This window comes from Kitasatospora sp. NPDC088351 (assembly GCF_040685575.1).
Taxonomy (GTDB): Bacteria; Actinomycetota; Actinomycetes; order Streptomycetales; family Streptomycetaceae; genus Kitasatospora.
Window position 1 is genome coordinate 1 of record NZ_JBFBIL010000002.1, and the last position, 57,671, is coordinate 57,671.

A 57,671-nucleotide genomic window follows, 5' to 3' on the forward strand; every position below is an offset into this window, starting at 1 on the left:
GGCTCCCAGTAGACGACTGGGTTGATAGGCCGGATATGGAAGCCCTGTGAGGGGTGGAGTTGACCGGTACTAATAGGCCGAGGGCTTGTCCTCAGTTGCTCGCGTCCACTGTGTTGTTCTGAAACAACGACCCCACGCCAATGGTGCGTGGTCGGTTGACAGTTTCATAGTGTTTCGGTGGTCATAGCGTGAGGGAAACGCCCGGTTACATTCCGAACCCGGAAGCTAAGCCTCACAGCGCCGATGGTACTGCAGGGGGGACCCTGTGGGAGAGTAGGACGCCGCCGAACAATCATTCCAGAGAACCCCCACCCGATTCCGGGTGGGGGTTCTCTGCGTTTACGGCCGTGTATTGCTGTGTATTTACGGCATCACGCGCAGGGCACGGCCGCTGTGGGATGGTGGGTGTGTGACGTTGGAGGACCTTGTCCGGTTGCGCCGGGCCCGTGACCTGATCGACCGTGACTACGCGGAGCCGCTCGACGTTCCGGCGCTGGCGCGTACCGCCCTCATGTCGCCGGGCCATTTCTCCCGCAGCTTCCGCGCCGCCTTCGGGGAGACGCCGTACAGCTACCTGATGACGCGCCGGATCGAGCGGGCCAAGGCGCTGCTGCGGCGCGGCGACCTGTCGGTGACGGAGGTCTGCTTCGCGGTCGGCTGTACATCGCTGGGGTCGTTCAGCTCGCGGTTCACCGAGTTGGTCGGCGAGAGCCCGAGCTCGTACCGGGCCCGCAGCCATGACGAGGGCGCCGCCATCCCGGCCTGCATCGCCAAGATCCACACACGACCGGTCAGGAATGGAGAAGCGAAACGCGTGCCCCGCCCGTAGCGTGAAGCGCATGAACATCAGACTTTCACAGTGCTTCATCGCCGTTGACGACCACGACCGGGCGCTCGCCTTCTACCGGGACGTTCTCGGCCTGGAGGTGCGCAACGACGTCAAGTTCGAGGGGATGCGCTGGGTGACCGTCGGCGCGCCGTCGCAGCCCGATGTGGACATCGTCCTCGAACCGCCCCTCGCGAACCCGAACGCCTCGTCCGCCGACAAGGCCGTCATGGCGGAGCTGCTGGCGAAGGGCCTGCTGCGCGGCGTCATCTTCAGCACCGACGACTGCGACGCCACCTTCGAGCGCATCAGCGCCGCGGGCGGCGAGGTGCTGCAGGAGCCGATCGACCAGCCGTACGGCGTCCGCGACTGCGCCTTCCGCGACCCTTCCGGTAACATGCTCCGCTTCAGCCAGCCGCGCAAGCAGTAGGCTCCGGCCCCGGGAACCGGGCGTTACCCTTGCGGCGGACCCCGCGCCGCGTGGTCGGCGCCGGAGGGGCCACGGACCGAAGGCGTGGATGCCCTGGTTCTTGTGCTGGGAGCGACCCCGGCCGGCGTCAGCCGACCGGGGTCGCGCCACCCCTGGCCGACCCCGCCGGCCGCCACCGCCGATCGGACCGCCGGCGGACCGCCGCCGCGACCGCGCCGCCGGGGGAGAAGAACGTACTGCGCGAAGCCGGCCGGATCGAGCCGGGCGACGCCGACGGAGCCGCGAAGGCGGCCTCGCGCAAGAGAGCGTAAGAGAGGGAGAGACGATGAGCAGGGCCACGAGGACGGACCCGCAGTCGCCTGTGCTGCACGGTGCCGACAGCCACGATCTGATCCGCGTGCACGGTGCGCGCGAGAACAACCTCAAGGACCTCAGCGTCGAGCTCGCGAAGCGCCGGCTGACGGTGTTCACCGGCGTCTCCGGCTCGGGCAAGAGCTCCCTGGTGTTCGACACGATCGCCGCGGAGTCGCAGCGGCTGATCAACGAGACCTACAGCACCTTCGTGCAGGGCTTCATGCCGACGCTGGCGCGGCCCGAGGTCGACGTGCTCGAAGGGCTGACCACCGCGATCATCGTCGACCAGCAGCGGATGGGCGCCGACCCCCGCTCCACGGTCGGCACCGCCACCGACGCCAACGCGATGCTGCGCATCCTCTTCAGCCGGCTCGGGCAGCCGCACATCGGCTCGCCCGGCGCGTTCGCCTTCAACGTCCCCTCGGTCCGGGCGAGCGGTGCGATCACGGTCGAACGCGGGGCCGCCAAGACCGTGAAGCAGACCTTCACCCGCACCGGCGGCATGTGTCCGCGCTGCGAAGGCCGGGGCACCGTCTCCGACATCGACCTCACCCAGCTCTTCGACGACTCCAAGTCGCTCGCCGAGGGCGCGATCACCGTCCCCGGCTACACCACGGACGGCCACTGGACCGTGCGGATCTTCACCGAGTCGGGCTTCCTCGACCCGAAGAAGCCGATCCGCGACTACACCGAGACCGAGCTGCGGGACTTCCTCCACCGCGAGCCGACCAAGGTGAAGGTCAACGGCATCAACCTCACCTACGAGGGGCTGATACCCAAGATCCAGAAGTCATTCCTCGCCAAGGACCGGGAGGCGATGCAGCCGCACATCCGGGCGTTCGTGGACCGGGCGGTCACCTTCACGGCCTGCCCCGAGTGCGGCGGCACCCGGCTCAGCGAGGCGGCCCGGTCGTCGCTGATCGGCGGGGTCGGCATCGCCGACGCGTGCGCGATGCAGATCAGCGACCTCGCCACCTGGGTCCGCGGCCTCGACGAGCCGTCGGTGGCGCCGCTGCTCGCCACCTTGCAGCAGACCCTCGACTCGTTCGTGGAGATCGGGCTGGGTTACCTCTCGCTGGACCGGCCGTCGGGCACGCTGTCGGGCGGCGAGGCGCAGCGCGTCAAGATGATCCGCCACCTCGGCTCCTCGCTGACCGATGTGACCTACGTCTTCGACGAGCCCACCACGGGCCTGCACCCCCATGACATCCAGCGGATGAACGCCCTGCTGCTGCGGCTGCGGGACAAGGGCAACACGGTGCTCGTCGTGGAGCACAAGCCGGAGACGATCGCGATCGCCGACCATGTCGTCGACCTCGGTCCCGGCGCCGGTGCGGCGGGCGGCTCCGTCTGCTTCGAGGGCACCGTGGAGGGGCTGCGGGCCAGCGGCACCCTCACCGGCCGCCATCTCGACGACCGGGCCGTCTTCAAGGAGACGGTGCGCAAGCCCACCGGCACGCTGGAGATCCGCGGCGCGACGACGCACAACCTGCGCGACGTCGACGTCGACATACCGCTCGGGGTGCTTGTCGTGGTGACCGGTGTCGCCGGCTCCGGCAAGAGCTCGCTCGTGTACGGGTCGCTGGCCAATGGGTCGCCGGCCAGCGGTTCGGGGCCGGCCGGCGCGGGTGTGGTGTCGGTCGACCAGGGCGCGATCCGCGGCTCGCGGCGGAGCAATCCGGCGACGTACACCGGGCTGCTCGACCCGATCCGCAAGGCGTTCGCGAAGGCCAACGGTGTGAAGCCGGCCCTGTTCAGCGCCAACTCCGCTGGTGCCTGCCCCAGTTGCAACGGTGCCGGTGTCATCTACACCGACCTGGCGATGATGGCCGGCGTCGCCACCGTCTGCGAGGAGTGCGAGGGGAAGCGGTTCCAGGCGTCGGTGCTGGACCACCACCTCGGGGGCCGCGACATCAGCGAGGTGCTCGCGATGTCGGTGACCGAGGCCGAGGAGTTCTTCGGCGCCGGCGAGGCGCGCACGCCGGCCGCGCACACCATCCTCGGCCGGCTCGCCGACGTCGGGCTCGGCTACCTCAGCCTCGGCCAGCCGCTCACCACGCTGTCCGGCGGCGAGCGGCAGCGGCTCAAGCTGGCCACCCACATGACCGAGAAGGGCGGCGTCTACGTCCTCGACGAGCCGACCACCGGCCTCCACCTGGCCGACGTCGAGCAGCTGCTCGGTCTGCTCGACCGGCTCGTCGACTCCGGCAAGTCGGTCATCGTCATCGAGCACCACCAGGCGGTCATGGCGCACGCCGACTGGATCGTCGACCTCGGCCCCGGCGCCGGTCACGACGGCGGCCGGATCGTCTTCGAGGGCACACCCGCCGACCTCGTCGCCGCCCGTTCCACCCTCACCGGCGAGCACCTCGCGGCCTACGTCGGCGCCTGACCGGGGCCCGCACCGCGAGTGCGCGTCGCCCCGCTCCGCAGGGCCCGGGCGCGCCGGACACGGGCAAGAGGGCGGGAGCCGGCAAGAGGAGGGAGAGGGGCCCGGTGGGGGACGGCCGCCTCTCCCTCCTCGCCCGAGGGGCCTGCCCACCGCTCCGGGCACGCCGGCTCAGCCACGGCCTGCGGGCGGGGCGGCCTTGCGATGCACGAACCCCAACGCCGCACGCTGATCCGCCGAGAATTGTCAGACACGCCCTGGTGCCCCCGCACAGCCCGGGCAAGATCGCCAGGGCTGTGCGGGGAGCGGGCCGGCGCCGCCGGACGGGCCCTCAGCCGGTCGGGGCGGTGGGGCGGGAGGCCAGGCCGACGGGGCAGACGACGGGTGTGCCGTGGACCGGGTCGGTGAGGATCGCGCTCTCCACCCCGTACAGCTCGCGCACCAGGTCGGGGGTGACGATGTCGCGGGGCGCGCCCTGGGCCGCGACCCGGCCGTCGCGCATGGCGACCATGTGGTCGGCGTAGCGGCAGGCGGTGGTGAGGTCGTGCAGGACGAGGATGACGGTGCGGCCGCGGTCGGCCAGACCGCGCACCATCTCCAGCACCTCCAGGGCGTGGCCCATGTCCAGGGCCGAGGTGGGTTCGTCCAGCATCAGGATGTCGGTGTCCTGGGCGACGGCCATGGCGATCCAGGCGCGCTGCCGCTGCCCGCCGGAGAGGGTGTCCAGCGGGCGGTCGGCCAGGTCGTGCAGGTCGGCGGCGGTCAGGGCGCGCTCCACCGCCTCGGCGTCGCCGGCGGACCACTGCCGCAGCAGCCCCTGGTGCGGCTGGCGGCCGTAGCGGACCAGGTCCCGGACGGTCAGCCCGTCCGGGGCGGTGGCGGACTGCGGCAGCAGGCCGATGATGCGGGCGATCGCGCGGGTGGACAGCGAGGGCAGGGGCTTGCCGTCCAGCAGGACGGCGCCGGAGCGGGGGGCGAGGGTGCGGGCCAGGCCACTGAGCAGGGTGGACTTGCCGCAGCCGTTGGGGCCGACGATGACGGTCACCTGCCGGGACGGCAGCCGGAGGTCGAGTTCGTGCACCACGGTGGTGCGGTCGTGGCCCAGGGTGAGCGCGCTGGCCTCCAGCCGGGGGGCGGTGCCGCTGTCGGTGCTGCCCGGAGCACCCGGAGCACCCGGAGCGGCAGCGGCGTCGGTGGCGGTGGGGGCGGTCATGCGGTCCTCCGGGTACGGGTGGTGAGCAGCAGCCACAGCAGGTAGGGGCCGCCCACGACGGCGGTGACCAGGCCGACCGGAACCTCCAGCGGCGCCAGGGCGGTGCGGCCGATCAGGTCGGCGAGCAGCACGAGGACGGCGCCCGCGGCGGCCGAGGTGAGGACCGGGACCGCGCAGCGCGGTCCGGCGATCCGGCGGGCGGCCTCGGGGGCGGCCAGGGCGATCATGCCGAGCGGTCCGGCGACGGCCACGGCCAGCCCCGCGCAGACCACGGCGGTGAGCAGGACGGCGATCCGCAGGCCGCGGACCCGGACGCCCAGCCCGGTGGCGACGGCCTCGGAGAACCGGAGCAGGGCCAGCCGGCGGCCGAGCAGCACGGCCACCGGCAGGCAGACCAGCAGGCCGATGCCCAGGTAGCCGACGGCGTCGGCGTCGCGGCTGTTGAGGGTGCCCACCGTCCAGGCGAAGGCGGCGTTGGCGGAGTCGATCGCGGCCCGGGAGAGCATCAGGTCGGTGACGGCGCCGAAGACCGCGCCGATCCCGAGACCGACCACCAGGAAGCGGTAGCCGTTGCGGCCCGCGCCGCCGCCGAGCGCGAGGGCGAGCACCGCGGCGGTGGTGGCGCCGGTGAGGGCGGCGGCGGAGGGCAGCAGCTGGGTGGCGGTGCCGGTGACCGAGGCGACGGCGAAGGCGGTGGCGCCGTCGTTGAGGCCGATGGTGTCCGGGGTGGCCAGCCGGTTCTGGGCGAGGCTCTGCAGCAGACAGCCCGCGGCGCCGAGGGCGGCGCCGACGGCCAGTCCGGCCTCGGCGCGGGGCAGCCGCAGCTTCTCCACCACCAGCACGTCGCGGGGGGAGCCGTTGCCGAAGGCCGCGCGCAGGGCGTCCAGCGGGTTGAGGACGGTCTCACCGACCGCCAGATAGACGGCGGTGACGGCGACGGCGACGGCCAGCAGCGCGGTGCAGCCGAGCAGCGCGCGGACGGGGACGAGGACCGAGTGGCCGCGCACCCCGATCAGCCGGGTGCCGGGGGGTGGCGCGGACACGGCGGCCGGCCGGGGGGCGGCCGGGGCGGGGAGCGTCTTCACAGCGAGGGCAATCTGTGCGAGCGGACGACGGCGACCAGGACGGGTGCGCCGAACAGGGCGGTCATCACGCCGAGGGGCATCTCGTAGGGGCGGGCGACCAGCCGGGAGGCGACGTCGGCGGCCAGCACCACGGCCGGTCCCAGCAGGACGGACACCGCGAGCAGGCGGCGCAGGTCGGGGCCGACCAGGGCACGGGCGGCGAAGGGCACGACCAGACCGACGAAGGAGACCGGGCCGGCCACCGCGGTGGCGGCGCCGACCAGCAGGGCGACGGCGGTCATCGCGAGGGCGCGGGCCCGCCGGGGCCGGTGGCCCAGGCCGGTGGCGACGTCGTCCCCGAGGCTGAGGGCGGTCAGGGACGGGCTGACGGCCGCGGCCAGGACCAGACCGAGCAGCAGGATCGGCAGCACGGAGAGGAGTTGGTCGGTGCCACGGCCGGCGACCGAGCCGATGGTCCAGAAGCGGATCTCGTCGGCGGCCCGCGCGTCGGCCAGCAGCAGGACGGAGGAGCCGGCGGTCAGCAGTCCGCTGAAGGCGGCGCCGGCCAGGACCAGCCGGACCGGGTCGTCGCCGGTGCCGCGCAGCCGGGCGGCGCCCAGGGCCAGCAGACAGCCGGCGGCGGCGCCGAGCACCGCGACGTACGGGCCGACGGTGGCCGCGCTGGCGCCCGACACGATGGCCACCACCACGGCGAAGGAGGCGCCGGTGCTCACCCCGAGCAGTCCCGGTTCGGCCAGCGGGTTGCGGGCGGCGGCCTGGAGGACGGCGCCCGCTACGCCGAGGGCGGCGCCGACGGCGAGGGCCACGGCGGTGCGGGGCAGTCGCAGGTCGAACACGGTGAAGCGGGAGTCCGGGTCGCCGCCGCCGAGCAGGGCGGCGGCGGCCCGGGACGGTCCGACATCGCCGGCGCCGAGCAGCAGGCTCGCCAGAACGGCGGCCAGCAGTATCGCTCCGGCCGGCAGCAGACCGCGCAGCAGGATTGATCGGAATGTCACACCGGGCCTCCCCGTCAGGGCCTGATCTATGGTTAGGCTAACCTCACAAGTGATTCGTCCATAAACTATCATTGCTCGGAGATCGCTCATGCTTGGCACCCGCTTTACGAAGTCCCTCCTCGGCGCGGCCGTGATCGGCGCCCTCTCCCTGGGCCTGACCGCGTGCGGCTCCTCAGGGTCGGGGGACTCCGCGGGTGGCAGTGGCGACTCGGCCAAGGACGGCCGCCGCTCCGTCACCACCGCCTTCGGCGCGGTGGAGGTGCCCGCCGAGCCCAAGCGGGTCGTCGCCCTCGGCGACACCCCCCTGGACACCGCGCTCTCCCTGGGTGTCACCCCCGTGGGCACCAGCGCCAGCCGCGGCGGCAACACCGCGCCCGCCTACCTGGACGCCGCGAGCATCCCGCTGGTCGCCACGGTGAAGGAGCCCAACATCGAGGCCATCCTGAACACCAAGCCGGACCTGATCCTGACCGCCGCCGGGATCGAGAAGTCCCAGTACGACCAGCTCTCCGCGGTGGCGCCCACCGTCGTGCCCAAGGCCGGCGACTGGCGGGCGGTGCTCGATGTCTACGGCGAGGCGCTGGGCCACAAGGCCGACCTGGACACCAAGCTCGACGCCCTGGACAAGCGCGCCGAGAAGGCCGGCGAGGGGAAGACCGGCTCCGCCGTGGTCATGCGATGGATGCCGAACGGCCCGATCGTGATGAACTCGGCCAACATGCCGGGTGCCATGCTCAAGAAGGCCGGCGCCACCACCCTGCCGATCGCCGACGGCCTGGGCGCCCAGCCGCACTCCGACCCGCTGTCGCTGGAGAACCTGGGCAAGGCCGACGCCGACCGCATCTTCGTCGCCACCCTCAACGCCGAGGGCGAGAAGGCCCTGGAGGCCGCCCGCAAGCAGGACGCCTTCACCCGGCTGAAGGCCGTCGGGAACGGCCAGGTCGCGGGCGTGGACGGCCAGGTGTGGAGCAGCAGCTCCGGCCCGATCGCGGTCGAGAAGGTCGTCCAGGACATCGAGAAGGCCTTCGCGGCGAAGTGACCGTGTGCGGGCGCGACCGCCCGCACACGTACGGCGGCCCCGGCCCGACGGTCCCCGGAATCCGGGACCGTCGGGCCGGGGCCGTCGGCCGTGTGGTCTCACGCGGCCCCGTCCTCGAACGGCTCAGGCTGCTTCGAGGACGATCGACATGCAGCTGCCGTGCGTGCCGTAGCTCTCCGGGAGCACGACCTCGGGGCGGGAGGTGCCCCCCCTCGGGTCAGCAGCGTGGGGTTGCTGCCGACGGCCACCACGGAGTCCGCTCGAACCGCTGCTCCCGGGCCCGCCCGCTCGCCTCCGTCAGCGGGCCGCCCGGCCGAATTCCCCGGCGCGGGAGATCCCGGCGCCCGGATCGGGGACCCGTCGGTGCGTTCTGCCGCCCGGTCGCCGCCGCCCGGCCGGTCCGTGCCGGGCGTGCCGGTCCGCCACGCCGTCCTCGGCCCGCCTCTCCCCGGACGAACTCGCTTTGACGACTTGTCCGCTCATTACCGAGCGTCAGGTCCCGGCCCCGCCGCTGCGGCCCGCAGGGCGGCCCCGCAGGGAAGTTGGACGACTGTTAACCCCCGCGCGACCTGCTGATTCCCGCCGGGCACCGGTCCGGACGGTGAAATGATCACGGAGTGTGGGCGGTCGCGGTGCCGGGGACTTCCGGCCATGGTCCATGGTCCAATGGTCTATACCAATTGCGGTACGGTGGCCCCAGGATGCTGTCAGACACGCGGCTGTGGGGGCCCCATGACTATCCATCACCTTCCTCAACCACCTTCCGACCGGGAGCTCTACTGGTATTTCGGGCCACAGCGCCGCTGGGTGCTGATCTGCACGTCGCTCGCCTTCGTGTTCACCGCGGCGACCATGCTCACCTTCTCGCTGCGGACCCCGGCCCTGTGGGCCTTTCTCGCCGTCCTCGTGCTCAACCTCGTCGCGCTCGCGCTGTCCTCGGTCAACAGCCTGCGCCAGCGCCGGCTCACCCGGCAGTCGCACGAGGTGCTGGTCAACGCCTGGGAACCGGCCGAACTGCCGACCGTCGACCTCTATCTGCCGACCTGCGGTGAGCCGCTCGACGTCCTGGAGAACGCCTACCGCGCGGTCTCGGCCGTCGACTGGCCCGGCGCGCTGACCGTCTGGGTCCTGGACGACGCCGACCGCACCGAGGTCGCCGGACTGGCGGCCGCGCACGGCTTCGAGTACGTCGTCCGCCCCGACCGCGGACACCTCAAGAAGGCCGGCAACCTCAACCACGCGCTCACCCGGAGCAAGGCCGAGTACATCGCCATCCTGGACGCCGACTTCGCGCCCCGGCCGGACTTCCTGCGCCACCTGGTGCCGTACTTCGCCGACCCCAGGATCGGCATCGTGCAGAGCCCGCAGTGCTTCGACACCGACGAGACGATGGGCTGGATCCAGCGCGCCGCCGGTTCGGCCCAGGAGTGGTTCTTCCGCTGGATCCAGCCCTCCCGGGACGCCAGCGACGCCGCCATCTGCTGCGGCAGCAACGCCGTCTACCGGCGCTCCGCGATCGACGCCGCCGGCGGCTTCGCCAAACTCGACCACAGCGAGGACCTGTTCACCGGGCTCTCCCTCTACGAGCAGGGGTTCCGCACCCTCTACGTGCCGGTCCTGGTCGCCAAGGGCACCTCGCCCGACAACCTCGCGTCCTTCGTCAACCAGCAGTACCGCTGGGCGATGGGCAACCTGCACCTGCTCGGCACGCCCGTCCTCAAGCGGATCCGCGCGCCCTGGCGGATGCGGTTCTGCTTCTACGAGGGCGTCGTCGGCTACCTGACCACCGCCGTCAACATCTTCGCGGCCCCGCTGCCGCCGCTGGTGATGATGTTCTGGTACCCGGACCAGATCCGGCCCTGGCACGTCCTCCCGCTGCTCGCCCCGCTCTGGCTCTGGCACGTCCTGCTGCCCCGGATCAGCCGGACCCGCTGGCGGGTCGAGGTGATCCGCTCCAACGTCCTCATGAGCGTGGCCGCCGGCGCCGCCTTCTGGCACACCCTGCGCGGCCGCAGCGCCGCCTGGGTGCCCACCGGCGCGGGCCGCGCCAAGCCCGGCGGCCTGGCCCGCCAGGTCGTCCTGGTCTCGCTCGGCTGGCTCTGCGTCTCCGTGGGCGCCGCCGCCGTCGGGCTCGCCCTGGCCGTCGCCCGCAACGGCTGGCTGCCCAACTGGGGCCTCGGGCTGTACCTCGCGGTGCAGTGCCAGATCAGCCTCCCGCTGATCCGCGACCTGGTCGCCGAACTGCGCCCCGCCGACCCGGCCCGGGCCGCGGCACGCGCCGACGCGCGGGCCGCCCGCCAGGCCCGTCGCGGCATGCTGCCCAGGCGCTGGCCCGAAGCGCTGGCCGCCACCGTCACTCTCGTGCTCACCGCCCTGCTCGCCTCCGGCTGGGTCAGCCCGATGCTGCCCTGGCTGGGTTGAAAGGTCGTCACACCGATGGACTCGACCGTGGCTCCGGAGATCCGTCCGGAGACCTACACCATTCCCGGCCGCCCGCCCGGCGGTTCCGGCTCCCGGGGCTCCGATACCCCGGGCGCCGGCTCCCCGGGCCGGACGCCCCGCTCCGCGGGCTTCCGCCCCGACATCGAAGGCCTGCGCGCGGTGGCGGTGCTCGCGGTGCTCGCCTTCCACGCCTCCCTCCCCGGCCTGGCCGGCGGATTCGTCGGCGTGGACATCTTCTTCGTCATATCCGGTTATCTGATCACCGGCCTGCTGCTGCGCGAGGCGGTCACCACCGGACGGATCCGGCTGGGGGAGTTCTTCTCCCGCCGGGCCCGCCGCCTGCTGCCCTCCGCCGCCGTGGTGCTCGCCGCCGTCGCGCTGGCCGGCGCCTGGCTCACCGTCCCGCTGCGCCGCACCGACCTGGAGTACGACGTCCTCGCGGCGGCGCTGTCCGCCGCCAACTGGCGCTTCGTCGCCCAGCAGACCGACTACCTGGCGGCCGGGCGGGACCCGAGCCCGCTGCTGCACTTCTGGTCGCTGGCCGTGGAGGAGCAGTTCTACCTCTTCTGGGGCCCGCTGCTGGCCCTGGTCGTGTTCCTCGCGGTCCGGGCGGTCCGCCGCGAGCGGGCCGTCCGGCTCGCGCTGACCGCCGTCGCCGTGCTGCTGACCGTCGGCTCCTTCGCCCTGTCGCTGCACTGGACGCACGGCTCCGTCTCGCTGGCGTACCTCGGCACGCCGTCCCGGGGCTGGCAGTTCGGGGTGGGGGCGCTGCTCGCGCTGCTGCCCTGGCACCGGCTGCGCGGACCGCGCCCGCTGCGCCTGCTCTGCGGCTGGGCCGGAGCGCTGGCGATCGTCTGGTGCGTCGTCCGGTACGACGCCACCACCCCCTACCCGGGATACGCGGCGCTGGTCCCGACCCTCGCCACCGCCCTGGTCGTCCTGGCGGGCACGCCCGACCGCGACGGCGCCCCCGCCGCGAACGGCGGCGGCTTCGGGGTGGCCCGGCTGCTCGGCACCCGGGCCCCGCGCGCCGTCGGCCGCCTCTCCTACAACCTCTACCTGTGGCACTGGCCGGTGCTCGTGCTCGCCGAGGCCCGGCTCGGGACGCTCGGCTGGCCGGCCAGGACCGCGCTGACCGTGGCGGCCGCGCTGCCCGCGATGGCGGCGCTGCGCTGGATCGAGCAGCCGCTGCGCCGTAACCGCACCGTCTCCGAACTCCCCAGGCGGGGCCTCTCGCTGGGCCTCGCGGCGGTCGTCATCCCGGTGGTGCTGGCGCTGGTCGTCGGCACCGGGACGCTCCGGCTGCTCGGGCCGGCCGCCCCGGTCGACCTGCAGGGCCTGCCGCCCGGCTCGCCCGACGGCACCTCCCTGCTGGCCAGGACCGCAGGGCCGCTCAAGGGCGGTCCGGTCGTCCCGGACGCCGTCCAGGCCCGCAAGGACTTCCCGCCGGACGGCGAGTGCGAGGTCGCCCCGGAGAGCACCACCAGCCCGGCCTGCCTGTTCGGCGTGACCAGCAGCCCGGACCGGATCGTCCTGCTCGGCGACTCGCACGCCGGCCAGTGGTTCTCCCCGATGCTGGCCATCGCGGCAGAACGCCACTGGGCGCTGGAGGAGTTGGTCAAGCAGGGCTGCCCGCTGCCGGAACTGACCGTGGTCAACCCGCAGTTGGGTCGGACGTACCGGGAGTGCGACACCTGGCGGGCGAACAGCCTGGCCCGGCTGCAGAACGGCCCCAAGCCCAAGCTGATCGCGGTGGCCTCGCTCAACCGCTACACCGACGACCAGCAACTGCTGCTGGAGGCCTGGGAGAAGACGCTGACGCCGCTGCGCGCGCTCGGCGTGCCGATCGTCTACCTCCAGGACACCCCGATCCCCGGAACGGACATCCCGGCCTGCGTCTCCGGACACACCGACCACCCGGCCGCCTGCGAGTTCGACCGCGGCCGAGCCCAGTGGCCGGACCCGCTCGCCGGGGCGATCGCGGCCGGCCGGCTGCCCGGCGTGCGGACGGTCGAGGTGAACTCGGTCATCTGCCCCGGCTCGGGCCGCAGCTGCCCGGCCGTCCTGGAGCGCATCCTGCTGTACCGCGACGACGCGCACCTGACCAACGTCGCGGCCGTCGTCCTCACCCCCCGGCTGGAGCGGCTGCTCACCGAGGCCGGGGCGGTGCCCGCGCGCACCGCGCCGGGCGCCGACGGCTGGACCACGGTCCTGCGGGACGACTTCGACGGCCCGGCGGGCAGCCGCCCCTCGGCCGAGAACTGGCAGTACGACCTGGGCACCTGCTACCCGGGCTGCCCGGCGGCCCAGTGGGGCACCGGCGAGATCGAGACGATGACGGACTCGACCGCCAATGTCCGCCTCGACGGCAAGGGCGTTCTGGAGATCGTCCCCACCCTGGAGAACGGTCAGTGGAGCTCCGGCCGGATCGAGTCCCGCCGGGCCGACCTCAAGCCGCCGCCCGGAGGGGTGATGCGGGTCGAGGCCTCGATCGCCCTGCCCGACGTCACCGGGCCCGCGGCGGCGGGCTACTGGCCGGCCTTCTGGACCCTCGGCGGCGCGCTGCGCGACGGCTACACCGGCTGGCCGGCGATCGGCGAGCTGGACATCATGGAGGCCGTCAACGGCCGTGACTCCGTCTTCGGGACGATGCACTGCGGCACGCTCGACGGCGGGCCCTGCAAGGAGCCGCAGGGGCTCGGTTCAGGGGACCAGCCGTGCCCCGACTGCCGGACGGGATTCCACTCGTACGCGGTGGAGGTCGACTTGACGGCCGGCGCGGAACAGGTGCGCTGGTACCTCGACGGGCGCGAGTTCCACCGGGTGACGGCCACCCAGATGGACGCGGCCACCTGGGACCGCGCGGTGAACCACGGCCTGTTCCTGATCCTGAACGTGGCGATCGGCGGCCACCTGCCCGCCGCGCTCGGCGGGACCGCGGGACCGGCCACGGAGCCCGGTCACCCGATGCGGGTGCAGTACGTCGCCGTCTCGACCCGGGGAGGAGCCCACTCCTGAGACCCGGTCGGGCCGGGGCCCCGGAAGCGCCGTGTGCGCTCCCGGGGCCCCGGCCGTTCACGACGACCTCGGCACCCCTGCCGTAGCAGGCGCCTTAGAGCTTGAAGAGCTTGGAGTAGGGCTGGGTGATGCGCTGCTGGTGCGAGCCGAAGTCGACGAGGACGGCGGTCTGGCCGTCGCCCTCGACGGCGATGGTCCGGCCCAGGCCGAACTGGTCATGGGAGACCCGGTCTCCGACGGCGAACTCTTTGAGTGGCTCCGGAGGGGTTGGGCGGAAGGGGCTGGTGGGTAGGGGGCGCCGGGGTGAGGTTGATTTCGTCATCCTGGCCAGTATGCGCCCAACTTCGGGGTTCTGGACCGTGTCTGGGCATCGATTTTCGGCGGCTCGGCGTGTCTTCGGCACCCGGCGGGGGCGGTCGTGGCCCGCACCGGCACCGGCGGCGGGCCCCGCGGAGGTCCGCCGGCAGCCCGGTGGCGGTCCGGCGGAGGTCCGTGACGGTCCGTGGCGGTCGAACCCGCGTCCTACCCGGCCGGCGCACGAAAAACGCCGTTCGGGCCCGAACCCTGCTACAGTCGTGGTAGTTGCAGTTTTGGTTCCCATGAACTCTGTGTGCGCCTGCTGATGCCTCGCAGGCGCATTTTTGTTTCCCGGTCGTTTCCCGGGACGGGTCCTCATCGCGGCGACTCGATATCCGCACAGTGCGGATTTCGAACAGTCCTTTGAAGGAGAAATTATTATGGCTACTGGCACCGTGAAGTGGTTCAACGCGGAAAAGGGCTTCGGCTTCATCGAGCAGGACGGCGGCGGCGCCGACGTCTTCGCCCACTACTCGAACATCGCTGCGAGCGGTTTCCGCGAGCTGCTTGAGGGCCAGAAGGTCGAGTTCGACCTCACCCAGGGCCAGAAGGGCCCGCAGGCCGAGAACATCCGCCCGCTGTAGTCCTTTCGGCAGCGAGCTTTCCACCGGGCCACCCGCCCGGCGGCGAGGGGCCCGTACCGCGTTCACGCGCGGTGCGGGCCCCTCGGCATGTGCGGCCCCGGCCGGACAGACCGGGGCCGCACATGGAAGGGGACGGTGGTGACCACGACCTTCGGGAGATTCCGCAGCGCCCGGCGCAGCCGCCCGGCGAGCTGGTTGTGCAGGACGCGGTGCCACCAGTGCCGGACGACGAGCTCCGGGAGGATGACGGTCAGGGTGACGTCGGGGCGCTGGCGGTGCAGGGCCTCCAGGTAGTTGACGAGCGGTGCGACGATCGCGCGGTACGGGGAGAGCATGACCTCCAGCGGCAGGTGGTCGCCCCACAGCCGCCAGTACCCGCGGAAGCGCTCGGCCTCCTCCTCGGTGGGACTGACGTGGACGGCCAGGACGGGCTGCTGGAGGGAGGCGGCGTAGGCCAGGGCGCGCATGCCGGGGAGGTCCAGGGCGGCGACCGGCACGACGGCCAGGTGGCGGATCTCCTCGGGCGCCTCCTCGTCCTCCGCCGTCCTGTTCTCCTCCTCGCCCTCCGCCGCCGGGCCGGCTCCGCGCGGCGGGCCCGGTTCGGCCGGCTGCCCGCCGGCCTGCGGGGCGAGGGTCCGCCCGGGCACCTCTACGGCGTGCGGATGCAGCGCGACGGCCTCGGCGACCTGCTCGTAGTGGTGCCGGATGCGCAGGGCGACGAACAGGAAGAGCCCGACGGCGAGCACGGCGACCCAGGCGCCCTCGGTGAACTTGGTGACCCCCGCAGTGATGAAGACGACCGCCGACAGCAGACAGCCGGTGGCGTTGAAGAACAGGCTCTTGCGCCAGTGCCGGTCGCGCAGGCGCCACCAGTGCACCACCATGCCGGCCTGCGACAGCGTGAAGGCGAGGAAGACCCCGACGGCGAACAGCGGGATCAGCGGTGCCGTCCGGCCGCCGAACGCGACGAAGATCAGCGTCGCCGCGGCCGAGAGCAGAAGGATCCCGTTGCTGAAGGCGAGGCGGTCGCCGAGCCGGAGGAAGAGCCGCGGCGCGTGGTGGTCGCGGGCCAGCAGGAACAGCACCCGGGGGAAGTCGTTGTAGGCGGTGTTCGCCGCGAGCAGCAGGATCGCCGCGGTCGCCGCCTGCGTGAGCACGTACAGGACCCCGTTCCCGAAGCTGCGGTGGGCGAGTTGGGAGAGGACCGTCTCGGTGCCGCTGGGCACGATGCCGTCGAGCCGGATCAGCGCGATGATGCCCGCGAACATGGCGATCAGCAGGCCGACCATCCAGGTCAGCGTGGTCCGGGCGTTGCGCCAGGTGACGGGGGTGAAGGCCGGGACGGCGTTGGAGATCGCCTCGATGCCGGTCATCGCGGTGGAGCCGGAGGCGAACGACCGGAGCACCAGCAGCACGCCGAGGCCCTCGGTCGCCGTCAGCGCGGGCGTCGGCGTCGGGTGGAAGCCACGCCCGCCGGCGTCGTAGAGGCCGACGCAGACCAGGGCGAGGACGGCGGCGATGAAGGCGTAGGTGGGGGCCGCGAAGAGCACGCCCGCCTGCCGGATGCCGCGCAGGTTGCCGGCGAGCAGCAGGGCGATCACCCCGACACCGATCGGGACGATGTCGGGGGTGAGGGACGGGATCGCGGAGGTGATCGCCTCGACGCCCGCGGCGATCGAGACGGCGACGGTCAGGATGTAGTCGGTCATCAGCCCGGCGGCGGCCACCAGCCCCGGCAGCCGGCCGAGGTTGTCGCCGGCGACGACGTACGAGCCGCCGCCGTGCGGATAGGCGCGGATCGTCTGACGGTACGACACTCCCACCGCCAGCATCAGGAAGGCGATGGTCGCGGCGACCGGCAGGGCGTAGCGCAGCCCGGCCGCGCCGCCGAGGACGAGGACCGCCAGCATCGCCTCCGGGCCGTAGGCGACGGAGGACAGCGCGTCGGCGGAGAGCACCGGCAGCGCCACCAGTTTGCGCATCCGCTCGTGGGCGATCGCGGTGCTCCTGAGCGGAGCCCCGAACAGCACGCGCCGCAGCCGGGAGCCGGCCCGGCCGAGCGGCGAGAACGGGACGGCATCGGCGTCCTCGGTCGCCTCGACGGCGGTGGCCGGCCCGCCGTCGAGCGGGGGGATCGGCACGAACCGGCCGAACCTGGCCGGCCGGACCTCGGTGGGGTAGCGGCCCAGGTCCGGGTCGACCGGCAGGGCGCGCTGCCATGCCTCGGGATCGCCCGCCACCCGGTCCCACTGCTCGCCGACCCGGCGCAGCACCCGCAACTGCTCCTCGTCCAGGGTCGGCAGCAGCGCGGACGGGCTGGGCGCGCCGCTCTCCCGCTCGCCGCCGTGGTTGTCGCCCCGCTGTGTATCCGTCACATCGCTCATTGTGATCGACGGGTCCCGTGCCGGAGGGATGGCGGGTTCGCGGGTCGTCGGTGGGCCGCCGGGGCCGGGTGCCCGTTGTCGGGCGCCTTTCCGGATCGCGCGGAGGAATTGTGGCGGGTGGGCCGTTTTCTGTGCGTTGCGCACAGCGGAGTGTGCGCGGTGGAGTTGTGCGCGGTGCCGCGCCGGAAAGGCCGACCGAATGGCGGCCGCGCGGAGTATCCTGGATTGTGCCGGGATCAATAGCCGGCAGGTCGACCGGGCGGAGGTGGATATGGGGATACTTGAAGCAGGAGACCCGATTTCGCGGCTCGCGATCGTGAAGCCCTCACCCGGCCCTCAGGGCGGGAAGGACACAGGGATCGCCCGGGCGGGGAGCGGTGGGGGTGTGGGGTCGCCGTCTCGACCGGTGTTCGCACGGGTCTGAGGTCGTTTCCGCCGAGAGCGGTGGAAGCGGCCTTTCTGCGTTTTTTGGCGACTTTTCGCCGCCGCCCGTCTTCGGCGCGGCGGTTTTCGCATTCGGTCGGAGTGTCGCGAGGGCGGAGTGTCGCGAGGGCGCGGTCCCGCCCGGCCCCGGGTGTCGGGGCCGGGCGGGACCGTCAGAACCGCAGGGACCAGCTGTCGATGAAGCCGGGGAAGTAGCCGTAGCGGTCGGTCGCCCGCAGCTTCCACACCCCGTTGGCCGTTCGGGCGGAGGCGTCCACGCCGTAGAGGGCGGTGAGGTCCGGGCGGCCGTCCGCGATGTCCTCGTCCCGCAGCCGGTACGCCGTGCCGTCCGGGGCGATCAGGTCGATCGTGAGGTCCCCGCGCCAGCCGTGCTTGATGGCGAGGCGGACGTCCAGGTCGGCGGGCGCGTGCCCGGGCACTCCGGTGACGGTGATCGCGGACTCGACGGTGCCGTCGACGGCGACGTCGGTGCCGTTGGTGAAGAGCGGCCCGGGCGCCCGCACCGGCGCGGTGCCGGTGTAGAGCAGCCGGTCGGGCGAGCCGGGGCCCGCGTCCTGGACCGAGCCGGTGGTCGCCGCGGCGGTGAGCGCCGCCGCCACCTGGGCCGGGGTGGCGGCCGGGTGGGCGGCGAGGTGGAGCGCGGCCGCGGCGGTCACATGCGGGGTGGCCATCGAGGTGCCCGACATGGTGGTGCCGATCCCGCCGACGTCGACCCAGCTCAGGGCCGAGACGATGTCCACGCCGGGTGCGAAGAGGTCCACCAGCGGGCCGTAGTTGGAGAAGGACGCGCGGACGTCGTCCTGGTCGGTGGCCCCGACCGTCAGGGCGGTGGGCACCCGGGCGGGGGAGTGCTGGGAGGCGTCCGTGCCGTCGTTCCCGGCGGCCACGGCGTAGGTGAGGCCCGAGGCGATCGAGTTGCGTACCGCCGCGTCCAGGACTTCGTCCGGCTCGCCGCCCAGGCTCAGGTTGACCACCGCCGGCTTGACGGCGTGCCCGGTCACCCAGTCGATCCCGGCGACGACCTGCTCGGTGGTGCCGTATCCGCTGTCGTCGAGGACCCGGACGGCGACGATGGACGCGGCCTTCGCGGCCCCGAAGGTGCTGCCCGCCACCGTTCCGGCCACATGGGTGCCGTGGCCGTGCTCGTCCTGCGCCACGTTGTCCCCGTCGATGGCGTCGAAGCCGTTGGAGGCCCGGCCCTCGAACTCCTCCTGGGTGACCCGGACGCCGGTGTCGACGATGTACGCGGTCACGCCCCGGCCCGCCGTGGCCGGGTAGTCGTACCGCCGGTCGAGCGGGAGCCGCCGGTGGTCGATCCGGTCCAGCCCCCAGGACTCCGGATCGGGCTGGGTGTCGTCGGCCCGCACCCGGCGGTTCTGCGAGACCAGGGCGACCGACGGGTCCGCCGCCAGCCGGCGGGCCTGCCGCGCGGAGAGGTCGGCGGCGAACCCGTGCAGCGCCGCGTCGTACGTCCGCCGGACCGTTCCGCCGTACGAGCGGGCGAGCGCCTGGGCCGCGCTCCGGAGCGAACCGCCCGCTCCGGCCTGCTCCTTGAGGACGACCAGGTAGCTGCCCGGGACGGCGTTCGGCGACCCGGCGCCGCGGACGACACCCTCCGGGCCGGCGGCCGAGGCGGGGAACACCCCACCGGCGCCGATCGACAGGGCGGTGGCCAGGCCGAGAACGGCGCAGGCGTGGCGAAGACGACGGCCTGGACTCATCTGTTCGGTTCCCCCTCCCGTGGTGCCCCCTTCCCCTGAGCCTGATGCATTGTCAAGTCAAGTGCAAGCAAAAGGAGTTGAGGATCTTCGCGGGGCGGGGTGTCCGGGTCGGGTGGCGAAGCCTGGACTGACGGCGCAGGGCCGGGCGGGCCTGCGCGCCGGGGTCAGAGGCCGAGCGAGCCGAGGGGCCAGCGGTAGGGGCGGGTCGGCAGCCACCAGAGCCGGCCGGCGTGTTCGGCGATCAGCCGGGCGTCGGCGAGCTCCGCGCGGACGTCGTCGGGCACGGTGCCGGTGGGTGCTCCCTCCAGCAACCCGGCCACGGCGGTGAGGAAGTGGGGCTCGTCGATGGTGAACAGGTCGAGCGGGCCGAAGCGGCGGTCCCTGACCTCGATGAAGCCAGGCCCGTGCCGGTAGACGCACCTGGCCGGGAAGTACCCGGCGCGCCAGGCCCCGGCGGCCTGCGGCGGCGCGCCCTCGATCCGGCTCGGCGGGTAGAGGTGGCCGAGGGCGCCGTCCGCCGCGCAGCCGTCGGCGCAGCGGGCGACCCAGTCCACCGCGAGGCCGCGGCCGGTCAGTTCGCGCAGCAGCAGGAGGGCCCGCGCGGACTCCGGGCCCGCCGTCGCGGCGCACAGGTCGACGGGGTGCGGGAGGCGGACGTGCCGCGCACCCGCGCGGTACAGGCGTTCGGCGTCCGGCCGGGCGGCGTCGGCCAGCTCCAGCCGGCCCAGCGCCATGCCGGGCAGGGCCCGGGCGGCCGGGTCGTGGTCGCGCCAGGCCTCGACGGTGATGGCCGGGCTCGGCGGTTCAGCCAACTGCGACGGCATGGCGTGCCTCCTGCTGCTCGTTCTGCTCTGCGGACTTCTCCTCGCCGGGCCGGGCGTCGTCCAGCCGGAACAGCACCTGGCTGCCGGCCTCGACGGCCACCTGGATGAAGGTGTCGTTCTCCTGGAAGACCAGGCCCCGCCGGATCCAGTCGTCCAGCACCGCCCGTACGGTGGGCTCGTCGGTGCCCGCCCTGGCGGTCAGTGTCGCGAGGCCGCGGGGCTGGTCGAGCAGGCGGAACAGGGCGAGCCGCTCGGGCGAGGACAGTTCGAGGACCGTCCAGTCGTAGGCCTGCCGGCGGCTGAGCAGCACGATCCGGGTGCCCAGGTCCTGGTAGGTGAGGCGGCTCGCCGGGTACCGCTGGTGCCAGGTGTCGATCGCCGCCGACAGCTCGGCGGCCAGCGGCTCGTCGATGCCCTGCGGCGCGGCGGAGAACAGATAGGCCAGGTCGGTGAGTTCGTTCTCCGGCAGCCGGTAGATCTCGGCGTACTGCTGGGCCGGTCGCAGGTCGGGGAAGCCGAGTTCGGGCTTGTCGAAGTACGGGCTGAACCGCTCGATCGCGATCCGGGACGCCCCGGCCGGCGGTTCGAGGTGGTGCAGCAGCGGGATCTGGCGGATGACCGCCCGGTAGTCCTGGTCCGCCTCGCCGGGGAAGCCGTACAGGTAGTTCCAGCAGGAGCTGACCCCGGCGCTCTGCGCGTCGCGCAGCGCGCGGACGTTCTGGCAGCCGGTCACGCCCTTGTCCATCAGCCGCAGCACCGGGGTGCTGAGGCTCTCGATCCCCGGCTGCACCATCACCGCGCCCGCCTCGCCGAGCAGCTGGAACTGGTGGCGGCGCAGGTTGGACTTCACCTCGAAGTGCAGCCGGATGTCGTGGTCCGACTCGGCCAGCCGGCGCAGCACGGTGTCGAAGTAGCCCATGTCCAGGATGTTGTCGACCACCACGAAGTCCAGCACCTGGTGGCGCTCGGCCAGCCCGGTCACCTCGTCGTAGAAGCGGTCGGGGCTCTTGCTGCGGAACTCCATGAACGAGCCGTTGAGCCCGCAGAAGGTGCAGTGGTGCTTCTCGCCCCACCAGCAGCCGCGGGAGCCCTCGACGAGCAGCTTCGGCTGCACCCAGCGCGCCGCCGGGGAGGCGTCCAGCCGTTCGAAGAAGCCGTCGTAGGCGGGGGCCAGGATCTGGCCGGGCGCCAGCGGGCGGCGGGACATCGGGTTCGCCCGGGAGGTGCCGGAGCCGTCCCGCCAGCAGAGTCCGGGGATGCCCGCAAGCGTGTCGTCCCCGGAAGCCGCGGAAGCCCCGGCGGTCCCCGGGTCGTCCTCGGCGAGGGCGGCCAGCAGGGCCGGGAACGCCGTCTCCCCCTCGCCCCGGACGACGTGGTCGACGAACGGGAAGCTCCGGTGCAGCGCCGCGCCCATCTCGCCGTCGCAGTTGGCGCCGCCGAACACGATGCGGGTGCCCGGCGACAGCCGCTTGAGCAGCCGGGCGGCGGCCAGGCTCGCGGTGTTCTGCTGGAAGGTGGTGGTGAAGCCGACCACGTCCGGCCGTTCCCCGGCCAGGTCGGTGGCGAGCCGGGCCGTGAACTCCGGCGCGAGCCCGTGCAGGGCGGTGGTCATGGCGATCTCCGCCGCCCCGGCGCCGTTGGCGGCGAGGAAGGCCGAGAAGGCGTCGACGTCGCCGGGCCGGTCGTACAGGGCGCTGGAGAAGACCCAGTCGCCGGCGCCCTGGAAGTACGAGGAGGTCGAGTAGTAGGTGTAGTCGCCGAGGCCGAACGCCGTCCGCCCGACGACCCAGTCGACGAAGTCCAGGTTCGCGTGCCGGACCTGGACCTCGTGGCCACCGGACTCGGCGGCCGTGCGCAGGATCCCCAGCGCGAGGGAGGGGACCTCGATCGACCCCCACGGCATGTTCACGAGCAGGATCTTCATCGCCTGTTCCTCCAGGTCGAGTCGGCGCCGCTCCCGGGGCCCGGCACGGCTCCGGGCCCCGGGAAGCGACATCCGGTTCGTTCGTGTCATCGCTGGGCGGCCGGGGCCGCGTGGATCATCCAGCGGCCGCTCTCGGCGGTGCTGTCGTTCTGGACGGTGCGCTTCTTCATGGTGTTCACCTCCTTTCCGGGGATCCGCCGCGGACCGGGGCCGGCGGCGTGGTGCGGGTGGCCGGGCCTTGCCGGTGTCACCGCTGGGCGGCCGGGGCGGCCATGATCATCCAGCGGCCGCTCTCGGCGGTGCTGTCGTTCTGGACGGTGCGCTTCTTCATGGTGTTCACCCCCTCTCCGGGGATCCGCTGCCGACGAGGACCCGCGGCGTCGTCCGGGCGGCCAGGAAGGCCAGCCCGCCGACGGACGCCGCGGAGGCGAGGAGGACCAGCGCGAGCCGTACCGAACCGGCGGACGGCGTGGTCCGGACGAGCGGTCCGACGACGGCGGCGCCGGCCATCGAACCGACCTGCATGGCCGTGCCGAGCACCCCGGAGGCGGCTCCGCTCAGCCGGGCGGGCACGTCGTGCAGTGCGGCGGTCACCAGCGGCGTGAGCAGGAAGGCGTTGCCGGCCCCGATCACGCACATCGGTGCCACGAACTCCGGCCACCGCGCGCCGGTGCGCATCGCGGCGGCGGCCCACAGCATGCCCGCCACGGTCGCGCCGAGCCCGCCGAGCACCAGCAGCCTGCCCTCGACCCTGCCCGAGAGCCGGCCGGCCACCGGATTGAGGAGCATCGAACAGGCCGAGGCCGGCACCAGGACCAGCCCGGCCAGCAGCGCGCCGTAGCCCGCCACCGACTGGAAGTAGATCGACAGCAGCACCACCAGCCCGGTCACCGTGGTGGCGACGACCGCCCCGCAGGCGGTCATCCGGGTGAAGGCCCGGTCGGCGAAGAGCGCGAACGGCACCAGGGGCGCGTGCTCCTGCCGTCGCCGCTGCTGCGCCACGAAGCCGGCCGACAGCGCGGCCCCGGCCGCGAACAGCGCCCAGATCCAGCCGCTCCACCGGTACTGCGCGCCCTGGGTGACCGCGAAGCTCAGGCAGAGCAGCGCGGACGCCGCGAGCGCCGCCCCCGGCAGGTCCGGCCGCTGCCCGCCGGTCGGCCGGGCGTCCGGGATCGCCAGCCGCCCCAGCACCATCGCGGCCACCCCGACCGGGACGTTCACCAGGAAGACCCACCGCCAGTCGAGCGCGCCGACCAGCACGCCGCCCACCACCGGTGCCGCCACCGCGGCGACGCCGCCGACCGCGCCCCGGACCCCGAAGGCCGTACCGCGGCGCTCGGCCGGGAAGTGCCGCACCAGCATCGCCATGGTCTGCGGGGAGAACAGGGCCGCGCCGACGCCCTGGAGCACCCGGGCCGCGATCAGCTGGCCCGGCGACCGGGCCGCCCCGCAGGCCAGGCTGGCGACGGTGAAGACCGCCAGCCCGGTCAGGAAGACCCGGCGGTGCCCGAACTGGTCGCCCAGCCGCCCGCCGGTGATCAGCCCGGCGGCCAGCGCGAGGAGGTAGCCGCTGAGCGCCCAGACCGCCTCGCCGAGCGAGGCGCCGAGCTGCTCGCGGATCCGCGGGATCGCGACGGTGACCACCAGCGCGTCCAGCTGCGCCAGGAAGAAGGCCACCGAGACCACGGTCAGGACGGCCCAGGGCCGGCCCCGGACGGCGGTCGTCACGGCTGCCGCCAGATCATCGGCGGCACCTTGCCGGTGCGCTCGACCCGGGTCAGCCGGTCGACGCGGGCGACCGCCAGCGCCTCCGGGTGGTGCAGGGCGATGCCGAACAGCCGGGCGGACCCGTCCAGCAGGTGCTGCCGCAGCGCGGCCGGCTCGGCGGTGCCGGTGAAGTGCACCGCCAGCCGGCGCACCCCGTGCCAGGACTCCTCCTCGCGGACCAGTTCGAGCTGGGCCTGCGCCACCCCGGGCAGCGCCGTGGCCAGTTCGATCAGGTCGCCGATGGCCAGCAGGCTGCCGTGCAGCTTGAACGTGTCGTCGGCGCGGCCGAGCACCCGCAGGCCGTCGGGCCGCCCGCACCGGCAGTGTGCCGGGGCCAGCCGGTCGCCCAGCCGGTAGCGGGTCACCGGGACCGTCCAGCCCTCGCCGGCCCGGCTCAACAGGGCTCCCTCGTCGTCGGGTTCGATGATCTGATCCGGCATCAGATGGAGCGTCCGCAGGTCGCAGGCCGGTGTGTTGGTGGCGATCACATAGGTCTCCACCGCGCCGTAGTTGCCCCAGAACCCGGCCTCGGGGAAGGCGGCGCGCACCGTCTTCTCCGCGGCCTCCGTCCACGGCTCCGCCATCCAGATCACGGTGCGCAGCGGCAGGCTCCGGCCCGCGTCGAGCACGGCCTGCGCCAGGTCGGTCAGCGCGCTCGGCGTGGCCGCCACCGCGTCCACCCCGAGGCTCTCGAACGCGTCGAGCCAGTAGGCGAGTTCACCCGCCTCCAGCGGTCCGCTGGGCACCACCCGGCAGCCACTGCGCTCGGCGAGGGCCTGCATGTAGTAGTGCGAGGCCCACATCCGGCCCGGGGTGAACAGGTTCAGCAGGACGCTCTCGGGCCGCAGCGGACGCCACTCGCGGAGCAGCCGGCCGACCGCCTGGTCGTACGACACATAGGTGATCTTGGGCGGGCCGGTGGTGCCGCCGCTGGACAGGACGATCGATCCGGTGGGCGCGGTCAGCCGGCGGGAGACCTCGAAGATCTCGGCCGGGCCGGTCACCGCGAGGTCCGCCAGGCTCCCGGCGGTCGCCGGCACCGGCGCCCCGCCGTGCTGCTCCAGCTCGCGGGCCTGGTCCAGCACCCGCTCCCAGGGCAGCTCGCCGATGGTCACGACGCCACCGCCGTCCTGGCCGCGTGGCCCGCGAGGTAGGCCCGGAACCGGTCCTCGACCATCTCGGCGGCGACCCGGTCCGACTCCTCGTCCAGGCCGAACGCGGCCCCGCCGTCGAACTCGACCTCGGAGAGCCACTCCCGCTCGCCGTCGGAGATGAAGTCCACCGTGAAGTACGGGGTCGGCAGCCGCTCGGCGACATACGCGATGGTGCTCAGCATCCGCTCCGGCAGCTCCGCGTAGGCCCACTGGCGCTTGGCGCCGATGGTCCGGTTGACCATCCCGCAGTAGCCCTCCTTCCACCCGCTCAGGACGGCGCGGACCTGCCCCTCGACCACGTAGACCCTGGTCTCGCGCGGGTTCGCGATGTACGGCTGGGCGACCAGCGCGGTCTCCGAGCCGCCGGCCAGGCCGATCACCCCGCGCAGGTCGTGCACGTTGTGCACGACGGAGACGCCCAGCCCCATCGCCCAGTTCGCCGGTTTGACGAGCACCGGGAAGTCCAGCGCGTCCAACGCGGGGTCGTAGTGGCCGGTCATCGCGTCCCGGCCGGTGCCGATCTTCACGGTGGGCATCGGCGGGATCGGGCTGCCGGCCAGGTGCAGCACGGTGGCCATCTTGTCCGCGACGATGTAGCTCAGCCGTGGCGGCATCGGCAGGTAGAAGCCGAGCCGCTCCAGGACGGTGTAGAGGAAGAGCTGGTTGGCCACGTCCTGGGTCTGGTGCGGCAGCGACCACAGCATGGTGACGAAGACCGTGTCCTCGGGCGTGACCCGCTCGCCCTTCAGGTAGACCTTCGGCCGGGCCGGGTCGGTGGCGTCCACCGAGACGTCCTCGGGCTTGTGCAGGCTCAGCTCCAGTGACAGGTTCTTGGCCAGCGACCGCAGGGTGTCCCAGACCGCGCGGTCCTCGTAGGCGCGCTGGTGGGCGCTGGCGCGTTCGGGGTAGATCCAGCAGACGCGGCGCACGGTGCTCTCAGGCATGGCTGACACTCCTCGCGATGAAGTCGGTGACCGTGCGGACGAAGTCGTCCGGCTGCTCGACGAAGGGCAGGTGGCCGCTGTCGGCGAAGACCCGCAGCTCGGCCCCGGGGACGGTGCCGGCCAGCCACCGGCCGACGTCCGTGGGGTAGACCCGGCTCCGCGCGCCGTGGACCAGCAGGGTCGGGACGGTGACGGCGGCGAGCCCGGCCCGGAAGTCCAGCCCGGCCGCGTCGGCGAACAGGGTGGCGCAGGCCTCCGGGGTCCAGCGCAGCGCCTCGGCGGTCAGCTCGGCGACCAGCGCCTCGTCCGGTTCGGTGCCGGCCGCGAACGAGCCCCGGACCAGGCTGTCGGCGAAGGCGGCCGGGTCGGTCAGGGCGGTCGTCCGCAGCCGCTCGACACCGGCCGGGTCCAGCCCGCCGAAGGCCGCGTGCGGCCAGCCGGGCCCGACCGTCAGCCGGGGCGACTGCTCGACCGAGACCAGCGCGGAGATCCGCCCGGCGCCGAAGCGGTCCAGGTACTCGTAGGCGACGGTGGCGCCGAGCGACCAGCCGAGCAGCACCGCCCCGCGCAGGTCGAGCCGGTCGACCACGTCGGCCAGCTCCTGGGCCGCCCGCCGGACGGTGGCCGGCCCGTGCCGGGGCAGCTCGACCGTCACCACCCGGTGCCCGGCGGCCAGTTCCCCGGCGACCGGGGCGAAGAACCGCCCGGTGGCGGCCAGTCCGGGGACGAGGACCAGCGGGGTCCCCGTGCCGTGCGGCTCGTACCCGGTCATGTCAGCCCCAGCCGCGCGCGCAGGGACGGCTTGTCGACCTTGCCGACCTCGGTCCGCGGCACCGCGTCGACCGGCTCGACGCGGCCGTGCAGACCGTGCCGGCGCAGCACCGCGCGGGCGGCGGTGGAGGCCTCGGCCACGCTGCCGCGCGGCCGGACCGCGACCAGTACCTCGTTCCGGTAGGCGCCGGGGTGCAGCGGCAGGCTCACCGCCTCGGCGACGGCCCCGGTGGCCTCGATCTCCTCGTCCAGCACCGGCGCGAGCACCGGGCCGGCCGGGGTGGCCAGGGCGTCGGTCAGCCGGCCGAGGATCCGGTAGCGGCCGTCGGCGGTGCGGTGCGCCATGTCGCCGGTCCAGAACTCGGGGGCGCGGAACGTCCGGGCGTTGGCCGCGTCCTGCTCCAGATAGCCCTCGCTGGTGCAGTCCGAGCGGAGCACCAGCTCGCCGGTGACGGGGGCACCGCCGGTGCCGGGCAGCGGGGCGATCCGGACGCCGACCCCGGCCACCGGGGCGAGACCGTCGCCCGGCGGGCCGTCCGCCATGTCGCCCAGCGCGAGGCCGAACTCGGTGGAGCCGTAGATCTCGCGGATCCTCAGCCCCAGGGTCTCCCTGGCCCGTCGGGTCACGGCCGGGCTCAGATACGCCCCGCCGCAGAGCGCCCGCCGGATCCCGGCCAGGTCCGTGCCGGGGGCGGCGGCGTCCGCCAGCTCCTCGTAGTGCCGGGGGAGCGCGCTCATCACGGTGGCCCGGTACCGCACGAGCTGGTGCAGCAGCACCCTGGGCGGGGCGTCCGGGTCGGCGAGCACCAGCCGGGCGCCGGAGAGCAGCGCGGCGAAGACATGCAGGTCGGTGGCGTGGGCGACGTCCAGGGTGTGTCGGCAGAAGACCACGTCGGTGTCCCGGATCGCGGTGTCGGCGATCCAGCGCCGCCGCTCCCGGACGAACGTGTCCTGGCGCCAGGCGATCCCCTTGGGGAAGCCGGTGGAGCCGGAGGACCAGAGCACCCGGAAGACTCCGGTGTGGGCGGGGGTGTCGTCCGCGAGCGGTTCGGCGGACGCCAGCCGGTCGAGCGGGACGGCGGCCGGGGCGTCCGCCGGAACGGCGCGGCGGGCGGGGGCGGTGGTGTCGGCAGGGGTGGCGGGGTCGGTGACCAGGAGGACCGGCCGGGTGAGCCGCAGTGCCTCCTTGGCCTCCGGCTCGGAGAAGCCGGTCAGCAGCGGGACGTAGTGGGCGCCCAGCCGGGCGGTGGCCAGGATCAGCGCCACGTAGCCGATGCCGCCGCGCAGCGCGTAGGCCACGCAGTCGCCGGCCCGGACGCCGCGCTCGGCCAGCCCGCCGGCGATCCGGTCGGCCAGGCCGAGGAGTTCGGCGTAGCCGGCCGTACCGCCGTCGGTCCGCTGGATCGCGCACGCGTCGGGACGGCGGTCCGCGACGGCGCGCACGGCCTGGTAGAGGCCCTCGGGCCCGGCGGCGGTCACAGTGCCCGCCAGCCCGCGTAGGCGGCGAACCGCCAGTCCTTGGCCAGGCAGTCGACCTGCTGGAACCCGGCCTCCCGCAGCCACGTCAGCTGCGAGTCCAGATCGGCGCAGATGTCGTACGCCATCCGCCGGCGCCCCGCGGCCCACTCCTCCGCCGGGGTGCCCGACGCGTGCACATGGGCCTCGTGCCGGTGGTCGTACATCGGCTCCAGGCGCGGACTCGGCGCGAGCAGCTGCTCCACGTTGACGAACACCCCGCCGGGCGCCAGCACCCGGTGGATCCGGGCGAAGAGGTCCCGTTTCTCCTCGTGCGGGAGGTGGTGGATCGCCAGGCCCGAGACGACGGCGTCGAACGGCCCGTCCGGCAGCGCGTCGGTCAACTCTCCGACCAGGGTGGCGATCCGCGGGTTGCCGCGGAACCGGTCGACCGCCTGGCCGAGCATCCCGGCCGAGTGGTCCACCAGCAGCAGCTCGGCACCGGGGATCCGGTCGAGCACGGCCGCGCTGAGCAGTCCGGTGCCCGCGCCGAGGTCCAGGATCCGGGGCCGTTCGGCGACGGTCAGCGCGACCGCGCCGGCCGCGCTGCCGTACAGCAGGTCGAAGGACGGGATCAGCCGGCGGCGCAGCGCGTCGAACGTCGTCGGGTCCCAGAGCTCGGGAAGAGTGGTGGTCCGCATGGTCGTTTCCTCCCGGGGTCAGACGTGCGCGGTGGACCGGCGGAGACCGAGCGGGCGCCGCCGCGGCCGCGTGTGCCGCGCGTCGCCGGGCCCCTGCCGGGTCGAGTGCCTCGGCTCGCCGCCGCGCACCGCGCGGTGACCTCTCTCGTCGGTCATCTCCGGTCCTCCGTACGCTTGTTGGCGTTCTGTTCGAGTACCTCGATGGTGCCCGCCGGGGCCGCCGCCGGGCAGAGAAGGAAGCGCAGCGACACCGGCAGTGCGCGGCACCCGTCAGGGGCGCAGCTCCAAGGTGCAGCACTTGATGCTGCCGCCGCCCTTGAGGAGTTCGGAGAGGTCGACCGGGCGGGGGCGGAAGCCGCGGGCGCGCAGCCGGGCGGCGAGGTGGTGGGCGGGTTCGGGGAGGTAGACGTCGCGGCCGTCGCTGAAGGCGTTGAGGCCGAAGACGGCGGCGTCCTCGGGGGTGGCGAGGAGGGCGTCGGGGAAGGTGCGGTCCAGCAGGGCCCGGGCGGCGGGGGAGAAGGCGGCCGGGTTGTACATGATCTCGTCGCCGTCGAGGACGGCGAGGGCGGTGTCGAGATGGTAGTAGCGGGGGTCGGTGAGCTCCAGGCCGAGGACCGGGCGGCCGAAGAACTCCTGGGCCTCGCGGTGGGATTCGGGGGAGCTGCGGAAGCCGTGGCCGGCCAGGATCCAGCTGTCGGTGGCGAGGAAGTCGCCCGCGCCCTCGTTGACGTGTCTCGGGTCGCGGGTCTCGGTGAAGCCGCGGTCGCGGAACCAGTCGAGGTAGGCGGGGCCCTCGGCGGCGCGTTCGGGGTTGCGGAACCGGGCACCGAGGACCTTGCCGTCGATGACGGTGGCGCCGTTCGCCGCGTAGACCATGTCGGGCAGGCCGGGGACCGGGTCGATCAGCTCCACGGTGTGGCCGGCCTCGGTGTAGAGGGCGCGCAGGCGTTCCCACTGGGTCGTCGCGAGGTCGGTGTCGACCGGCCGGTCGGGGTTCATCCAGGGGTTGATCGCATAGCTCACCTCGAAGAACTCGGGGCGGCACATCAGGATGCGGCGCGGGCGCGAGGTCCGCGGGCGGGTGGGAGCGGCGGCGGGGGAGCTGAGGGCGAGGGCGGGGGCGGTCATGGGGGGCTCCGGGGAGAGGATCGGGATCGGCTGGATCGGGTCAGATCAGGCCGAGGCGGACGGCGTGGGCGACCGCGTGGGCGCGGTTGCGGGCCTGGAGCCGGGCCATCAGTTCGTAGATGACGTTCTTGACGGTGTGTTCGGAGCAGTGGAGCGTCCGGGCGATCACCGCGTTGCCGTGGCCCTCGGCCATCAGGTCGAGCACCGCGGTCTGGCGCGCGGTGAGCGGGGCCGGCGCGGCCGGCGGGGCCGCGGGCCGGACGGCGGGGGAGACGGCGTCGGTGAGCAGCTGGGCGAGGGCCGCGTACGGCATCCGGCCGTCGCCGTGGTGGGCGCCGTGCACGGCGGCGGCGAGGTGGGGCGGGGTGAGGCCGGCCGAGCGCAGGACGGCGGCGACGCCGACGTGCAGGGCCAGCCGCAGGCCGGCGGGCGTCACCGTGTCGCAGACCAGCAGCTGCGGGCGGTCGGTGGCCGCGCCGGTCCGGACGGCGTCCTCGACGCTGGGCGCGGCGGCCACCGTGACGGTGCCGCTGCCCGGGTGCGGGGAGGTGGCGATCCCGGCGTGGCCGAGCATCGAGGTGAGCCGGGGCGCGGCCGGGCCGGCGAGCACATGGGCGCGCGGGGCCGGGGCCTGCGGGGCGCGTTCGGCGAGGAGGGCGCTCACAGCAGGCCCGCCCGCAGCGCGTAGGCGACCGCGTGGGCACGGTTGCGCAGCCGGAACCGCTGGGTGATGTCGTGCACGACGGTGGTCACGGTTCTCTGGGAGTAGGCGAGTCGCTGGGCGATCTCGCTGGTCTCGTGGCCGTCGGCGACCATGCTCAGCACGGAGCGCTCGCGCTCGGACAGGCCCGCCGCCGCCCACCCGGGGGCGTCACCGGCGGCGCCGGAGCGGTTGAGCAGCTGGTCGAGCAGGTCCGGGGGGAGGGTGCAGTCGCCGCGGGCGGCGGCCAGCACCGCGCGGGACAGCCGGGGTGCGTCGGCCTCCCGGCGGCGCAGCAGGGCACGGGCCCCGGCGGCCAGCGCGTGCAGCGCGTCACCGGGCGTCAGATCGCTGGCCACCAGGACGACGGCGGGCCGGCCGGCGGTGTCGCGGGTGGCGCGCAGCATGTCCAGCTCGGCCCGGGCGAACCGGTCCACGATCATGACCACCACCCGCGGCTCCGCGGCCGGGCCGCCGGGGGCGCCCGGGGTGTCCGGTTCCGTCACGGTCACGTCCGGGCAGGCGTACAGGGTGCTCTTGGTGCCGGCTTCCAGCACCGGGTCGAGGGCGACGACGCTGACAGGTACGGGTTCTCCCACCGGGTCCTCCGAAGGTCATCCGCCCGGTCGGGGCGGTGCGCGGGACAGGTACGGGCTGAGCGGGGCAGGGGTGCTGCGCAACAGCTGGTGGTACTGGACAGAGACTGCGGGCCGGCGGGTGGGGGTGGCATCGGGAGCGGCCCCCCAGCTTTGCCCGCGGCCGGGGCGCGGGGTGCGGGCCGGACGGCGGCGGACCCCGGCGACCGGGTGTTCCGGGCCTGGTGACGGCGGGTCGGCCCCGGTGACGGCGGGCCGGGCCGGGCGGGGGCGGGCGGCGCCGCCCGGCCGCGCCGCCCGGTGGCCCCCGGTGGCCCGGCGCTCCCGCCCTGGTGGGGGCGGTCCCCGGGAGGCCGGTGCCCCGGGTGGGCGAAACCTGGGGGCTCCTGGGTAGTGGCGGGAGAATATGGGGAACCGGCCCCCATGTGGGGGGTGGGGGGCTCTGGGACGTTGGTCCTGTGACTGACACCGCCACTCCCCCCGACACCCGGACCCCGACCCTGCCGCGCTGGTGGTGGGCCCGCGGGCTGACCCTGCGCGAGCGGCTCGCCACGCCGGGCCTCCCGGTGGCCGGGCCGGCCGCGGCCCCGGGCCGCGGCCCCGGGCCGTGGTCCGCCGGGGACCGCGCCGGGTTCGCCGCCCGGCTGGCGAGCCTGGGCCTCGGCGACGGGCAGGCCTTCGCGCTCGGGGACGAACTGCCCGACCGCCTGGCCGCCCGGTCGGCCAAGCCGCGGTGGGCGCGGTACGTGGAGCGGACGGTGGCCGGTGCCCCGGTGACCGCGGGGGCGCCCGAACAGGCGCACGGCGAGGGCGTCGAGGTCTTCCTGCCGGTGCTGCGCCCGCTGATCACCCAGGCCTGGGCCGGGGTGGCCGCGCGGCTGCCCCTGCCCGAGGGCGAACACGCCGCCGTCCGGGCCGCGTTCGAGCAGCGGCTCGGCCACCAGCTGGTCCGGCGGGCGGCCCGGACGCTGGTCCGCGAGCTGAGCGAGGCCCGCGCCGAGGGCCGGCTCACCGGGGCCACCGGGCCGGAGCGGTTCGCCGCCTTCACCGCCGAACTCGGCACCGGGCCGGGGCTGTCCCGGCTCTTCACCCGCTACCCGGTGCTGGCCCGGATCCTCGGCGGGACGGCCGCCGACGCGGCCGAGGCCGTGCTGGAACTGGCGGAGCGCCTCCACACCGACCGCGCCGCGCTGGTCGCCGGACTCTTCCGGGGCGAGGACCCGGGCGCGCTGGTCCGGCTGGAGCTCGGCCGCGGCGACGCCCACCAGGGCAACCGCTCCGTCGCGCTGCTGCACTTCGCGGACGGCGGCGCCGTCGTCTACAAGCCGCGGCCGCTGGGGCAGCACGCGCTGCTGGACGAGGCGGTCGGCTGGCTCAACGGCAAGGTGGCCGGGCTGGGCCTGCGCACCCCCCGGTCGGTGCGCGGCGCCGGGTACGGCTGGCTGGAGTTCGTCGAGCACCACTGGTGCGGCTCGGTCACCGCGGCGGACCGCTTCTACCGGCGCCAGGGCGCGCTGCTCGCCCTGCTGTACGCGGTGGACGGCGCCGACATGCACTACGAGAACGTCATCGCCTCCGGCGACCAGCCGGTGCTGGTGGACGCCGAGACCCTGTTCCACACCGGCCTGCCGGCCGCCACCACCGCGGGCGCCGACCCGGCGGCCGGGGCACTGGAGGCCTCGGTGCACCGGACCTGCCTGCTGCCGAACCTGCTGATCGGCGAGAACGGCGCGCTGGACATCTCCGCCCTCGGCCGCGCCGACAGCGGCGCGTACCCGAGCGACGGGCTGCGCTGGGAGGACGCCGGGACGGACACCATGCGGGCCGTCCGCGGACCGGTGGAGAGCCCGGCCGGGCAGAACCAGCCGCTGCCGCAGGGCCGGACGGCCGGGCACGCCGACCACCGCGCCGCGCTGCTGGAGGGGTTCCGGGCCGGCTACGACGCGATCACCGCACACCGCGCCGAACTCCTCGGCACGGACGGCCTGCTCTGCACGGACGGGCTGCCGGGCGCGGCCGGCGCGCTGGGCACGGACGGGCTGCTGGGCCGCTGGGCGCACACGCCCGCCCGGCTGCTCGTCCGCTCGACCCGGCTCTACACGACCCTGCTGGACGAGTCCACCCACCCCGACCTGCTGCACGACGCGCTGGCCCGGGACTCGGTGTTCGCCGTGCTCTGGACGGAGTCCGCCGACGACCCGGCCCGGCAGCGGCTGATCGAGCACGAGATCGCCGAACTCTGGCGCGGGGACGTGCCGCTGTTCTTCCACCGCCCGGGGCGCACGGCGGTCTGGACCGGCCGTGACGTCCGGGTGGACGGGATCCTGCCCGTGCCCAGCCTGGTCGCCGTCCAGGGGAAGATCGCCGCGATGGACGAGGTGGACCGCCACGACCAGGAGTGGGTCATCTCCGCGACCCTCGCCGTCTCCAGCGCCAACTCGCCCGACTCCGGACCCCGTTCGGAGCTGGCCCCGGTCCGGGTACCGGCCGTCGTGCCCGAGTCGCCCCGGCTGCTCGCCGCCGCCTGCGGGATCGCCGACGAGATCACCGCCCGGGCCGTGCACGGCGACGGCCGGGCCAACTGGCTGGGCCTGGAACGGGTGGCCGGGGCGCACTGGGCGGTGCTGCCGATGGGCGGCGGACTCGCCCAGGGCTACTGCGGGGTGGCGCTCTTCCTGGCCCAGACCGGCGCGCTCGCCGGGGCCCCGCGCTACACCGCGCTGGCCCGGGAGGCGGTCCGGCCGCTGCCGGCGCTGCTCTCCGCGCTGGTCACGGACCCGGAGCTGAGCGCCGCCGTCGGGCCCGGCGCCCTGAACGGGCTGGGCGGCATCGTCCACACACTGCTGCGGCTCACCGAACTGCTGGGCGGCGAAGGCGACCGCGACGGCGTCCGGGCCGAACTCGACGGCTGCCTCTCCGACGCGCTGACCGCCCTCGCCCACGCCGCCGACGCCCTGCCCGACGGGCCCGGTGCCACCGGACCCGTCACCGGTCTGGCCGACGGCCTCGCCGGTGCGCTCGCCGCCGTGCTGCCCCTCTGCCGGGCGACCGGCGACCGGCGGGTGGCCGAGCGGGCGGCCGAGCAGGCCCGGCGCCTCGCCGACCGGCTGCTCGCCCTCACCGGGGCGGGCTCCGGGGCGACCGGCCTCGCCCACGGCGACGCGGGCACCGGCTGGGCGCTGCTGCGGTACGCCGCCGTCCGGGGTGAGGCGGGCGGGGACGGGCGGCCGTACGCCACCGCCGGGGCCGCGCTGCTGCGCCCCGCGCTGGACGCCGCGGTGCGGGCCGGGGCGGGCGGCGACCTCTCCTGGTACTCCGGCCTCGCCGGCGTCGCGCTCGCCGCGGCGGACACCCTGACCGACGCCGCGGTGGCCGACGACGCCCTGGCCGACGGGTTCGACCACTGCGTCCGCCTGCTCTCCGCCCCCGGCGGGAGCGACGACCTGAGCCTCGGCCACGGCACCCTCGGCGCGCTGGAGGCGCTGACCGTCCTCGCGGAGCGCGGCCACCCCGGCGCCCGGGACGCGCTCATCCACCGCACCGGCGAGGTGCTCGGCCTGATCGAGCAGCAGGGCCACCGCTGCGCGACCCCCGACCACGTGCCGTCCCCCGGGCTGCTCACCGGCCTCTCCGGCATCGGCTACGCCCTGCTCCGGCTGGGCTTCCCCGGGACCGTGCCCTCCGTCCTGCTGCTCGACCACGCCCCCCGGGCGACGAGCGGCCCGCACCGCACCACCCGCTGAACCTTCCGCCGCACCGCCGCACCTTCCCCGATCCGCTCCCCGTACCCGCGCAAGGCCACCAGAAGGGATCCACCCTCATGAACAAGCCGACCGCCACCGCCGCCACCGCTGCCACCACCGCTGCCGCCGCCGAGCAGGTCCAGGGCCAGGAGCAGGACCCGGCCGGCGGGATCCGCCTCTCGGGCCGCAACCGCGCCTGCGCCCGCGCCCGCGTCCTCGCCGGCATGGTGCTGACCAGCGGCATCGTGATCACCCTCAGCAGCCTGGACACCACGGTCTCCGCGCCGCACATCTGAGCACCCCGACGGATCGCCACGACGGATCGTCACGACGGCGGTGCGGGTCCGCGCAGGCAGCGGGCCCGCACCGCCGCGTCCGCGTCCCTGCCGGGGCGGCACGCGGTCTGACGTTGAGCGGCCCGCATCAACTATGCTCACCGGTCATGCGTTCCCCTGCGCCGTATGTCGTCGGACGTGACTCACAGTTGCGTTCCCTCCAGCAGGCGCTGTCCGACGCGCGGCTGGGGCGCGGCGGCGTCGTCTTCCTGGTCGGGGAGGCGGGTATCGGCAAGTCCCGCCTCGCGGCCGAGGCCGTGGGCACCGCCTTCGACTCCGGCATGCGCGTCCTGCGCGGCCGCAGCAGCACCACCGGGCCCACCGTGCCGTTCCGGCCGCTCACCGAGGCCCTGATGTCGCTGTTCCGCAGCGGGGAACCGGTGGACGACCTGGCCCTCGGCCCCTACCGGCCGGTGCTCGGCCGGCTCATACCCGACTGGAACACCGGCGACCACGAGAACAGCTCGATGGTCATCCTCGGCGAGGCCGTCCTGCGGCTGCTCATCGGCGCCGCCAAGGGCCGCGGCCAACTGCTGCTGCTGGAGGACCTGCACGACGCCGACCCCGAGACGCTCGCCGTGGTCGAGTACCTGGTGGACAACCTGGAGTACACGCCCGTGCTGCTCCTGGTCACCATCCGCACCGAGTTCTGCGACGCCCTCGACCTGGCCGGCTCGGCCCGCCGACGCGGCGTCGGCACCCTCATCGAACTCCCCCCGCTCACCCGCCCGCAGGTCCGCGACATGATCGCCGCCCAGCTGGGCACCGAGCCGGACGGCGTCCCGGAGACGGTGCTGGACCGGCTCTGTGACGACAGCACCGGCAGCCCGTTCCTGATCGAGGAACTGCTCCAGTCGATGATCAGCGGCGGCGCGCTGGTCCAGGGCACCGACGGCTGGCGGGTCGTCGGCGACCTGCGCAGCGACGTCTCCACCGCCCTCGCCCGCGGCATCCTGCGGCGGATCGACCGGCTGGGCCCGCAGGGCCAGACCCTGCTCTCCGCCGCCGCCGTGCTCGGCCGGCGCTTCCCGCTGACCGTGCTCCAGCGGATGACCGGCATCGACGACCGCAGCCTGCTCAGCCATCTGCACGCCGGGGTCGCCGCCCAGCTGGTCGTCCCCGACGAACCCGCCCCGGACTGGTACGCCTTCCGCCACCCGCTCACCGTGGAGGCGCTGTTCACCCAGCTCACCCCCGGCACCCGGGCCGAACTGGCCGGCCGGGCCGCCGACGCCGTCCAGGCCCTGCACCCCGAACTCACCGGCGAATGGTGCCCGCTGGTCGCCGGGCTGCGCGCCGAGGCCGGCGAACGCGCCGAGGCGGGCCGGCTGTTCGCGGAGGCCGGCCGACGGGCCCTGGCGGACGGCGCGATCGGCTCCGCCATCACCCTGCTGGACCGCGCCGAACGGCTGCTGGCCGACAGCGCCGACCCCGCCCGCCGGGCCGAGGTCCTGGAGTCGCTGCTGCCCGCGCTCGCCGAGGCCGGGGACTTCACCCGCGCCTTCGACCTCGCCGAACACCTGCACGCGCTCGGCGGCGCCGGCCTGAGCGCCCCCCGGCTCGCCGCGCTGCACACCCGGCTCGCCAAGGTCGCCCACACCGCGGGCCGTTGGGCCGACGGCAACCGGCAGATCGCCCGGGCCCGGGCCGTCCTCGGCCCGTCCCCCGACGATGCCGCCTCGGCGCCGGTCGACGTCGCCGCCGCCTACCTCGCGCTGGACACCCCGGGCCCCGACCGCACCCAGCAGGCCGAGAAGCTGGCCCGTTCGGCCGTCGAGGCGGCCCAGCGGCACGACCTGCCCACCGTCGTCTGCCAGGCCTGGGAACTGCTCGCCTCGGTCGCCCGCGAACGCGACCCCGCCGAGGCCCACGCCATGCTGGAACGGGCCCTGACCACCGCCGAACGCCACCGGCTGCCGCTCCAGCGGATGTACGCGCTCACCCGGATCGGCGGCAACGGCTGGCTCGCCGACGGCGACGCCACCGGACTGGCCACGGCCCGCGACGAGGCCCTGCGGCTCGGCTCGGCCACCATCGTCTACACCATCGACGGCATCCTGATCCTCGACTCCGTCCTGCGCGGCGAGTTCGCCGCCGCCCGGGCCGCCGCCGAGGAGTGCCTGACCGTCGTCCGGCGCCTGCGGCTCGCCCCCGCCGTCCGCTACGTCCTGATGGCGCGGGCGACCCTCGCCGCCCACCTCGGCGACCGGGCCGGGATGGACGAGGCGCTCGCCGCGTTCGCCGCCTGGGACGGCGCCGGCTCCCAGGAGGAACCGCTGACCCTCGGCCTCGCCCGGACGTTCTGCGCGCTCATGGAGGAGGACCGCGAGACCGCCCGGCGCGAACTGCACGCCGTCGGCGAACTCGAACGGGACAACCCCTCCACCTACTACCTCAGCGGCCGGCACGGGATCGGCCTGCTGCTCGACGTCCTGGACGGCCTGGACGGCCGGGCCGGCCGCGCCCGGCACGACGAGGCCGCCGCCACCGCGCCCGGCCGGATGCGCTGGAACCGCCAGTTCGTGCTGTTCGCCGACGCCGTCCTGCTCGGCCGCGAGGGCCGCCCCCAGGAGGCGGCGGCCGCCGTCGCCGAGGCCCTGCGCGCCGCCGAGCCCTACCCCACCACCCTCCACCTCGGCCTGCGGCTGGTCGCCGACGCCGCCCACGCCGACGGCTGGGGCGAGCCGGTGGCCTGGCTGCGCCGGGCCGAGCACCACTTCCACCAGCACGACGTCGCCGCCGTCGCCAACGCCTGCCGCGCCGCCCTGCGCCGCCTCGGCGCACCCGTCCACCAGCACCGCACCGGCACCAGCCGCATCCCCGAGGACCTGCGCGCCCTCGGCGTCACCGTCCGCGAGTACGAGGTCTTCGTCCTGCTCGCCGAGCGCCTGAGCAACAAGGACATCGCCGACCGCCTCTACATCTCCCCGCGCACCGTGGAGAAGCACATCGCCAGCCTGATCACCAAGACCGACGAGCCCAACCGCACCGCCCTCTGCGCCCGTTCGGCCGCCGCCGGGCCGGGATAGGTTCTGCGCGGCGGATCTTATGACCGTCGCATGATCGGCTCGTTGTTCCGGTCATGCGACGGGGAGATCTGAACCTGGAACCGGGTCCTGACCGCCCCGCAGGCCGCGACCGCGGCCGACGCCGACGATGATCCGCCGTACAGAACCTAGTACCAAGCGGTGCAGGCGATGTTGTAGCCCCACTGAGGATTTCCGTAGGGATTGCCGAGCCACTCGCTCGCGCCGCAAGCCCGGTACCAGACACCGCCGTCGTCGTACTTCTCAGGCAGGGAGGCGCCGGTTTTGGTGTACATCCGGTTTACGAACGAGTCCCATGTCTTGCCGCCGTCGTAAGAACGGTCGTAGTAGTAGGCGGTCACGTTGCCGTCAAGCGCTGTGAGCCAGCTGTCGACGTAGTGGTGCCCGTCACTTTTCGTGTAGCGATGAATCTGCACGGTGTTCTGGTACCTGCTCGGGGACCAGTGGGCCTCGTTCGTCACGTCCGCGACAGCCCTGGAGGTTGCCGCAGCCGTGCCGACGGTCGGTCCCGCGAGCGTGGCCGACGCGGCCACCATCACGATCGCTGCCGCCAGCCCTGTCTTTTTCGGCATGTTCGACCCTCCTTGTGATTGACATAGCTATGACAAAAGTGCTGGTAGGCGCAGCCAGTAGCGCCGTCACGGGTTGGCCGGAAGGCTCCGCAAGGAACCTGAAGCCGTCCGTCGCGAAGCGCGGCAGCTCCACGCCCGCCGGCTTCGCCGCCGGTGAAAAGCCTGCCCGAGGGAGGGAATCGACGTCTTGTAGAAATGCGCACGGTGCGGGGCAGCCGCAGCGGCGGCGGACCACGCGGTTCCACCGGCCGGCAGTCAGTTCCCCCGCGGCCTCACCGGCTCGGCCGCTTCGCCGTCCGGGATGCAGGGGGCAGTCGATGGCGCCCTCCCGGCGGCGGGGCTACGGCCACACCGTCAGTTCCTGCTAGTGGCGCAGAGGTTGACCGGGCCGGGGCCGGGCTCCCGTCGCTTTCACAGTTCGCCGGCTCTCCACCGGGCCTCTTGCGCGTCCAGCTCCGCGCGGTTCGGGGCGCGGTCGCGTACCGCGTCCAGCCAGTCCCGAACGAGTCCACTGAACGCCTCGAACGCTGCTGGGGTCAGTGGGCCGTCGTCGGAGAGCAGTGCCAGTAGCTCTCCCGCTGCCGGGTCGCTCACGTCGCAGGACCGACACAGTACGGTCTCCTTGAAGCCGGCGACCCGTTTTCCGGACCGGTTGCGCCAGGCGTGCGGGTAGCGCGCCGTCAGCAGTACCGGAGCTGCGCAGCGTGGGCAGGGAGGGGTCTGGGACGTCCGCAACTCGATGACTCCTCCCTGGCCTGCCTGTGCCGTCATGCGAGGCCCAGCCATGCGTCGGCGCCGAACGTGCCTTTCACATCGGAGGCGATGGTGGTGGCGTTCACCTTGGCCTGCAGGGCGTAGACGGTGGTTTTCCGCATGCTGCGGACGCTGAGGTGGACCGGGTTGTCGCCGAGGTGCGCGGCGAGGATTCTCTTCAGTTCGCTCACCGACTGTCCGGTGATCCGGTGGGAGGGGAGCGCGAGCCGGACGGGTGGCTTGCCGCCGTGCTCGGCCGAGGACACGTCCAGTACACCGAGTTCCCTGCCGAAGATGTTCAGCGTGCCGTCGCGGTCCTCGATCTTGCCCCGGACGGAGATGACGTTGTCTTCGGCCAGTGCGTGCTGCACGAGTTGGTAGGAGGCGGGGAAGAACAGGACTTCGAGGCCGGCGTCCCGGTCCGCGAGGTTCACGATGGCCCAGGCGTTGCCCTGCTTGGTCACCTTGCGCTGGATGCTGGTGATCAGTCCGGAGAGCTGCACGTCCCCGGTGGTGCGGCCGGAGGCGAGTAGTTCGGCAATCGAGCAGTCCCGTGCGCCGGCGAGGATGTGCTCGGCGCCGTCAAGGGGGTGGGCGGAGACGTACAGGCCCAGCATCTCCCGTTCGGTCGAAAGCAGTTGACGTCGCGGCCACTCCGCATCGTCGATGGGGAAGTCCAGGCCGAAGGCGGGTGCGGCGTCCTGAGGGCTGCCCAGTCCGGCGAAGAGGTCGTCCTGCCCGAAGCCGGCCGCTTTCTTCACGGGGATGATCGCGTCGATGGCGTCCTCGTGAACGGCGGTCAGACCCTTGCGTGAATGCCCCAGAGAGTCGAAGGCCCCGGCTTTGATCAGGGACTCCACGGCCCTCTTGTTCAGCGCGGGCAGGCCGGCCTTGTCGAGGAAGTCGGCGAAGGACGTGAACTTCCCCACGCGGCGGCGCGCTTCCACGATGGCCTCGATGACGCTGTCACCGACGTTGCGTACGGACTTGAGCCCGAACCGCACGTTGTCGCCGACTGCGGTGAACTCCGTTACGGACTCGTTCACGTCCGGCTGGAGTACTCGGACGCCGTTCCTGCGGGCGTCGGCGAGGTAGATCGCGGCTTTGTCCTTGTCGTCGCCGACGGAGGTGAGCAGGGCGGCCATGAACTCGGCCGGGTAGTTGGCCTTGAGGTAGGCCGTCCAGTAGGAGACGAGGCCGTAGCCGGCGGTGTGGGACTTGTTGAACGCGTAGCCGGAGAACGGCAGCATCACGTCCCAGAGGGCTTGGATCGCCTCGCCGGAGTAGCCGTTCTCCCTCATACCGCCGTGGAACTTCTCCCACTCGGCGGCCAGGACCTCCGGTTTCTTCTTGCCCATGGCGCGGCGCAGCATGTCCGCGCCGCCCAGGGTGTAGCCGGCCAGTTGCCGGGCGATGGCCATGATCTGTTCTTGGTAGACCAGCAGGTGGTGGGTGGAGCCGAGGATCGGGTCCAGGGCCGTCTCCAGCTCCGGGTGGATGGGGGAGGGCTCCTGTTTGCCGTTCTGGCGCAGCGCGTAGTTGGTGTGGGCGTTGGCGGCCATGGGGCCGGGCCGGTACAGGGCGTTGGCTGCGGCGATGTCCTCGAAGCGGGTGGGTTCCATCAGTTTCAGCAGGGCCCGCATGCCGCCGCCGTCGAGCTGGAAGACGCCGAGCGTGTTGCCTGTGGCCAGCAGTCGGTAGGTCGTGGCGTCGTTCAGCGGGATCACGACCGTGGCGGGGCCGCCGTCCATGGGGTCCACGGTGGCCAGGCTGATGCCCCGGTTCTCGCGGATGTTCTCGATGGCCTGATCGATGACGCCAAGGTTCCGCAGCCCCAGGAAGTCCATTTTGACCAGGCCCATCGCCTCGCACGACGGGTAGTCGAACCCGGTGATCTTCACGCCGTCCGCGGCGCGCATGTGCAGGGGGATCCGGTCGGTCAGTTTCGTCTTGGACAGGATCACCGCGGCGGCGTGCACACCGGTGCCCCGGGTCAGGCCCTCCACCCCGCGGGCGGTGTCGATCACCTTCTTCACGTCCGGCTCCGCGTCGTACATCTGCCGGATCCCGCCGGCCTCGGCGTACCGCGGGTGGGAGGAGTCGAAGATGGCGTCCAACGGGACGGACTTGCCGTTCTGGTCCGGCGGGAGTGCCTTGGTGATCCGCTCCCCGTGGGAGAAGGGGTAGCCCAGGATGCGCGAGGAATCCTTGATCGCGTTCTTGGCCTTGATCTTGCCGAAGGTGTTCACCATCGCGGTGAACTCGTCACCGTACTTCTCGGTGACGTAGCGGACCATTCTGTCGCGCCGGCGGTCGTCGAAGTCGAGGTCGACGTCCGGCGGGTTGATGCGTTCGGGGTTCAGGAACCGTTCGAACAGCAGGCCCTGCTCCAGGGGGCACAGCTCGGTGATGCGTGTGGCGTAGGCCACGATGGAACCGGTCGCGGAGCCGCGCCCCGGTCCCAGGGGGATCCTGTTGTCCCGGGCGTGGCGGCAGATGTCCGCCACGACGAGGAAGTAGGAACTGAAGCCCATGGGGCCGATGACCGACATCTCGGTCTCGAAACGGGCCGTGACGTGCGGGGGGACGGGGTCCCCGTAGCGCATGGTCAGGCCCTTGAGGACCTCCTTGCGCAGCCAGGACTCCTGGGTCTCGCCCTCGGGTACGTCCGGGAACTGCGGCATCTCGTCGACGTGGTCGAAGACCTCGCCGTAGGACTCGATGCGCTCGGCGATCAGCAGCGTGTTGTCGCAGGCCTCGGGCAGCTCGCGGAACAGGTTCCGCATCTGCTCCGCGGTTTTGAGGTAGTAGCCGGCCCCTTGGAAGCGGAACCGCTTGGGGCTGTCCTTGTTCTTGCCGACGCCGATGCACAGCAGGTTGTCGTGCGCGTCCGCCTGGTCCTCGTGGATGTAGTGGGCGTCGTTCGTGGCCAGGAGCGGCAGATTCAGTTCCTTGGCCAGCCGTAGCAGCCCGTCGCGGACCTCGCGCTCGATGTCCAGGCCGTGGTCCATCAGCTCCAGGAAGTAGTTCTCCTTCCCGAAGATGTCCTGATACGCCGCGGCGACCCGCTTCGCCTCGTCGTACTGGCTGAGCCGCAGCCGGGTCTGGACCGCGCCGGAAGGGCAACCGGTCGTCGCGATGATGCCCTCGGGGTGCTCGCTGATCAGCTCCATGTCCATCCGCGGCTTGCCCGCGGGAAACTGGCCCGTGTACGACGCCTCGGTGGACAGGTGGAAGAGGTTCCGTAGGCCCCGGACGCTCTGTGCCCACATGGTCATGTGTGTGAAGCGGCCGCCGCCCGAGACGTCTTTGGAGCCCTCGCCGTCATCCGAGACGGCGCGTTGCCCGCCGGGCCCCCAGAACTCCTGCTTGCGGTTGCGGCGCGAGGACGGTGCGACGTACGCCTCGATGCCGATGATCGGCTTGACGTTCTCGAAGCCCTGGGCCACCTGCTGGAACTCATAGGCGCCGAACATGTTGCCGTGGTCGCTCATGGCGATCGCGGGCATGCCCTGGCGTTCGACCTCGGCGAACATCGGCTTCAGCTTCTGCGCGCCGTCCAGCATCGAGTACTCGGTGTGGTTGTGCAGATGGACGAAGGAATCCGGCACGGGTCAGTCACCTCCGGGGCGAGTGGGAAGCCGCCATCCCGGCTGACGCCGAGGTGGTGGCCGGCGGACGACCACACGAGTGCGGCAGGCGGTGCTGACGACTCGGTCCGTCTCGGTGGGGCTGTGCCGACGGGCGAATGCCGGGCCGGACGGCCTGTGCGGACGATCGGCCCAGAGCCTCCGAAGCGCTGCTCCGGCAGTCGCCGGGTTCCAGGCTCCCGCGCACCCTCGGTGCGCCCGGTGCAGAACCACACGTTGACCAGAGACATCAAAGCGGCAAATGCGTAGTGGGATCAAACAACCAATTCATCCCTAATTCACAACTGATCGTTGTGTATCTAGGGTGTTCGACGTGAATCTCACTGCCGTGCGCACCTTCATCGCCGTCGTGGACGCGGGACAGTTCCAGGTCGCCGCCGCCAACCTGTCGATCACGCAGCAGGCCGTCTCCAAACGCATCGCGGCGTTGGAGAACGACCTCGGCGTGCGGCTGTTCACCCGCACCCTGCGCGGAGCACGCCTCACCATCGACGGGCAGGCCTTCCTGCCCCATGCGCGTGCCCTCCTCGACGCCGAGGACCGGGCTGCGGCTTCCGTACGGCCCGGCTGCCGGCCTCTGCGCGTCGACGTCATCGGGCGACGGCTCGCGCCGGCCGGCCTGCTGCGCGACTTCCACCGCGCGCACCCCGACATCGACCTCGATGTCGTCACCCTCTTCGACGCCGAAGCGGCCATCGCCGCCATCCGCTCCGGCACGATCGACGCCACCTTCCGCGCCGTCACCATGCCCGGACGGCAGCTCCCCGACGGCATCGAGACCGCCCCGGTCTTCGACGAACCCCTCCAGCTGTTCACCGGCCCTGCCCACGAATTCGCCACCGCCCGCGCGGTCACACCCGCCCAGCTCGCCGGCCACAGGATCTGGATGCCCGGCAACAGCCCCGGCACCGAGTGGTCCGCCTACTACGACGCACTCGCCACCGCGTTCAAGCTCACCATCGACTCGATCGGCCCCAACTTCGGCATCGAAGCCCTCCTCGACACCATCGCCGACTCCTCGACCCTGGCGACCTTCCTCAGCGAACAGACCCCACTTGTGTGGCCCGTCGGCCACGACCTGCGGCGCATTCCCCTGCGCGACCCGACCCCCGTCTACCCGCACTCGCTGCTCTGGCACGCCGACAACCCGCACCCCGCCCTCACCGCACTTCGCGGCTACCTCACTTCCCGGCCGTCCGGCCGTCCGGACACCGAGATCTGGACACCGGAATGGGCCCAGCGCCCCCAGCCGCCGGGCTGGTGAGTCGCTCTGGAGCCTGCGGCGCCTTGATCCGCCGGACGGAACCCTCGGGCCTGTCGTCATTGGTTCGCGCTCGTCGATCGCGTTCGTCACCGTTCTGGTGGCGGTTCATCAGATCGCGCGAACTCGTGGTTGTTCGCCGGTTGGGCCAGGTGGGCGTGGATACGCTCGGTCGCGTCGTCCGAATGGGGGCGGCAGCCCGTCGTCCCGGCCGTCGTGCGTTGGTGCGGAGTTCACGCCCGGGCAGTTCCCGTGGGAGTGGACATGAGTTCTGCAGGTCGTAAGACCATCGCGGTGATGGCCGCGGCTCTGGCGTCGCTGGGCGCGGGGAGCGGTGTCACCGCGTCCGCGGCCACCCCGGCGGCCGCGCCGTGCAGCGGGGAGGAGTGCCCCAGCCTGAAGCCGACCAGGCTGACGGCCAGTCAGGCAAGCCTGAACATCACCCAGATGCAGCTGGAGAACATCTACGCGATGGCCAGCGACGCGGTGACCGGGCAGCCCATCCGCGGTGCGCGGATCGTGTTCGCCACCGTCGGCGGCCGGACGCTGGGGGCGGCCTACACCGACTACGACGGCGTGGCCGCGATCACCGCCCCGGAGAACCTGGGCCCCGGAACGCTCCAGGAGCTGCTGGGCGGCTACGAAGCCGCGATGGTCGGCGACGGCGTCCACGCCCCGGCCGGGGCCCACGGAGCCATCACCATCGGTACCGACCAGGGCCCCGGTGTCCCGGGCTCCCCGTGCGCCGTCTGCAGTGACCGCGGGCTCAAGCAGGACGTGGTCCCGGTCGACTGGAGCCGGTAGGGATGCGGCTCTTCCGCCGGCCGTCCCGGGCGGCCGACCACACCGTCCCGGCCCGTCGTCCGGCCGGGGCGCAGGAGAACGGCGGGGTGGCCCCGGTCGGTGCGGTCAACGGCCACGCCGTCCTGGAGACCGTGGCCGCGCTGCCCGTCAGCACCTGGCGCTACCTCTGGGAGCCCGAAGACGTACGCCACCTCGGGCCGATGGCCCAGGACTGGCACGCCGCCTTCGGCTTCAACCGGGACGACACCACCATCCCCGTCGTCGACGGCCTCGGCGTCGCCCTGGTGTGCGTCCAGGCACTGCACCGCCGCGTGGAAGAACTCACGGCCGAAGTGGACCGGCTGCGAGCAGCCGCGGGCGTGCACACGCCCGGGGCCGCGTGACGGCGCCGCCCAATCCCTGGGCGACTCGGGGGAGTCGGCCCCCGCGGAACCCTCGTCGCGATCCGGAAGGCAGGAAACCTTGGCACCACACGACACCGTGACGGGACCGTCCGAGGCGGTGGATCAGCGGTCGCCGGTGTGTACGGACGCGATCTGGCGGCTTCCGGTGACGGTCTGTCGCATCACCCAGTTCCTGGGCGAGCGGACGGCCGGCGCCCTCCTGGAGCGCGCCATCGCCTCCGCCGGCGACACGTTGAAGCCCTCCATGATCCGGGACCGGGAGGTGGTCCCCGACTTTCGCCGCTCCCGGTCGTGCCAGGACTTCGCCGCGCCCGAGTTGATGGCGGCCATCGACGAGGTCCTGGAGGCGGTCGAGCACACGCTGGGAGTCTCCTGCCGGAACACCGAACCCAGCTACAGCCTCAACGTGCACAACGACGGCGACTTCTACCGGCCGCACCAGGACACCAGCGCCGAGTTCTCCCCCCGGCGTCTGCTCACGTTCGTGTATTACCTGCATCGCACGCCCCGGCCTTTCGACGGGGGCGAGCTGCGGGTGTTCGACGCCGCCCTGCCGCTGTACACCGGGACGACCGGAAAGTGGGAGGAGCGCACCTGGCGGGACTGGGAGCCCGAGCACGACAGCATCGTGTTCTTCCGCCCCACCGCCTGGCACGAGGTCCGGCCGGTCGGCTGCCCGAGCAGGCAGCACGCGGACAGCCGCTTCGCCGTCAACGGCTGGCTGTGCAGCCCCGACCCCGCACGCGCGGAACGACGGCCGCAGCCACCGCGGCCACGGCCGGCAGGAGGTGGTGGGCCGGCCAGGTGAGCACGACGGACACCACGCCGGGATCGAAGTCGTCGTCCCGCTCGAAGTCCGGTCCAGCCTTGATGCCGTTGCCTGGCTCTCCGGGTTCCGCTGGAAGGTCGGCGCACCTGGCGGCGCACCCGCGGAACAGAGCCCGATCGCCGGCACGCCCCGCCAGGCGGCCTCAGAGTTGGACGGGCAGGTGGCGGGGGCCGCGGAGCATGGCGTTCTGCCGGTAGGGGGGCGGGTCCTGGACCAGGCGTGCTGTGCCGAGGCGGGAGATCAGCGCACCGAGCGCGGCCTCGGCTTCGATGCGGGCGAGTGGTGCGCCGTAGCACAGGTGAATACCGCTGCCGAAGCCGAGGTGCTGGTTGTCCGGGCGGGCGGGGTCGAACCGGTCGGGCTCGTGGAACCGCTTGGGGTCGCGGTTGCCCGAGGCCAGCGCGAGCACGACGGAGGTGCCTTCGGGGATGGTGGTGCCGGCGACGTCGATGTCGGCGAGGGGGACGCGTTCGCGCATGTGGACCGGGGGTTCGTAGCGCAGCAGTTCCTCCACCGCTCGCGGCAGCAGGTCCGGTTCGCGACGCAGCTGATCCAGATGTTCGGGCCGGCGCAGCAGGGTGAGCACCCCGTTGGTGATCAGGTTCACCGTGGTCTCGTGTCCCGCGATGAGCAGCAGCACGGCGGTTTCCGCGAGTTCTTCCCGGCTGAGCCGCAGGGCCGGGTCCGGCTCGTTGACGAAGGCGGAGAGCATGTCGTCGCCTGGACTGCCACGGCGCTTCTCGGCGAGGTCCACCAGGTACCGGCCCATCTCGCCCCGCGCCTGGTCGCCCTCCTTGTCCCGCTCGGTGGAGTCCTCTTCGGGCCTGACGTCGGCGGACGCGACGATCGCGTCGGACCACGCCCGGAAGAGCGGCTCGTCCTCACGTGGCACGCCGAGCAGGCGGCAGATCACCGTGACGGGCAGTGGGTAGGCGAAGTCGTCGACGATGTCGATCCGGCGGCCCGCCTGGAAGGGCTCCAGCAGTTCCTCGGTGAGCCGGGCGATCTCGTCGCGCATGGTATCGACCCGGTGCGGGCTGTGCGGGGGGCCGAACGGCCGCATGGCCAGGGTGCGCAGTCTGTGATGCTCCGGGTCGTCGAGCCGCAGGAACGGCGGCTTGTGCGTCGTCTCGCCACGGGTGCGGGGATCGACACTCATCCGTGGATCGTGGAGCAGGGCGGCGATCTCGTGGTAGGTGCCGATCAGGTAGCTGCCGTCCGCCTGCCGTACAACGGGACCGGCCTCGCGGAGTTCCGCGTACAGCGGGTAGGGGTTGGGGCGGTTCGCGTAGTCGGTGATCCGGGCCAGCAAGGTGTCGGAGTCCATGGTGGCTCCTCGTCGTTGGGCGGGACGTGGGTCAGCCGTTGGGCCGCACCACGGTCAGTCGGCGGTCGGGCAGATATCCGGTGAGCGCCACGGTGGGGCCGTGGGACAGCCTCTTCGGATCCGGCACGTCGGACGGGACCGGGATGTCCGCCGCGAGCGCGCGGTCCGCCGCGCCGGGCGGGGGCGGGAACGGAGCAGCCGTCTCGATCAGGTGCCGGTAGTAGTCGAGCGACTTGGCCATGTCGACGGTGACCGCCGCGGTGACCCGCCCCTGGTAGCCGTAGACCATCGCCAGACGGCGCGCCTCCAAAGAACCCTGGGCGATGACCACGTGGTCGGAGAAGGTGGGCACGCCCACCGACTTGATGTTGAGCCCGAACTGGGTCGACCAGAACGTCGGGAGGGCAAGGTGCGGGCGCCGCAGGGGCCCTGGGCTGACCATGTTGTGGGCCGCCACCCCGGCCTGCTCGACCGCGTTTCCCCAGTGTTCGAGGGAGAGCATCTGGTAACCGAACAGCGGGTGGGGGAAGCGGGAGACGTCGCCGGCGACGAAGAGGTCGTCAGTGACGATTCCGTACATGTTGAAGGCGCGGCACCCGGCGTCGCAGGCGATTCCGCGCGGGCCCGCCGCCAGTCCGGAGTCCGCCAGCCACTCGACGTTGCGGACCGCCCCCAACGCCACGACGCACACGTCCGCCTCGACGCGGCTGCCGTCGGACAGCTCCGCGCGGGTGAAGCGGCCGCTGTCGTCCCCGCGCAGGGCGGTGACCGTCACTCCGGTGCGCAGGTCCACACCGTGGTTGCGCTGCATGGCGGCCGCGAGTTTCGACAGGGTGCCGCCGAGCGCGCCCACCAGAGGTGCGGGACCGCGTTCGGCGACGGTGACGTCCAGTCCGCGTTCCCGGCAGGCCGAGGCGATCTCCGAGCCGGTGAAGCCGCCGCCGATCACCAGCACCCGCCGTGGCCCTGCGGCCAACCGCTCGGCCAAGCCGCCGGCGTCCTCGCGGGTACGCAGGGTGAACACCCCGTCCAGAGCGGCCTCCTGCGGGTTGGGCCAGGGCCGCGCCCTGGTCCCGGTGGCGATCAACAACCGGTCGTACGGCAGCGACTCGCCGTCGGCCAGCATCACCCGCTTCCCAAGGGGGTCCAGGCCGGTGGCGCGTACGCCCAGCCGCCACTCGGCGTCCGGATCCCGGCGCATCGGCAGCCCCGTGGTGTCCGCCGCCGCCAGGCCGAGCAGCACCTGCTTGGACAGCGGCGGCCGGTCGTAGGGCGGATGGGGCTCGTCGCCGACCACAGTCAGTGAGCCGGTGAAGCCCTCCTCCCGCAAGGCCTCCGCGGCCCGCAACCCGGCCAGCGACGCGCCGACGACGACGATCCGGCCCTCTTTCAGGTCACCGGTCATCGGCGCTCACCTCCTCACCGAGGAGGATGGCCTGGACCGGGCACGCCGCCGCGGCCTGGCGCACGCGCCCGACCTGGTCGTCGGGGACGGCCGGGGCGTACAGCAGTCCCTCCTCACCGTGCAGCTGGTACACCCCCGGCGCGAGGAAAACGCACTGTGCGTAGCCCTGGCAACGCGTGAGGTCCACAACGGTTCGCATCCCCATCCCCACCACTCCCTCTGCCGCCGCACCCCCCTCTCTCCCAGCATGGGACGAGAACCGGACGCTCGCACGGCGGCTGCCCGGGGACGCCGCCGCCGCCGCGGCGGCCGCCGAGCCGACCGCCCCGCCCACCAGTGCAGCGGTGGCCCGGCCCGCCGCGGTGCAGGCCGCCGCTCCCCGTGACGAGTGTGTGGAGCTCCTTCCCCGCCCGGGGCTTCCGGAGGGGAAGGCCGGCACCGACCCGGCGAACCTGTGCGGTCGGAGCAGCTAGCGCATCTCGCGGACGCGGCGGGAGGCGAGGACGGCGAGGCCGGTGAGGGTCAGGACGAGGGCGACGCCGGTGAACATCGCGCCGGTGCCGATCTGGGCCAGGGCGCCGCAGACGATCAGGGAGAGCGGCGCGGCCGCGTAGCCGAGGACCATGTCCACCGAGATCACCCGGCTGAGCACCTCCTGGGGGATGGTGCGCTGGATCCAGCTCAGGCCGAAGACGCCCTGGAAGCCGATGCCGAAGCCCATCGCCAGCACCGTGGCGACCGCGGCGGGCAGGCTGTCGAGCGCGCCGAGCAGGCCCATGCCGACGGCCAGCCAGCCGACCAGGGCGGCGATCAGCAGGCCCACCCGGGGGCGGCCGCCGACCGTGCCGCCGACCAGGGTGCCGAGCATCGCGCCGCCGGCCAGGGCGCCGTTGAGCAGGCCGAGGGTGGTCGAGCCGCCGTGCAGGGCCTCCTTGGCGAGGGTGGCGAAACCGACCGTGAACGGCCCGGCGTAGCAGAAGTTGACGGCGGTGTCGACGGCCAGCACGGTGCGCAGCCGCGGGTCCTCCCAGGTGTAGCGCAGGCCGACCCGGATCCGGGACCGGAGCGAGTCCTCGGCGGCCGGGGCGGCGGGCGCTTCGGGTACGTCGGCAGGGTCGCCAGGGTCGGCCGCCGGGCGGCGCGGGAGGGTGCGGACGCGGGAGACGCAGAGGCCGCAGAGGGCGAAGCAGACGCCGTCCACGACGAAGGCGACCGGCGCGTCCGAGACGGCGACCACCAGGCCGCCGACGGCAGGGCCGAGCACGGCGGAGACCCGGGTGCCCACGCCGAGCAGCGCGTTGGCCGGGGTGATCAGCTCCTTCTCCACCACCGACGGCAGGATGGAGACCCGGGCGGGCTGGAAGAAGGCGTCGACCACGCCGAAGGCGGCGGCCGCGGCGCAGAGCATCCAGACCGTCAGGGTGCCGCTCAGCCCGGCCAGTCCGACCGCCGCCATCAGGGCGGCGCGGGCCCAGCTGGAGGACATCATCAGGGTGCGGGTGGACCACTTGTCGCTGAGCGAGCCGCCGACCAGGGTGAGCAGTGCCCGGGGGACGGCCTGGAAGGTGAGCACATAGCCGAGGGCGAGGGTCGAGTGGGTGAGGCTCAGGGTGATCCAGGAGAACGCGATGTAGCTGAAGCCGTCGCCGAGCAGGGAGAGGGACTGGCCCAGCCAGAGCAGCCGGAAGGAGGGCAGCCGGGCGGGTGCCCAGAGCCGTGGGCCGGCGCCTGCCAGCGTGGTCGTCGCCATGGTCGGACCTTTCGTCGGGCGCGTGGAGGGCGGGAGGAGGGCGGGAGGAGGAGCGGGAGAAGGAGCGGGAGGGAGGAAGGTGCGGCAGCGCCGTCGGGGCGGGTCGGGGCCCGCCCCGACGGCGGGACCGGCAGCGGTCTGCCGGGGGCGCTCAGTACCGGACGGGCAGTGCGGTCAGGCTCCGGTTGAGCAGTGACAGCTGCCAGTTGAGCCGTTGCCCGTCCAGGGCCAGGCCCGGGTAGTCGCGCAGCAGGGTGGCGACCACCACGCCGGCCACCAGCCGGGCGAGCGCGGCGCCGATGCAGAAGTGCGCGCCGAAGCCGAAGCCCAGGTGGGTGGTGACCTCGCGGTGCAGGTCGAACCGGTCCGGGTCGGGGAACCGCCCGGGGTCGCGGTTGGCGGCGGCGGTGACCAGGAAGATCCGGTCCCCGGCGCGGATGGTCCGGCCGTCCAGCTCGAAGTCGCGGGCGGCGTTGCGGATCGACATCTTGGACGGGCCGTCCAGCCGCAGCGTCTCCTCCACGGCCGCCGCCACCAGCTCCGGTTCGGCGCGGACGGCGGCCAGCTGCTCCGGCTGCCCGAGCAGCGCGAGCAGGGTGTTGGCGATGAGGTTGCTGGTGGTCTCCCCGCCGGCGAAGGCCATCTGGGTGAGCATCCCGACGAACTCCTCCTCGCTGACCGAGTCGCCGATCCGGCCGCCCGCGAGGACGGAGCTGATCAGGTCGTCCTTCGGTTCGGCGCGGCGCTCGGTGACCAGCCCGCCCAGGTACTCCTCCAGGCTGACCAGGGACTGCAGCGAGGTGCGGTACTCGCGCTCCTCCTGGGCGGCGCCGAGCACGAGGTCGGCGACCCGGGCGTTCCAGTACCAGAACGACGGGCTGTGCGACTGCGGGACGCCCAGCCAGCGGGCGAAGACCAGGGCCGGCAGCGGCTTGGCGATGTCGGCGGCGAGGTCGCCGGTGCGGCCGGGGGCGGCCCGGCGGGTGAGCATGGCGCCGGTGGCCCGTTCGGTGAAGCCGCGGTAGCGGGCCACCGCGCGGGCGGCGAACTGCTCCTGGAACACCTGGCGCAGCCGGCGGTGGGTCGGCGGGTCGTTGAACACCATCCAGCGGGAGAGGATGCCGAACGCGCGCTCGGCGTCCTCGCGGGCGCCCTGCGGGACGGCGTCCATCAGCGGCCGGACCCGGTCGGCGGAGACCGCCGGGTCGCGCAGGCACTGCATCACCGGCTCGTAGCCGGTGACCAGCCAGGCCCGGTGCATGGCGCTCCAGTACACCGGCCGGTGGTCGCGGAGCGTGTTGAGGTACTCGTACGGGTCCGCGTTGACGGCGGGGTCGAGCAGGTACCGCTCGGTGAAGCGGACGGTGGTGAGGGTCATCGCCGGGCCTCCGCGCCGGTCGTGGCCGAGCCCGTGCCGCTCGCGCCGGTGGTGTCGCTTGTGCTGCTCGTGCCGTTCGTGCCGTTCGTGCCGATGGTGTCGAGCAGGGCCGCGAGGCCGCGGACCAGGGGCTCGGCGAGCATGGACATGTGGTCGCCCTCGCTGATGTGGACGGTGAGCCCGCCGAGCGCCAGTTCGCGCCAGTGGTCCACGTACGCCCGGTAGTCGACGTCGAGCCCGGGCATCGGCTCGCCGGCCGGCAGCCCGGCGGCCTGGGTGCCGACCACCAGGTGCACATGGCCGGGGTAGGGGCGGACCTCGTAGTCGGCGAGGGCGGTGAGCAGCGAGTGCCAGACCTCGATCGGGGCCTGCTCGACCAGGGCCGCCTCGCCGGGGCTCATGCCCGCGCCGAGCAGCAGGGCGGTGAGTTCGGCCGCCGCGGTGTCGCGCCCGGGGGACGGCGGCAGGGTGCGCAGCCGGTCGCGCATCCGCAGCGCGTCCCGCATGTCGCGGCCGACGCCGGCGAGGCGGGCCCGGGCCGCCGGGTTGGGCAGATAGGGCTCGATCAGCACCAGCGGCTCGACGGTGTGGCCGGCCTCGTGCAGCTGGGTGGCCATCTCCAGGGCGATGTTGGCGCCCATCGACCAGCCGAGCAGGTCGTGCGGGCCGTGCCCGCCGTGGTCGGCGATCTCCCCGGCGTAGTTGGCCGCGATGCCCGCGATGGTGCTCGGGTCCACCCCGCCCAGCAGGCCGCGGGCCTGGAAGGCGTGCACCGGGCGGCCGGGCGGGAGCTCCCGGGCGAGCGGTACGAACCAGGCGGCGCTGCCACCGCTGGGGTGGACGCACCAGAGCGGGGCGCCCTCGCCTTCGCGCAGCCGGACCTCCGAGGTGACCGCCACGGGGGCGGCGTCCGGGGCGGTCGCCTCGGCGCGGGCGGCGAGCCGGGCGAGGGTGGGCCGTTCGATCAGATCCCGGACGGAGACGGTCAGTCCGCGCTCGGCCGCCATCGCGGCCACCCGGACGGTGGAGAGCGAACTCCCGCCGATCCGGAAGAAGTCGTCGTGCACCCCGATCAGGGAGAGGCCGAGCACCTCCCGCCAGATCTCGGCCAGCACCTTCTCGGTGGCGGTGGCGGGGGCGACGTACGCCGTGTCGGTGCTGGCCCGTTCGGCCGGGGGCAGCGGCAGCGCCCGCTTGTCGATCTTCCCGCTGCGGTTGACCGGGAGTTCGTCCAGGAAGACGAACCGGCCCGGCACCATGTAGGCGGGCATGGTGGTGCGCAGCGCGCCTGTGAAGCGCTCGACCGTCGGCTTGGTGCCGCCCCGGGCGACCACGTAGGCGACCAGGGCCGGTTCGCCGGGCAGGTCGGTCCGGTGCAGCACCACCGCCTGGCGCACGTCGGGCAGTTGCCGCAGCGCGTGCTCGATCTCGCCCAGTTCGATCCGGAAGCCGCGGAGCTTGACCTGGGTGTCCCGGCGGCCGAACACCTCCACCGCGCCGTCGGGCCGGACGGTGCCGAGGTCGCCGGTGCGGCAGAGCCGCTCGCCGGGGGCGCCGTACGGGTCGGGCACGAAGGTGGCGGCGGTCAGCGCGGGCCGGTTCAGGTAGCACCGGGCGATGGCCTGGCCGCCCAGGTAGACCTCACCGGTCACCCCGACCGGGACGGGCCGCAGGTCCTCGTCGAGGACCAGCACCCGGGTGTTGCGGATCGGCGTGCCGATCGGCGGGCGCCCCTGGCCCGGGGAGAGTTCGGTGGCGACGGACCACACGGCCGTCTCGGTGAGGCCGTAGGCGTTGTGGAAGCACCGGCCGCGCGACCAGGTGTCCGCGAGCTCCGCCGGGCAGCCCTCGCCCGCGACCTGGAGCACCTCGATCGCGGGGAAGCGGTCCTCGCCCAGCACGGTGAGCGCGCTCGGCGGGAACATGGCCCGGTTGACGCCGTGGGCGAGCAGGGTGCGGGCCAGGTCGGGGCCCGGCCGCAGGTCGTCCTTGGACGCGGTGACCAGCCGGCCGCCGTTGGCCAGGGCCCAGGTCAGCTCCATGACGGAGACGTCGAAGCCGAAGGAGGCGAACTGGAGCACCCGGTCGTCCGGGCCCGGCTGGACCAGGTCGCGCTGGCCCTCCAGCATGTTGGTCAGGCCGCGGTGCGGGACGGCGACGCCCTTGGGCGTGCCGGTGGAACCCGAGGTGTAGATGATGTACGCCATGGTGTCCGGGCCCGGGGCGAAGGCCGGCGGCGCCGGGGGGCGGCCGGTGGGCGCGGTCCAGGTGGCGGGGTCGTCCAGGAGCAGGACCGGGCCGTCGAAGGGCACGGTGCCGGCCAGCGAGGTCTGGGTGAGCAGCACCCGCATCCCGCTGTCCGAGGCCATGAACGCGAGCCGGTCGGCGGGGTGTTGCGGGTCCAGCGGCAGGAACGCGCCGCCCGCCTTCAGCACGCCGAGGGCGGCGCACACCTGGTCGGGCCCGCGGTCGGTGCAGATGCCGACCGGGGTCTCCGGGCCGACGCCGAGCGTGCGCAGCCGCTCCGCCAGCCGCCCGGCCGCCCCGTCCAGCTCGCGGTAGGTCACCTGCCGGTCGCCGTGCTCGACGGCCACCGCGTCCGGGGTGCGCGCGGCGTGTGCGGCGACGTGCTCGTGGAACATCAGCGGGCTGTTCTCCCGGGCCGGCCCGTTGCCCCGGGCCAGCGCCGTGCCGAGGGCGGCGCCGGTCAGCGCGGGCGGGGTGACCCTGCCGTGCGGGTCGGCGACCATCGTCGCGAGCAGGGTGTGGAGCACGTCCGCGAGCTGCTCCGCGGTGGCCGGGGAGACGTACTCCGGGTCCACGTCGATGGTGAAGGCGCCCACGCTCGCGTTGATCATCAGCGGGAACATGGTGCGGGCGATCTCCAGGGACTCGTCCCAGGTGTCGTGGGAGAGCCGGTGGAAGTTGACGTAGTTGAAGACGGCCTCGACCATGTTCGGCTCGCCGGGGCGCAGTTGGGCCATCCGCGCCAGCGGCATCCGGCGGTGCGGCAGCATCTCCTGTTCGGCCGCGAACACCGCGCGCAGGTACTCCAGCCAGCTGCCGCGCGGACGCGCCACGCCGAACGGCACGGTGTTGAGGAACAGCCCGCGCATCCGGTCCGCGCCCGGTACCTCGGGCCGGCCGTTGGTGACCAGGCCGATCGAGTGGCCGGCCGCGTCCTCGTCGCGTTCCGCGAACAGGCTCATCACGTGGTGGAAGGCGGTGGCCAGCACGGTGCGCCGGGGCACCCCGGCCGACTGGGCGAGGCGCCCGATCGGCTCGGCGAGCGCGTCGTAGGAGCGCCGCACCTCGTGGACGGGCGCGTCGTCGGGGGCGGGGGCGCCGCGCCGGGCGAAGCGGACCGGGCGCAGCTCGGCCAGGGAGGAGCGCCAGAACTCCAGCGCCTCCTCGCTGTGCAGGGTGGCCCGTTCGAGGGCGACGTACTCGGCGAAGGCGGGGGCCGCGGGCGGCGCCGGGGGCCGGCCGTGCGCGACCGCCCGCCGGTGCAGGTCGAGCAGGTCGGCGATGAGCGAGGTCAGGCTCCAGCCGTCCAGCACGACATGGCAGTCGGTGAGCACCAGCCGCAGCTCGTGGTCGGTCAGGTGGTGCAGGTGGATGCGGACCAGCGGCGGGGCCGCCAGGTCGAAGCGGCGGGCGAACTCCTCGTCGACGAAGCGCCGCAGGGCGGCCCGCTGCTCCTCCCTCGGCAGCTCCCGCAGATCGGTGTAGCCGACCGGCAGCGCGGCCTCGGTGTGCACCAGTTGGAGCGGCTCGCGGTAGGAGACCAGGTCGATCGAGGAGCGCAGGATGCTGTGGCCGCGGACCACCGCGTCCACCGCGGCCTGGAAGGCGGCCAGGTCGAAGCCCTCCGGGGTGGTGATCTTGAGGTCGGTGACGTTGTGGTACGCGCCGCGCCGGGGGTCGGCGAGCATCTCGTGCAGCATGCCGGCCTGGAGCATGGTCAGCGGGTAGGCGTCGTCGAGGCCGTCCGGCAGCCGGGCCGCGTCGGCCGGGTCCAGCTGGGAGAACGGCGCGACCGGGTCGGGGGCCTCGACGGCCTCGGTGGTCAGCCGGGCGAGGTCGGCCAGGGTGCGGGCCCGGAACAGGTCGGCCACGGTCAGCCCGAGGCCGGCCGGGCGGGCCAGGCCGATCACCCGCAGCGCCAGGATGGAGTCGCCGCCGAGGTCGAAGAAGTTCGCCGTCCGGCTGACCCGTTCGGTGCCCAGCACCTCGGCCCAGATCCGGGCCAGCGCGATCTCGGTCGCCCCGGCCGGCGGGACGTGGCCGCCGGCCGCGGCGGTGCCGTCGCCGGCCACCGCCGTCAGCGCCCTGCGGTCCACCTTGCCGTTGGCGGTGATCGGCAGCCGCGGGTGGCGGACGAACAGCGCCGGCACCATGTACTCGGGCAGGGTGAGCCGCAGCCGCTCGCGCAGCGCCGCCGCGTCCAGCGGCCGGCCCTCGGTCATCACCACATGGGCGACCAGCCGGGCGCCGCCGTGCGGTTCGGAGCGGGCCACCACGGCGGCGTCGGCCACCCCGGGCTGACCGCGCAGCGCGGTCTCGATCTCGCCGGGCTCGATCCGGTAGCCGCGGATCTTCACCTGGTGGTCGGCCCGGCCGACGTACGCCAACTGGCCGTCGGGCAGCACCCGGACGAGGTCCCCGGTGCGGTACATCCGGGCGCCGGGCGGGCCGAACGGGTCGCTGGGGAAGCGCTCCGCGGAGAGCTCCGGCCGGTTGCGGTAGCCGCGGGCGACGCCGCCGCCGGTGACGTACAGCTCGCCGGCCGTGCCCTGCGGGACCAGCCGGCCGGCGGCGTCGAGCACGTAGCCGTGCTGGCCGGCGAGCGGCCGGCCGATCGGGGAGCGGACCTCGCCCGCCACGTCCTCGGCGGTGATCAGGCGGTACGTCACATGCACGGTGGTCTCGGTGATCCCGTACATGTTGACCAGCGCGGGCCGCCGCCGCTCGGGGGCGGCGAACCAGTCGCGGTAGTCGCGGACGTCGAAGGCGTCGCCGCCGAAGACCACCGTGCGCAGCGCCAGGTCGGCGAAGTCGGCGCCCTGCTGGGCGAGATGGGCGCGCAGGCCCTTGAACGCGGCGGGCGTCTGGTTGAGCACGGTGACCCGCTGCTCGCGCAGGACGGCGTGCACGGCGGCCGGGTC

General features: G+C 73.5%; 40 protein-coding genes and 2 rRNA genes (1 of these 42 running past the window's edge). 16 read left to right on the forward strand and 26 right to left on the reverse strand.

The features are described from left to right. From AB0P06_RS01560 to AB0P06_RS01580, 5 genes are all read left to right on the forward strand, one after another. Window positions 1–93 (forward strand): 23S ribosomal RNA (locus tag AB0P06_RS01560); the annotation flags it as partial. Between the two features lie 80 nt (window positions 94–173). After that, a 5S ribosomal RNA gene (gene rrf, locus AB0P06_RS01565) occupies window positions 174–290 on the forward strand. Between the two features lie 119 nt (window positions 291–409). Next, the gene (locus AB0P06_RS01570; RefSeq protein ID WP_363604207.1) at window positions 410–829 is read left to right on the forward strand and encodes a helix-turn-helix transcriptional regulator; all 420 of its coding nucleotides are present in this window, start codon (window positions 410–412) and stop codon (window positions 827–829) included. 10 nt (window positions 830–839) lie between these two features. Further along, on the forward strand, window positions 840–1,256 hold the full coding sequence (locus AB0P06_RS01575; protein WP_363604209.1) for a VOC family protein: 417 nt from the start codon (window positions 840–842) through the stop codon (window positions 1,254–1,256). 325 nt (window positions 1,257–1,581) lie between these two features. Next, window positions 1,582–4,002, forward strand: coding sequence for an excinuclease ABC subunit UvrA (locus tag AB0P06_RS01580; RefSeq protein ID WP_363604210.1), 2,421 nt, complete (start codon window positions 1,582–1,584; stop codon window positions 4,000–4,002). A gap of 328 nt (window positions 4,003–4,330) precedes the next feature. Here AB0P06_RS01580 and AB0P06_RS01585 read toward each other — a convergent pair whose 3' ends face one another. From AB0P06_RS01585 to AB0P06_RS01595, 3 genes are read right to left on the reverse strand one after another with little or no spacing between them, the layout of a single operon-like run. Next, window positions 4,331–5,212 carry an ABC transporter ATP-binding protein gene (locus AB0P06_RS01585; protein WP_363604212.1) on the reverse strand — a complete coding sequence of 294 codons (882 nt, stop codon included), beginning with the start codon at window positions 5,210–5,212 and terminating at the stop codon, window positions 4,331–4,333. Beyond that, window positions 5,209–6,297 carry an iron ABC transporter permease gene (locus AB0P06_RS01590; RefSeq protein WP_363604214.1) on the reverse strand — a complete coding sequence of 363 codons (1,089 nt, stop codon included), beginning with the start codon at window positions 6,295–6,297 and terminating at the stop codon, window positions 5,209–5,211. The genes AB0P06_RS01585 and AB0P06_RS01590 overlap by 4 nt, the downstream gene beginning before the upstream one ends. After that, complete coding sequence (locus tag AB0P06_RS01595) at window positions 6,294–7,292, reverse strand: iron ABC transporter permease (protein ID WP_363604216.1); 999 nt, start codon at window positions 7,290–7,292, stop codon at window positions 6,294–6,296. Before AB0P06_RS01595 ends, AB0P06_RS01590 begins: the two co-directional genes overlap by 4 nt. Window positions 7,293–7,380: 88 nt before the next feature. Here AB0P06_RS01595 and AB0P06_RS01600 point away from each other — a divergent pair, with 88 nt between their 5' ends. The 3 genes from AB0P06_RS01600 (at window position 7,381) to AB0P06_RS01610 (ending at window position 13,791) form a co-directional block, all read left to right on the forward strand. Continuing rightward, entirely contained in the window at window positions 7,381–8,331 is a 951-nt protein-coding gene (locus tag AB0P06_RS01600) for an ABC transporter substrate-binding protein (RefSeq protein WP_363604217.1), read from the forward strand. A 732-nt stretch (window positions 8,332–9,063) separates the two neighbouring features. Then, window positions 9,064–10,752, forward strand: coding sequence for a cellulose synthase catalytic subunit (locus tag AB0P06_RS01605; protein WP_363604218.1), 1,689 nt, complete (start codon window positions 9,064–9,066; stop codon window positions 10,750–10,752). Between the two features lie 15 nt (window positions 10,753–10,767). Next, window positions 10,768–13,791 (forward strand): acyltransferase family protein, encoded by a 3,024-nt coding sequence (locus AB0P06_RS01610; protein WP_363604219.1) that lies wholly within the window; start codon window positions 10,768–10,770, stop codon window positions 13,789–13,791. A gap of 94 nt (window positions 13,792–13,885) precedes the next feature. On the opposite strand, the gene AB0P06_RS01615 is transcribed toward AB0P06_RS01610, so the two are convergent. Beyond that, window positions 13,886–14,113: a hypothetical protein gene (locus tag AB0P06_RS01615; protein ID WP_363604221.1), complete on the reverse strand. Its 228-nt coding sequence runs from the start codon at window positions 14,111–14,113 to the stop codon at window positions 13,886–13,888. Window positions 14,114–14,528: 415 nt separating this feature from the next. Between AB0P06_RS01615 and AB0P06_RS01620 the strand changes: the two genes are divergently transcribed. Next, complete coding sequence (locus AB0P06_RS01620) at window positions 14,529–14,732, forward strand: cold-shock protein (RefSeq protein ID WP_363604223.1); 204 nt, start codon at window positions 14,529–14,531, stop codon at window positions 14,730–14,732. A 62-nt stretch (window positions 14,733–14,794) separates the two neighbouring features. Here the strand turns inward: AB0P06_RS01620 and AB0P06_RS01625 are convergent, their stop codons facing one another. The 13 genes from AB0P06_RS01625 to AB0P06_RS01685 all read right to left on the reverse strand — a co-directional run bounded on the left by AB0P06_RS01625 (window position 14,795) and on the right by AB0P06_RS01685 (window position 31,248). Beyond that, complete coding sequence (locus tag AB0P06_RS01625) at window positions 14,795–16,714, reverse strand: APC family permease (RefSeq protein WP_363604594.1); 1,920 nt, start codon at window positions 16,712–16,714, stop codon at window positions 14,795–14,797. 998 nt (window positions 16,715–17,712) lie between these two features. Then, window positions 17,713–19,281 carry a S8 family serine peptidase gene (locus AB0P06_RS01630; protein ID WP_363604224.1) on the reverse strand — a complete coding sequence of 523 codons (1,569 nt, stop codon included), beginning with the start codon at window positions 19,279–19,281 and terminating at the stop codon, window positions 17,713–17,715. Between the two features lie 164 nt (window positions 19,282–19,445). Continuing rightward, complete coding sequence (locus AB0P06_RS01635) at window positions 19,446–20,105, reverse strand: DUF5825 family protein (RefSeq protein WP_363604226.1); 660 nt, start codon at window positions 20,103–20,105, stop codon at window positions 19,446–19,448. Then, window positions 20,086–22,029: a RiPP maturation radical SAM C-methyltransferase gene (locus AB0P06_RS01640; RefSeq protein ID WP_363604227.1), complete on the reverse strand. Its 1,944-nt coding sequence runs from the start codon at window positions 22,027–22,029 to the stop codon at window positions 20,086–20,088. Before AB0P06_RS01640 ends, AB0P06_RS01635 begins: the two co-directional genes overlap by 20 nt. Window positions 22,030–22,365: 336 nt before the next feature. After that, window positions 22,366–23,757, reverse strand: coding sequence for a DHA2 family efflux MFS transporter permease subunit (locus AB0P06_RS01645; protein ID WP_363604228.1), 1,392 nt, complete (start codon window positions 23,755–23,757; stop codon window positions 22,366–22,368). After that, window positions 23,754–24,911, reverse strand: a complete 1,158-nt coding sequence (locus tag AB0P06_RS01650) for an AMP-binding protein (protein ID WP_363604229.1) — start codon at window positions 24,909–24,911, stop codon at window positions 23,754–23,756. Before AB0P06_RS01650 ends, AB0P06_RS01645 begins: the two co-directional genes overlap by 4 nt. After that, window positions 24,908–25,894: a hypothetical protein gene (locus AB0P06_RS01655; RefSeq protein ID WP_363604230.1), complete on the reverse strand. Its 987-nt coding sequence runs from the start codon at window positions 25,892–25,894 to the stop codon at window positions 24,908–24,910. The genes AB0P06_RS01650 and AB0P06_RS01655 overlap by 4 nt, the downstream gene beginning before the upstream one ends. After that, window positions 25,887–26,666 carry an alpha/beta hydrolase gene (locus AB0P06_RS01660; protein ID WP_363604231.1) on the reverse strand — a complete coding sequence of 260 codons (780 nt, stop codon included), beginning with the start codon at window positions 26,664–26,666 and terminating at the stop codon, window positions 25,887–25,889. Before AB0P06_RS01660 ends, AB0P06_RS01655 begins: the two co-directional genes overlap by 8 nt. Beyond that, a complete protein-coding gene (locus AB0P06_RS01665; protein ID WP_363604233.1) occupies window positions 26,663–28,144 on the reverse strand; it encodes an AMP-binding protein in 1,482 nt (493 codons plus the stop codon). The genes AB0P06_RS01660 and AB0P06_RS01665 overlap by 4 nt, the downstream gene beginning before the upstream one ends. Then, window positions 28,141–28,821, reverse strand: coding sequence for a class I SAM-dependent methyltransferase (locus AB0P06_RS01670; protein ID WP_363604234.1), 681 nt, complete (start codon window positions 28,819–28,821; stop codon window positions 28,141–28,143). Before AB0P06_RS01670 ends, AB0P06_RS01665 begins: the two co-directional genes overlap by 4 nt. 270 nt (window positions 28,822–29,091) lie before the next feature. Continuing rightward, window positions 29,092–29,949 (reverse strand): dimethylargininase, encoded by an 858-nt coding sequence (gene ddaH, locus AB0P06_RS01675; protein WP_363604236.1) that lies wholly within the window; start codon window positions 29,947–29,949, stop codon window positions 29,092–29,094. A gap of 40 nt (window positions 29,950–29,989) precedes the next feature. Next, window positions 29,990–30,613: a LuxR C-terminal-related transcriptional regulator gene (locus AB0P06_RS01680; protein ID WP_363604237.1), complete on the reverse strand. Its 624-nt coding sequence runs from the start codon at window positions 30,611–30,613 to the stop codon at window positions 29,990–29,992. Then, window positions 30,610–31,248, reverse strand: a complete 639-nt coding sequence (locus AB0P06_RS01685; RefSeq protein ID WP_363604239.1) for a helix-turn-helix transcriptional regulator — start codon at window positions 31,246–31,248, stop codon at window positions 30,610–30,612. Before AB0P06_RS01685 ends, AB0P06_RS01680 begins: the two co-directional genes overlap by 4 nt. A 455-nt stretch (window positions 31,249–31,703) precedes the next feature. Between AB0P06_RS01685 and AB0P06_RS01690 the strand changes: the two genes are divergently transcribed. From AB0P06_RS01690 to AB0P06_RS01700, 3 genes are all read left to right on the forward strand, one after another. Continuing rightward, entirely contained in the window at window positions 31,704–34,988 is a 3,285-nt protein-coding gene (locus tag AB0P06_RS01690) for a type 2 lanthipeptide synthetase LanM family protein (protein WP_363604240.1), read from the forward strand. A gap of 77 nt (window positions 34,989–35,065) precedes the next feature. Beyond that, window positions 35,066–35,284 carry a hypothetical protein gene (locus AB0P06_RS01695; protein ID WP_363604242.1) on the forward strand — a complete coding sequence of 73 codons (219 nt, stop codon included), beginning with the start codon at window positions 35,066–35,068 and terminating at the stop codon, window positions 35,282–35,284. A 146-nt stretch (window positions 35,285–35,430) separates the two neighbouring features. Next, window positions 35,431–38,352: an AAA family ATPase gene (locus tag AB0P06_RS01700; protein WP_363604244.1), complete on the forward strand. Its 2,922-nt coding sequence runs from the start codon at window positions 35,431–35,433 to the stop codon at window positions 38,350–38,352. Window positions 38,353–38,498: 146 nt separating this feature from the next. Here the strand turns inward: AB0P06_RS01700 and AB0P06_RS01705 are convergent, their stop codons facing one another. The 3 genes from AB0P06_RS01705 to dnaE form a co-directional block, all read right to left on the reverse strand. Further along, the gene (locus AB0P06_RS01705; protein ID WP_363604245.1) at window positions 38,499–38,942 is read right to left on the reverse strand and encodes a hypothetical protein; all 444 of its coding nucleotides are present in this window, start codon (window positions 38,940–38,942) and stop codon (window positions 38,499–38,501) included. A gap of 411 nt (window positions 38,943–39,353) precedes the next feature. Beyond that, the gene (locus AB0P06_RS01710; RefSeq protein ID WP_363604246.1) at window positions 39,354–39,677 is read right to left on the reverse strand and encodes a DUF6300 family protein; all 324 of its coding nucleotides are present in this window, start codon (window positions 39,675–39,677) and stop codon (window positions 39,354–39,356) included. Between the two features lie 32 nt (window positions 39,678–39,709). Continuing rightward, window positions 39,710–43,306: a DNA polymerase III subunit alpha gene (gene dnaE / locus AB0P06_RS01715; RefSeq protein ID WP_363604247.1), complete on the reverse strand. Its 3,597-nt coding sequence runs from the start codon at window positions 43,304–43,306 to the stop codon at window positions 39,710–39,712. 352 nt (window positions 43,307–43,658) lie between these two features. Between dnaE and AB0P06_RS01720 the strand changes: the two genes are divergently transcribed. From AB0P06_RS01720 to AB0P06_RS01735, 4 genes are all read left to right on the forward strand, one after another. After that, window positions 43,659–44,609 (forward strand): LysR family transcriptional regulator, encoded by a 951-nt coding sequence (locus AB0P06_RS01720; RefSeq protein ID WP_363604248.1) that lies wholly within the window; start codon window positions 43,659–43,661, stop codon window positions 44,607–44,609. A gap of 261 nt (window positions 44,610–44,870) precedes the next feature. Further along, window positions 44,871–45,410 carry a hypothetical protein gene (locus AB0P06_RS01725; protein WP_363604249.1) on the forward strand — a complete coding sequence of 180 codons (540 nt, stop codon included), beginning with the start codon at window positions 44,871–44,873 and terminating at the stop codon, window positions 45,408–45,410. A 2-nt stretch (window positions 45,411–45,412) separates the two neighbouring features. Further along, window positions 45,413–45,793, forward strand: a complete 381-nt coding sequence (locus AB0P06_RS01730) for a tail fiber domain-containing protein (protein ID WP_363604251.1) — start codon at window positions 45,413–45,415, stop codon at window positions 45,791–45,793. 166 nt (window positions 45,794–45,959) lie between these two features. After that, complete coding sequence (locus AB0P06_RS01735) at window positions 45,960–46,622, forward strand: 2OG-Fe(II) oxygenase (protein WP_363604252.1); 663 nt, start codon at window positions 45,960–45,962, stop codon at window positions 46,620–46,622. A 163-nt stretch (window positions 46,623–46,785) separates the two neighbouring features. Here AB0P06_RS01735 and AB0P06_RS01740 read toward each other — a convergent pair whose 3' ends face one another. The 6 genes from AB0P06_RS01740 to AB0P06_RS01765 all read right to left on the reverse strand — a co-directional run. Then, window positions 46,786–47,970, reverse strand: a complete 1,185-nt coding sequence (locus AB0P06_RS01740; protein WP_363604253.1) for a cytochrome P450 — start codon at window positions 47,968–47,970, stop codon at window positions 46,786–46,788. Between the two features lie 31 nt (window positions 47,971–48,001). Further along, window positions 48,002–49,375: an FAD-dependent oxidoreductase gene (locus tag AB0P06_RS01745; RefSeq protein WP_363604255.1), complete on the reverse strand. Its 1,374-nt coding sequence runs from the start codon at window positions 49,373–49,375 to the stop codon at window positions 48,002–48,004. Further along, a complete protein-coding gene (locus AB0P06_RS01750; RefSeq protein WP_363604257.1) occupies window positions 49,365–49,574 on the reverse strand; it encodes a ferredoxin in 210 nt (69 codons plus the stop codon). Before AB0P06_RS01750 ends, AB0P06_RS01745 begins: the two co-directional genes overlap by 11 nt. Before the next feature lie 270 nt (window positions 49,575–49,844). Next, window positions 49,845–51,125, reverse strand: coding sequence for an MFS transporter (locus AB0P06_RS01755; RefSeq protein WP_363604259.1), 1,281 nt, complete (start codon window positions 51,123–51,125; stop codon window positions 49,845–49,847). A gap of 151 nt (window positions 51,126–51,276) precedes the next feature. Further along, window positions 51,277–52,503 carry a cytochrome P450 gene (locus AB0P06_RS01760; RefSeq protein ID WP_363604260.1) on the reverse strand — a complete coding sequence of 409 codons (1,227 nt, stop codon included), beginning with the start codon at window positions 52,501–52,503 and terminating at the stop codon, window positions 51,277–51,279. Next, on the reverse strand, window positions 52,500–57,671 hold the 3' portion of the coding sequence (locus tag AB0P06_RS01765; RefSeq protein ID WP_363604261.1) for an amino acid adenylation domain-containing protein. 2,175 nt of this gene lie beyond the right edge of the window; 5,172 of the gene's 7,347 nt are visible here — the last part of the coding sequence; its start codon lies off the right edge, out of view; it ends in the stop codon at window positions 52,500–52,502. Before AB0P06_RS01765 ends, AB0P06_RS01760 begins: the two co-directional genes overlap by 4 nt.

Excerpts from the sequence above, each read along its gene's own strand:
- AB0P06_RS01670 (WP_363604234.1), bottom strand. The coding sequence starts at position 28,821 with ATGCGGACCACCACTCTTCCCGAGCTCTGGGACCCGACGACGTTCGAC.
- AB0P06_RS01640 (WP_363604227.1), bottom strand. The coding sequence starts at position 22,029 with ATGAAGATCCTGCTCGTGAACATGCCGTGGGGGTCGATCGAGGTCCCC.
- AB0P06_RS01695 (WP_363604242.1), top strand. The coding sequence starts at position 35,066 with ATGAACAAGCCGACCGCCACCGCCGCCACCGCTGCCACCACCGCTGCC.
- AB0P06_RS01585 (WP_363604212.1), bottom strand. The coding sequence starts at position 5,212 with ATGACCGCCCCCACCGCCACCGACGCCGCTGCCGCTCCGGGTGCTCCG.
- AB0P06_RS01700 (WP_363604244.1), top strand. The coding sequence starts at position 35,431 with ATGCGTTCCCCTGCGCCGTATGTCGTCGGACGTGACTCACAGTTGCGT.
- AB0P06_RS01620 (WP_363604223.1), top strand. The coding sequence starts at position 14,529 with ATGGCTACTGGCACCGTGAAGTGGTTCAACGCGGAAAAGGGCTTCGGC.
- ddaH (WP_363604236.1), bottom strand. The coding sequence starts at position 29,949 with ATGACCGCCCCCGCCCTCGCCCTCAGCTCCCCCGCCGCCGCTCCCACC.
- AB0P06_RS01615 (WP_363604221.1), bottom strand. The coding sequence starts at position 14,113 with ATGACGAAATCAACCTCACCCCGGCGCCCCCTACCCACCAGCCCCTTC.
- AB0P06_RS01655 (WP_363604230.1), bottom strand. The coding sequence starts at position 25,894 with ATGCCTGAGAGCACCGTGCGCCGCGTCTGCTGGATCTACCCCGAACGC.
- AB0P06_RS01600 (WP_363604217.1), top strand. The coding sequence starts at position 7,381 with ATGCTTGGCACCCGCTTTACGAAGTCCCTCCTCGGCGCGGCCGTGATC.
- AB0P06_RS01705 (WP_363604245.1), bottom strand. The coding sequence starts at position 38,942 with ATGCCGAAAAAGACAGGGCTGGCGGCAGCGATCGTGATGGTGGCCGCG.
- AB0P06_RS01740 (WP_363604253.1), bottom strand. The coding sequence starts at position 47,970 with ATGGACTCCGACACCTTGCTGGCCCGGATCACCGACTACGCGAACCGC.
- AB0P06_RS01580 (WP_363604210.1), top strand. The coding sequence starts at position 1,582 with ATGAGCAGGGCCACGAGGACGGACCCGCAGTCGCCTGTGCTGCACGGT.
- AB0P06_RS01630 (WP_363604224.1), bottom strand. The coding sequence starts at position 19,281 with ATGAGTCCAGGCCGTCGTCTTCGCCACGCCTGCGCCGTTCTCGGCCTG.
- AB0P06_RS01605 (WP_363604218.1), top strand. The coding sequence starts at position 9,064 with ATGACTATCCATCACCTTCCTCAACCACCTTCCGACCGGGAGCTCTAC.
- AB0P06_RS01575 (WP_363604209.1), top strand. The coding sequence starts at position 840 with ATGAACATCAGACTTTCACAGTGCTTCATCGCCGTTGACGACCACGAC.
- AB0P06_RS01635 (WP_363604226.1), bottom strand. The coding sequence starts at position 20,105 with ATGCCGTCGCAGTTGGCTGAACCGCCGAGCCCGGCCATCACCGTCGAG.
- AB0P06_RS01625 (WP_363604594.1), bottom strand. The coding sequence starts at position 16,714 with ATGCGCAAACTGGTGGCGCTGCCGGTGCTCTCCGCCGACGCGCTGTCC.
- AB0P06_RS01760 (WP_363604260.1), bottom strand. The coding sequence starts at position 52,503 with ATGACCCTCACCACCGTCCGCTTCACCGAGCGGTACCTGCTCGACCCC.
- AB0P06_RS01750 (WP_363604257.1), bottom strand. The coding sequence starts at position 49,574 with ATGCGAACCGTTGTGGACCTCACGCGTTGCCAGGGCTACGCACAGTGC.
- AB0P06_RS01730 (WP_363604251.1), top strand. The coding sequence starts at position 45,413 with ATGCGGCTCTTCCGCCGGCCGTCCCGGGCGGCCGACCACACCGTCCCG.
- AB0P06_RS01725 (WP_363604249.1), top strand. The coding sequence starts at position 44,871 with ATGAGTTCTGCAGGTCGTAAGACCATCGCGGTGATGGCCGCGGCTCTG.
- AB0P06_RS01745 (WP_363604255.1), bottom strand. The coding sequence starts at position 49,375 with ATGACCGGTGACCTGAAAGAGGGCCGGATCGTCGTCGTCGGCGCGTCG.
- AB0P06_RS01610 (WP_363604219.1), top strand. The coding sequence starts at position 10,768 with ATGGACTCGACCGTGGCTCCGGAGATCCGTCCGGAGACCTACACCATT.
- AB0P06_RS01755 (WP_363604259.1), bottom strand. The coding sequence starts at position 51,125 with ATGGCGACGACCACGCTGGCAGGCGCCGGCCCACGGCTCTGGGCACCC.
- AB0P06_RS01660 (WP_363604231.1), bottom strand. The coding sequence starts at position 26,666 with ATGACCGGGTACGAGCCGCACGGCACGGGGACCCCGCTGGTCCTCGTC.